Raw genomic sequence first — 45,004 nt, forward strand, 5'->3', positions numbered from 1 at the left:
CCTGGCGTTGGTCAGGAGATTGAGCACGACCTGCTCCAGTTGCGCACCATGACCCGAGACGCTCCGGCAACGCTCCGCCAACGCCGTCTCCACCTCGATCGACCTGAGCCGCAACTGTTGAGTTACAAGGCTGAGCGCGCCTTCCACAGCTTTCCTCGGGTCGAATGCCTGGGGTTTCTCCTCGGCAACGCGTCCGAAAATTCGCATGTGGTCGATGATCCCGACGGCGCGCTCGATCTGGGCGTTGATGCGGTCGAGTTTCCTCCGAAGGTATTCGCTACCAACATCGCCATCCTCGAGGCGTTCCAGGGTGCTGTCGGCGGCCATCCGAATGACGCTCAGGGGCTGGTTCAACTCATGCGCTATGCCCGTCGCCATTTCACCCAGGGTGGCGAGTTTGGAAGACTGAATGAGCTGTGCCTGGGTATGCCTGCGTTCGGTGATGTCGCGGGCGATCGCGAATACGGTTTTGCCTATTGCGGGCGTGGCTACCCATTCCAACCAGCGGTAGGAGCCGTCCTTGCATCGGTAGCGGTTCACGAATGCTTTTACTGGTTCGCCATTCCGTTGCCGCTCGATCACCTGCAGGGTGGTATCAACATCTTCTGGATGAATGAAATCCACGAAAGGTTTACCGACGAATTCACTATCTTGCCATCCCAGCATCTGTTTACAGACGGGGTTCACGCGCGTGAAATAGCCGTCGGTGTTCGCAACGCATATCAAGTCGCTTGAAACATTGAAAAAGAGTGTCAACTCCTCCTCCGCCCGTTCGCGCTCGGCGATTTCCCGAGAGAGGGCGATCCGTTTCGATCGGCCAACGTAGACGGCAAAGGAAAGCGAAATCAGCGTCACCAGTGCGAGGACCGCCGCGCCATATATTTTCCAAACTCGCCTCTGCTCGATGAGAACGACTTGTCGGCCCGACCATTTGTCTATGATCCTGTCGAACTCACCCGTCGACTTCAGTCGAACCAGCGCCTCGTCGATCTGCGTCAGGAGTTCTTGGTTTCCTTTCCTGACGGCCATCCGGGCGACAACCCTTTTCAGCGGTTCCGGCACTGCCACGATGCTCGAAATTCCGATCTCGCGAAGGGTGAAATAGCCGGTCCAGGTGTTGGCGATAACGGCGTCGACGCTCCCGCGCAGCAGTCTGCGAAACCCATCCTCGTAGTTGTCGATGAACACCACCACTGCCTGGGGATGGTCGCTTTCGACATACGTCTTCGGCCAACCCGCTGGTGTAATTCCGATGCGCCGCCCCGATAATTGCCGCGGGTCGAAACCGCCAACGTCGCCGGATCGGACGAACAACGAGAAACTGACCTCGAACGTCGGCTCCGAGAAGTCGTAAAGCTTCTCCCGTTGCTCGTTCTTGCCGAAAACGGTCAGGACGTCGCTGGTTCCGTCGAGGACGGATTTCTGGGCCTCCGACCACTTCATCCAACGAAGTTCGACGGGGCGACCAAGGACATCGCCAATCGCCTTCGCCAAGTCGGCGCTGGCACCGACGGGCTTGCCGTCCTCACGGAATTCATACGGGGGGTAATCGCGATCCCCGGCAAAGACGATGGGGCGATCCTCGGCGGCCCCGGCCTGCCCGAAAGGCGCGAGAAGCACGAAAGCCAGACAGAACGGACCCCTCTGCCAAATCGCCGCGAGTCTGGACCGAACGCTTCCCAGCATGGCCGCCCCCTTGGCGCGGTCTTGCCAAAAGAATAACACAAGACAGGGAACTTTTGCTGATAAGTTGAATGTCAGATCGGAAAACACCTTTCAGCGTTGGTTTTGGCCGCGGTCTAAGCGCACAATCCGTTGATCCGGATCGTTATCCAACGACGCGTCATTCCTCGTCCGCCTCGAGCAAACTCTTCAACTTTTTGCCGAGTTTGCGCAAACGAATCGGCTTCTTCATCGTCAACGTGGCGCCCGCCTCCTTGGCCTTGTTTAGATCGGTCGGCGAGTAGTGACCGGTGGTGGCGATGATCGGAACCCGCGGATCGATCTCGCGGATGCGGCGGATCACTTCGTAGCCGTCGACGCGCGGCATCCTGATGTCGGTGATGACCAGGTCCGCGGGCGCCGCCTCGAACTTCTCGAGAGCCTCGACACCATCCACCGCCGCCTCGACCTCGTAGCCCTTGCCCTGGATGTATTCGGCGATTTCCGCTCGAATATCCGTCTCGTCGTCCACCACCAGGATTTTCCGGGCCATGATTACCTCCCGCGACATTACTCGCCAGCGCGGCCCGAGCCCTTGGACTTCGGGCCGCTTTTCTTGTCGTCCTCCAGCGCCGGGAGGGTGACCGTGAACCGTGCCCCTCCGTCCGCGTTGGCGGCCTCTATCGTACCCCCCATGTCCCTGACGATGCCATAGCTGACGGACAGTCCAAGCCCGGTTCCCTGGCCGACCTCCTTGGTCGTGTAGAAGGGTTCGAAGATGCGCGGAATCACGTCTTCCGGGATGCCGCCGCCGGTGTCCTCCACGGTCAGCCTGAGCTTGTTCTCCGAACCCAGGTCCTCGACGCCGATGATGATTTTCCCCGCGTCAGCGGACGAGTCCCGGTTCGACCCGATCGCATCCCTGGCGTTGGTCAGGAGATTGAGCACGACCTGCTCCAGTTGCGCACCATGACCCGAGACGCTCCGGCAACGCTCCGGCAACGCCGTCTCCACCTCGATGGACCTGAGTCGTAACTGTTGACCCATGAGGCCGAGCGCGTTTTCCATGACTTCCCTGGGGTCGAATGCCTGGGGTTTCTCGTCGGCAACGCGTCCGAAAATTCGCATGTGGTCGATGATCCCGGCGGCGCGCTCGATCTGGGCGCTGATGCGGTCGAGTTTCCTCCGAAGGTATTCGCTACCGACATCGCCATCCTCAAGGCGTTCGAGGGTGCTGTCGGCGGCCATCCGAATGACGCTCAGTGGCTGGTTCAACTCATGCGCCATGCCCGTCGCCATCTCACCCAGGGTGGCGAGTTTGGAAGACTGAATGAGCTGTGCCTGGGTACGCCTGCGTTCGGTGATGTCCTCCTTGACCGCCAGGAAATGGGTGATGGTGCCGTCCGGCGCCGTGATGGGCGAGATGGAGGCGGCTTCCCAGTAAAGCTCGCCGTTCTTTTTCCTGTTGTGGAACTCGCCGCGCCACTCGCCGCCGGAGGTGATGGTCCGCCACAGCCGTTTGTATTCCTCGGGCGGCGTGTGCCCCGATTTCAGGATGCGGGGGTTCTTTCCGATGGCCTCTTCGGCGGCGTAGCCGGTGATCTGCTCGAACTTGGGGTTGACGTATTCGATGTTGCCCTCGGTGTCGGTGATGATTACCAAGGCCGGGCTCTGCTCCACCGCGCGCGACAGCTTGCGAAGCTCCTCCTCCGCCCGCTTGCGCTCGGTGATGTCCTGGATGATACCGACCATGCCCGTCACGCCACCGGCGTCATCGAGGATCAATTCCGCCTTCGAATAGCAGGCGCGGCAGGTCCCGTCGGGTCGGATCACTCGGTACTCGAACTCATACGGACGGCGGTTGGCAACCGCCTCCTCGACCGATTTCTTTACCGCGTCACGGTCCTCCGGATGAACCATTTCCAGAAACCGGGCGAAGCTGGGGCAGGGCGAGTCCGGGGCGAGTCCGAAAATCCGGAAGGTCTCGTCGGACCACATCCCTTCATCGGTGGTCGTATTCCACTCCCAACTGCCCAGGTTTCCTATCTGCTGAGACGCGGCGAGCACGGCCGCGCTTTCGCGCAACGCCTTATCTGCCCGCATGCGCTCGGTGATGTCGCGGACGGCCATCGCCCGCTGTTCCCGCCCCTTGTAGGCGATCTCGCGCGAGGACACTTCCATGGGGAAGGTAGAACCGTCCTTGCGGCGGCCGGCGGCCTCGTAGTATTCCGCCACCTGCCACATCAGCCTTTCGCGGACCATCTCCAGGGATTCCGGGGCCACCAGTTCGAGGACCCTGGTTCCCCGGAGTTCGTCCGCGGCGCAACCGAACATCTCGGCGAAACGCTCGTTGGCGTCGAGGATGACACCGCTGTCGTGGATCAAGAGGCCGTCGAAACTCGCATCGGCGAAGCCGCGCCAGCGTTCCTCGCTTTCGCGCAGCGCCGCCTCCGCCCGCCTGCGGTCGGTAATGTCGGTGAAGACAGAGCGGCTTTCGGTGATGTTCCCCTCGGCGTCCTTCACCGGCTCGACCGACAGGCCTATCCAGATGAGGTCGCCGTCCTTGCGCTTCATCTGGAGCTCGGCTCTCCGGATCGACTTTCCTCTCTGGAAATTCCGGTATACGAACTTGGCCTTGGCCAAGCCGTCCGACGTGTCGGCGAAGAGATCCGAGACGTTCATCCGTTTCAGGTCGTCTCGGTCGTAGCCGAGCAACCGAAGAGCCATGCGGTTGAACCTCAAAATCGATCCATCCACGGCGCTGACCGAGGCGTAGGCGACCGGCGCGTTCTCATAGAGATCGCGGTAGCGTTCCTCGCTCTCGCGTAGCGCATCTTCCGCCCGTCGACCTTTCCGGCGCGTCTTCGCCTCTAGCATTTCCCGTTTGATGGCGGGGATGAGGCGCGCGAGAGAGTCTTTCAAGACGAGATCGTGGGCGCCCGCTTTCATCAGGTCCGCGGCCCTTTCCTCGCCGACGGCGCCCGAGACGACGATGAAGGGAAGGTCCACGTCCAGTTCCCGAAGCAGCGCCAAGGCGGCGGGCGGACTGAACTTTGGCAATTTGTAATCGCACAGCACCACGTCCCAGGCCTTGTCCGCAAACGCGGCGCGCATGGCTTCGGCTGTTTCGACCCGTTCATGCACCGGATCGAAGCCGCCCCGGCGCAGATGGCGCACCAGAAGGCGGGCGTCGCCCTCCGAATCCTCGACAATCAAGACCTTGAGCGGCTTGGCCATCGACCCTCACCCGGTTTCCGGCGGTGGCTCGTTGAGAAGCAGCCAGTAGAGCCCCAATTGGTTCACCGCCGCGGAAAACGCCTCGAATTCCACGGGCTTGCGGACGTAGCTGTTGGCGCCCAGGTCGTAGCCCTGGATCATGTCCTCCTGCTCGTCCGACGAGGTCAGGATGACTACCGGCTGCAGCTTGGTCTGTTCGTCGGCCCGTACCCGCCGCAGCACTTCCAGTCCGTCGATCTTGGGCAGTTTGAGATCCAGGAGAACGACGGCGGGATTGCCGCCCTCGCGGTCCGCGTAAGGACCCGTTTTGAACAGATAATCGAGGGCCTCGGCGCCGTCGCGGACCACCGTGATCTCGTTGCTGACGTTGAATTTCTTGAGCGCCCGCAAGATGAGCGCTTCGTCGTCGGGATTGTCTTCGACTATCAGGATGGGTCCATCAGTCATATTAGGGGCCTCCTTGTTTCAAAGCGTAAAATACACCGTCGCCCCTTGCTCGACGCCGGACTCGGCCCAAACACTGCCGCCATGGCGCTTCACGACCCGCGCCACCGTCGCCAGGCCGATACCGGTTCCTCCGAACTCGGTGCTGGTATGCAGGCGCTGGAAAGGCTGGAACAGCTTGTCGGCATAGGCCATGTCGAAACCGGCCCCGTCGTCGCGCACGAAGTAAGCCGGTTCCCCGTCGTGGTTGGTGACGCCGAATTCGATTGTCGCGTGATCGTGCTTGGCGGTGAATTTCCAGGCGTTGCCGAGCAGGTTCTCGAGGACGATCCGCATCAGCCGCGCGTCGCCCTCGACAACCGCGCCCGGCGCGATGTCGAAGGTGATCCGGCGCTCCGGCGCGCTCTCCTGGAGTTTCGCCGCGACCGCTTGCGCCAGCTGGGACAGGTCGACCTCGCGGCGTTCGAGCTCGCCCCGGGTCACGCGGGACAGTTTCAGGAGGTCGTCGATCAGTTGCGCCATCTTCTGGCTCCCCGCCCGCACCCGTTGGAGATAGTCCCTGCCCTCGGCGTCGAGCTTGTCTCCATAATCTTCCAGCAGCGCATGGGAGAAGCCGTCCATGCTCCGAAGCGGCGCGCGAAGGTCGTGCGACACGGAATAGCTGAAGGTTTCCAGTTCCTGGTTGACGGCTCCGAGCTCCGCCGTCCGCTCGATCACCCGTTCTTCGAGTTCCACGTTCAGCTTGCGAATTTCCCCTTCTGCCCGCATGCGCTCGATGCTCTGTGCGAGTCTGGCGGCGATGTCGTCGATGAGGCTCCGCTCCTCCTTGAGGAACGGACCTTCGTCCAGTTCGGGTTTCTCTTCGAGGTAGAAGACCTCGACCGCGCCCGCCGGCTCCCCGCCGACGACGATGTCGCTGGCCTGCCTCCACATCGTCTCCTCTAAGTTTCCGGTGGTGAATTCGCGGCCATCCAAGGTGATCCGGGCGCAGGTGATTTCCGGGTAATGCCAAGCGGGAGGGAGAACCTCGACCACCGCCTGCAACGATTCCTCGAGGGAAATTCCCGGGCGATCGAAGATCTTCGAAAGAGAATAAAGGCCGGTCAGCTCCTTGAAGCGTTCGCCGAGATCGTGCGCGTGTTGCCGTAATGCTTCCTCCGCCTCGTCGCGCGAGACCATGGTCGATTTCAGCCTCTCGGCCATGGTGTCGAAGGACCGAGCGACCTGCGCCAACTCGTCCCGCCCGGGCACGTCGATCCTGTGTTCAAAGTCGCCGCGAGCCAGAGCCCGGATGCCCTGTTGGAGGCGGCCGATGGGCCTGACCACGCGCTGGGCGAAGATGAACCAGGTTCCCGCCAACACCGTCACCAGGCATACGCTGAGAACGAAACCCAGCCACTCCGTGCGACGCAGGTCTTGCTCCAGCTCCGCATCGGCATCCCGGGCCAGCTGTGAGGCCAGGGACACCGTCGACTGCGACGTCGTCAGAAGCTGCGCCACCAGCCGCTGCTCCAGTTCGCTCGACAGTTCGGCGGCACCCTCGTCCGCCCGCCGTGCTTCGAAGGCCCGCACCAGCCGCGGAAAAATTTCACTTGTCCTGAGATGATTGGCGCGCATGGTCACCAACGTCGCGCCGCTTCGCTCGCTCGCGAAGGCGGCATCGTCGAGCATCCGCCCCAGGGACTCATTGGCCCGCTGCCACTGGAATCGCGCGCGCGGCTCGTGCTGCAGCAGGTAGTCCCCCATCACCGTGGTGCGCTCGAATACGGTCCGTATGACGGCGTCCGCCGTATCGTGCTTCCTGAAGGCCTCTTCGACACCCTGGGAACTCACATAGTGTTCCCCGACAACCGCGACCGCGATCGCGGTCGAGATGACCGTTCCTATCATGAGGAGCGTCCGAATTCTCAGTGACCGAATCACCGTGATACCCCGGGTCTCACCGCGTCCAGGCCGCCGAAATCGATAGCATGAAAATAAAACTCCGTATCTAACGAATTATGGTTACCGCCTCAGGTTTCACCGACTCCAAAGCATCTATGTAAATATACTCTAAGTAATTTGGAACTTTTGTCTTGTCAGTAAGCTCATTACGTATTGCCCATCTTGCTTCGGATTCTATATTGATAAAAAAAGTTTGGTCGAGTGAAAGATTAAATGTAAAATCATCCCAATGTAATGCAACAACTTCTTTTATCAAATTTAATCTGTTAGCTATTATTTTTTGTGATTCTTCCTTATTGTTATTCAAAAAATCAGTGGCTTTATTAATTCCTCTTAAGAATCTTTCAAGAATTTCAGGATTTTCATTAGCAAAGTTTTTCATAGTTAAAAAATTAAAAGTTGTCTTATAAACCTTTCCACTAGGCAGCCTTATGGCCTTGTCTCCCAATAAATCTCTAGCAGTAGTTCCATGCGGCTCCCAAATAACTTGTGCATCTATATGGCCATTCTTTAATGCTTCTGGCAAGTCTGTTGGAGCAATATTAACCACCTCAACATCGCTAGGAGATATTGAATTATGAATCAAAAAAGTTTCTGTGAAAAATTGGCCTGTTGACCCCATCAAAGTACCTATTTTTTTTCCTTTTAGATCCTCAGCATTATTGATTCCGCTATCTTTATTAGCGATTACTTTAATATCTTCGTAAGCATAGGCAAAGGTACTAATAATAAAAAAGTCTTCTCTGACAAAGCTACTAAACATGATTGGAGTTGGGGCAGCTGCACTTATATCAATGCCTTCACCATTTAGCATAGCTATCAAACTTGCTTTTCCTGAATCAAACTCTTTAATAGTTAAATTTAGTCTTTCTTCCTCAAAATAACCCTTATTTTCTGCTACCCAAACTGCTGCTGGAAGAAAACTTTTTTCTACTCCAATTGTTACCTTTTCAAGAGACCTTGTATATTTTACGGGCTGTGTTTCGCTCCACCAGAAATAGCCGCCGACGACCAGTGCGGCGAGAACAACGACACCACCGAGCAAGGATGCAAGGCGAATTCCCGGGCGTACAAAATGTTTCATGGCAGGTCTCCTTCGGGCACCCGTGTCGACGCAAATGCCCGCAAATCGGAATAACGCGGATCACAACAAGCCATCTACCGAATTCCCCTAGACTGCGACAAATGGGAAGCAGCTTCGGTGACCTCCATCTGAATGCTTCTCGGCGACACACTTAGCGACTTCACATTCCTTGGGCCTTCCGCTCGAACCCGAGGTCCTTGAATCGGCCCTGCCCCGCCGCTTCCACCCGCACCCGCGGCAGATACAGCCTCACGCAGCCGCCCACGCCAAAGATGGCGGAAGTAGATCCCAAGAATCACCCCCTAAGGGCTACCAACAGCCAGTAGGACGACGTAATGAGCAGAGCAAAAGGATCCATGGCAACGTCCGCTTCCCCCGCTAGCGCCGGAATTTGAACCGACTCTTCCCAGAGAACAGTGGAATCGTGGCGACTTCATAGTACCATACTGCCCCCTTCTATGGAAAGAGTATCTGTCTCCACTACGCGATAGTTGGATGTTGGTGGTGTGAAACGTGTCCAAAAGACTCCTTTCGCCCGTTTTCCGTTCCGGTGAAATGATACTTAATTGTCTCTCCCACTCTCCGGTGTCAGGTTTTTCTCATGGCACGATTGGCGCGGGTGGTGGCGCCGGGCATTCCTCATCATGTGACCCCAATTAAGTATCATGTCACCGGAACTCCAGAAAATCTTGGGCTTGATTGATGATTTGCGACATAGACCCGCTCCGGCGTAGGCCGAGGAAATAGACGGCACGGTGAAAACGACAGGAAAGCTGCGTCTGAATTGCGGAAAATACGGTCAAATGGGCTTCCAGACGCGGTCAAACCGCCAAAATCATATCATCCGATGGTTGCTGGAAAATATGGCTACTCCTGAGGGTGCCATGATGGTACAATTTCCATTGATTTGGAGGCTATCTGGGGAATGTCGGCTTAGCGACATTGAGGTTGAGCGGCCCTAGACGGTGTGTGGGCCAAATACGTTGTTAGTCGATTTTTTTGACCACTGGAAAATGGAGAAAACATCATGACAAAGTCATTTACCTGCCGGGATGTTGGGGTCGACTGCGACTGGAAGACCAGTGCTGAAACCGAGGACGCGTTAATGGCTAATATTCAAGTTCACGCCGCCGAGGTCCATCCGACCATTGAATTAACTCCGGAACTCGTGGATACGATCCGCGCTGCGATCAAGGATGGATAGGTCACTGCAAGTGAATTGACGGTCGGGCCCACCAGCGATTTGCTGCCTATTCACACTTGCTATTTTCCCGACCAACTGGCCCAGGTTACATAGGCCCAAACGACTGCTTGTGACTAATTTTCCCCGCCCGGAGCCGCCCCTCGTTTGGTCAGCAATAGGACGTAGAGCCGACATCAATCTCCTGCCCCGTTTCAGGGATGCCGTTCAGTCAACGGATGGCATGGGTTGGGGGGTTCACGATGGCCTGCTTGACGCCCTTGAGGCGCATTTTCCCGGAGCATGGGGGAAATAACCATATACAAGGTGCCGCCGCAAACCGTCCTAGCCCTTGCATGACCACAGGTCGAAGTACTTGTAGGTGGCGGTTTTTTCGTAGTGTTCAACGAAAGTCTCGGCGGATTTTCCGAACAAGGGATGGTTGTCGTTATAGCTTTGCAGGCGGAAGGGCGGCTCGTCCTTGGGGATCAGCCAGTGGCGGGTCCGGCATGAGGAAAATTCCTCGATCAGGTGGGGAGTCACGTCGACGCCCACCGAACTGAGTTCCATGATCACATGGGAATCGACGATGACCGGTTGACCGGCGTAGGCCAGGACAGGCTTGACGAAGGTCAGGCGGTAGTTTTCGAATGACTGCCCGTAGCCCATCTGCACCGTTTCGCCCTGATAGCGCCTGGCGATCGCCATGACTTCCTCGGCCACCGTTTCCGCCTCCATCCTGTTCAGGTTGCGGTCCAGGCGCCGCTGCACCGGGATCGAGATCGCCAGCAGGACCGCCGGGATCAGCGCCAGCGCCGCCATCCGGGCCTTGGGCTTGTCTGCGAAGCCCCGTGAGAATCGCAGAACCGCGTCGACGGTGATGGGCGCCAGCGGCAGGAAATGATAAGGGCCGGCGGCGCTGAACGTGGCCGGATAGATGATGAAAAGAATGCTGCCGCACAGAGCGGCGAAATAGACGGCGTCCCGCCCGTCCACGTGGTTCCGTCCCCTGGCCAGAAGAGCGAAGAGAACAAGAAGGGGCGAAAGGTAGGGCAGCAGGTAGCGAAGGGCGACCCACAACAGGCTGATATCATTCGACCTTCCCGTGACCTGCCTGGCCAGGCCCGACACGTAATCGACCAGGGAAACCTGCTCCAGGGTAAAAGGCGCCAGGAAGACGACCAGCGAAAACAAAATGATGATGGCCAACTGGCGGATGTTCCGCCAGCCGCACAGATCGATCATCACCGGCAGGAAATAGATGAATGAGTGGACCCTGAAGTTGACCGCCAGCCCGATGCAGGCACCGATGATCAGATGGGGTGTCCACTTTCCGACGCTGTCGCGTGGAAGGTCCCTCGAGAAGATGGCCAGGGTGACCAGGAAGATGACGAACGGGTCCGGACGCACCCAAATGGTGTAGGGCGCGAACAGCAGCATGAAGGCGAGGAACATAAGCGTGCCGGCGCAGGCGTACGTGGGACCGAACCGCCGCCGCGCATACAGGAAAAAGAGCAACACCGCTCCCCCCGCCGCCAGTGAGTTGGCCAGCTTGCTGGCCGCGAGGGATCCGCCGGCAACGGCCAGGGCGCCGGCGTGGGTCAGGTAGATCATCGGCCCGTAATAGTTCCCGAAGATGGGCCACTCGCCGTGGCCTTGATACAGGGGGTGTCCCTCCAGCAGGCGCCAGGCGGCGATTCCCAGGTTGGGCTCGATGTGGTCGAAGAATCCTCCGACGCTTACATAGCGGACCATGGCGTAAGCCAGAAAGAACGCCGCCGTGGCCGCCGCCGCCGCCAGGGCGACGCCGAACGGGCCGAGTCTTTCCGTTGAAGGATGCACCATGTGAAATACCGGTGGCAGCACCTTACCCGGCGCTAGAGCATGTTTTGGCCATCTCCGTGGCGGCGGTGATCACGGCATCATGGTCCAGGCGGGCGACGCAAGGCCACATGCCGTTCTCCGCCGGCAGCGAGCATGCGCCGAGGCAGCCTTCGCAGGGCATGGTTTGATACAGGAAACGCACCTTGGGCGGAGTTAACGACGCGTCATATGGCACCATCTCGCCGACATAGGCGGCACTGGCGAGACACAGGGTAGGCGCCCCCACGACGCCGGCCAAATGCATGCAGGCGGTATCGACCGAGATCACCAGATCCGCCGCCCTGAGCCGCGCCACCAAATCGTGAAAATTCGAGCCATCGAACTCGACGTTGGCCATCGCCAGCAGCTCCTGGAATTCAGGATTGCGCTCAAGATCGGATGGCCCGCCGGTGATGACGATACGGCAGTCGCCCGGCAACTGCTCGACAATACGCCGGTACAGTTCAACCGGGCTCTGTTTTTCCTTAACCGCCGAGAATGGCTGGATAAGCACCAACGGCCCCGGCTCATTGGCCGCTGGCGGCAACCGGTTTTCAGCTATGCATGGCTCGGGCAACGGCGCTTTGGTTCCACTAAGCCAGTCGGCGAAGCGGTGCCAGCGCAACACCTTGTTCAGGTGTTTTCCGCCGCTGTCGAACAGGCGGTCATAAAGGCTCCGGTTGGCCTTCAGATCGGCGTCGTATTTGGCCCATGGGCGGGGCTCCATGGCCAATGTTTCCGGCGCTTCGCAGGCGGCAACCAGGGCTTCATCCAGGTGTGGGTGGCGCAGATAATCGGTATGGACGACCAGACGGGTGTTGGCGGCGAATAGGCGCTCGCAGACGCCGCACCTATATGAAAGATCCTTGCGCAAGCGTCCGAAGTCCACCGTTTCCACGCTCACTCGCCCCGGGAAAAGGAAGGCCATCTTGTCCGATCCCTTCCGCAACAGGACCGTCACCGCTTCGCCGTCGTTCGCCAAGGCCAGAAAGCGGGGCAACACCAGGGCGAAAAGAACGGTGTCGCCGAGGCCGCCGCTGGAAACCAATAATACGCCGTGAGGTTCGCCGGGGCGCTTGGAGGAGCGGCGCCTGAAAGCCTGATAGCGATCCTGCAGCTTGAACAGCTTCACTTAGCGACCTTTGGTATCAGTAGGCGGCATAGGATTTTTCTTCGATAATACGCGATCCGAGAAGCAGGTTTATTTCCTTCTTAAGCGCCGCACGTTTGTCGTTTGTCATGTAAACGGCGCGGGCCAGTTCGATGAAGGTGTCGCCGAAATCCTTATTGCGTTGGCAGTCGCGGATGTTGTCCTCGATCACCCAGAGTTTCTCGTTGACGCCCCTCAATTCCATGGTCAACCGGTCAAGCTCCTGGGATGGCTGGATTGCGGAATCGCGCGACGCGACAAGTGTTTCCCATTCGAAACGCACGTTTCTTATTTTCTCCTCGTCGTCCATGCGCTCCAGCTTGATCTCCAGGATGGTGATTTTGTCGATCAGTTCGCCCGGGGCGATTTCGACGGTTATGGTTTTCGGCACTTTAACTTTCTCCGTTTATCCATGGGGGTTGTCCATGGGGGGTGCCTTACGGTTCAGGCGCGGTCGAAATCATCCTCAATGCGCACGATGTCATCCTCGCCCGGATAATACCAAGGGGCACTGATAATGACCCATAGAGATCGCCTCGGCGTGCCGCCGGGTAGGAGGAAAGCCGCCGGCGATGCGGTGACATCGTCAAGGCTTTTCGACGCCCTCCGGCGGTACGCCGAGGCGACCGGAGGCGGCTTTCCAAGGCTTTCGGACAGCGTCGCGCGGCCCTTGTGATGGGCCGCCATCACGGCGGGCCACGCTCCTAGCCGAAAGCCTTGGAAAGCCGTCTCTATGGGTCATTATCAGTGCCCCTTGGTATAAGCTCCAGATTGCACTTCGATGATATGCAGCGGTTCCTTTCCGGGATTTTCCAGGCGGTGCTTGCCGCCGTGGAATACCGCTCCATGACCCGAGCAGCCGTCAGGACGATGGAGGCGTAAATATATGGAGCGGCGGGGCGAATTGAAACCGTTTTCCAGGCTCCGCCATTGCGCCAGCCGCCCTTGAGCGGCTGAAAAATGGTGATGATGTCGCCTTCGTTCAGGTGCCGTTTGCGGCGTTCTTCATCCGCCACCGTTTCATCGTTGACCAGAAGGGCATAGTACCGTTGAGGCCGGGTAACCGATAATGTGCCGAGGTAGTACCATCTACCGGAACGTCCGCTTCGGGTCCAGGGACGGACCAAACCGCGCCCACCATAGGAGGTCTCCTCTATGTCCCTAAGCGGTCGAACAGGGGTGCGATGTCGGCTTTACCTCATATTGCTGACCAATTGGAGGACGGCTTCGGGAGGGCTGTCGAAATCGAGGGGAAGTGCCAACGGTGTAGGCACAAGGAGCCGGGAACCAAAACTCCTAACCCCTTTATTTAATTGGCGCGCCCGACAGGATTCGAACCTGTGACCTCTGCCTTCGGAGGGCATGTGTATAGGCTTCTTGCTGTTTCCTAGCGTATCATAAACCCGCACAAAACAAGGGTTTTTCTATCATCACCTTGCATGGCGTTTCCGCTTGTTTGATTGCTAGTGATTGCTATATGATTGCTAGACATGCAAATGAGGGGTGGGGCCATGAAATCCAAAATCACCAAAAGGACGGTGGATGCGGCCAAGTCCGGCAGGCGGGATTCGTTCATTTGGGATACCGAGACCAGGGGCTTCGGGTTGAAGGTGACCCCGGTGGGAAACAAGGTATATCTGTTCCAGTACCGATGGCCCGGCGAGAAGTACGCCCAGCGAATTACCATCGGCAAGCATGGCGACCCCTGGACGGCGGATAAAGCCCGCACGGAAGCGGAAAAGTACCGGGGGGACGTGAAGCGCGGAATCAACCCTGCAGCCCTCAAGAACGCGGAGAAGGCGGAAAAGTCGGTTTCCGAATTGTGTGACCAGTACCTTGCCGAAGGGTGCGAGACCAAGAAGCCGTCCACCCTGGCAACCGACCGGGGACGGATCGAGCACCACATCAAGCCGCTGCTGGGCCGCAAGCGCGTCAAGGACGTTACCCCAAACGACATCAAACGGTTCATGAAGGACGTGGCCGCCGGGAAGACCGCCGCCGACATCAAGACCGGGCCGCGTGGCAGGGCCATTGTCGAGGGCGGCAGGGGCACCGCTACCCGCACCGTTGGCCTGCTGGGCGGAATTTTCTCGTTTGCCGTTGGCGAGGGTATGCGCCACGACAACCCGGTTCGCGGGGTAAAGAGGTTCGCGGACAGGAAGGACGAGAGATACCTGTCCCCCGATGAACTGGCCCGCCTGGGCGATGCCCTGACAACCGCCGAGCGGGAAGGCGAAAACGCCGTCGCCATAGCGGGTGTCCGGCTGTTGGTTCTGACGGGATGCCGCAAATCGGAAATCCTCACCCTGAAATGGGAGCACGTCGATTTCGACCGCGCATGTCTTCGACTGCCCGATTCCAAGACGGGCGAGAGGACCATTCCCATGGGGGCGCCCGCCCTTGAATTGCTGGCCTCATTGCCCGGCATCGAGGGCAACCCCTATGTTCTCCCTGGCGAGAAACATGGGCATCACCTTGTCGGGCTCCCAAGGGTGTGGGAGCGGCTAAGGAAGCGGGCCGGGTTGGAGGATGTGCGGCTGCATGACCTGAGGCACAGTTTCGCCAGCGTCGGCGCCGGTGCCGGGATGGGCCTGCCGGTGGTCGGCAAACTGCTGGGCCACCGCGACCCCAAGACGACGGCTCGATACGCCCACATCGCCGCCGACCCCGCCAAGGTCGCCGCCGACCGGATCGCCGGAACCATCGCCGCCGCCATGAAGGGCGAGAAAGAGAACGGCGCGGAGATAATCAAGCTGCCGCGCAATGCTTAGCTGAAGCCCGAAGCTTCGCCGGGCGAACCAACATCGCCAACAACGCGGCCAAGACCTACGCCGACAGCGAGGGCGAGGGCTCAAGGGAAGGTGCTTGGCCGCCCCAAGGTGAACGGTGATATCGAGAAGGCTGTCCTGGCCGCCAGGGCGGAGGGAACGGGTAAGAGGAAGATATCCAAGCGGTTGGGTATTGGGATCAGCACCATCAACCGGATACTTGCAAAGGCGGCTTAGATCAGCCCCAGGAAACGAACGGACGGATCCCATTTGGGATCGGGTTATGGGGGGCGCCCGAAAAACGGGACTCCGGGCGGCTGTCGTGTCCGAGCTGGACCGCACGATCAATTTGATTTACACACGACGGCAATATTCAATCCATCATTCAGGGGGGATCTGGCTGCCACCATCGAACGCAACCTGGATCGCATTCCCCACATCCAGATCGCCGACTCCCCGGGTCGGAACGAGCCGGGCGCCGGGGAGATCAATTACGCCTTTCTGTTCGGATGGCTCGACAGGCTGGGATATCGGGGGTGGGTCGGCTGCGAATACCGGCCGCGCGCGACGACCCTCGACGGTCTCGGCTGGATCGCCCCTTGGTATTATCAGCCGGAAGCCACCGCCAGGGAGCGCTCGGGAGAGGAGGAATCAATGGCAAAAGTAGGCTTTATCGGTGTTGGCATCATGGGGTGCCCGATGACCGGTCATCTGATCGACGGCGGCCACGAGTTGTTCGTCAACGACCTTGACCCTATCCCCAAGGGGCTTCTGGACGCCGGTGCGCAAACCTGCTCTTCGGCCAAGGAAGCGGCCGAAAAAAGCGACGTGATCATCATCATGGTTCCCGACACGCCCGATGTCGAGACGGTCCTGTTCGGCCAGGGCGGCGTCGCAGAAGGCCTGAGCGGGGGGAAGATCGTTGTCGACATGAGCTCGATTTCGCCGATCGATACCAAGGCCTTCGCCGCGAAAATCAACGACCTTGGCTGCCCCTACCTGGATGCCCCTGTCTCCGGCGGTGAGGTCGGGGCCAAGGCGGCGAGTCTGACCATCATGGTCGGCGGTCCCCAAGACGCATTCGACAAGGTCAAGCCCCTGTTCGAGTCGATGGGCAAGAACATCACCCTGGTCGGCGGCAACGGCGACGGCCAGACGGCGAAGGTCGCCAACCAGATCATCGTCGCCCTGACCATCGAGGCGGTCGGCGAGGCCCTGCTGTTTGCTTCCAAGGCCGGCGCCGATCCGGCCAAGGTGCGCGAGGCCCTGCTGGGGGGCTTCGCTTCCTCCAAGATTCTCGAGATTCACGGGGAACGCATGATCAAACGCACATTCGATCCGGGGTTCCGCATCGAGTTGCACCAGAAGGATCTGAACCTGGCCCTGTCGAACGCCCGCAAGCTGGCGATATCGCTGCCCAACACGGCGACCTGTCAGGAACTGTTCAACGCCTGCGCGTCACGGGGCGGCAGGGACTGGGACCATTCGGCCATGGTCCGGGCGCTGGAGATCCTGGCCAGCCACGAAATAGGCGATTAGCGTGATCGGGCTCCACCGGGGCCACGCGATCTTCCGGGGTGCGGCAGAATGAAAATCGTTCAATTCGGAGATTTCGGCCCCCCCGGACAGGTCGCCTCCTGGATCGAGACCGACGAGCCGGAATCGCCTGGCAACGGCGAAGTCCTGGTCGAGGTCGAGGCCTTTCCGATCAACCCCGTCGATCTCCTGATCATTTCCGGCAATTACGCCTCGAAGCCGCCGCTGCCGGCGATTCCCGGTTCTGAAGGGGTTGGCCGGGTGGTCGAGGTGGGGCCGTCCGTCGAGCATGTCGGCGCGGGCGATAGGGTGCTGCTGATGGGACGCGAGAACTGGGTTCAACGGAAGCTGGTTCCAGGGGAGCAGTTGATCAAGCTGCCGTCCGGGGCCGATATCGCGCAACTGGCGATGCTGAAAATCAATCCGGCGACGGCCCGCTTGATGCTCAGGAATTACGTCGACCTCGGTCCAGGGGATTGGGTCATCCAGGACGCGGCGAACTCCGGGGTCGGCAACTACCTGATCCGCCTTGCCGCCGCCGAGGGCCTGCGGACCGTCAACGTCGTGCGCCGCAAGGAACTGATCGCGCCGTTGAAGGAAATGGGAGGCGATGTCGTCCTGATCGACGGAAAGGACCTTCCCCAAAGGATCGCCGCGGCGACGGGCAACGCCGAGATCCGGCTCGCCATCGACGCCGTCGCCGGCGACATATGCGACAGGCTCGCGGCCTCGCTGGCCGAGGGCGGGACAATCGTCAATTACGGGCTGTTAAGCGGAAATCCTTGCGCGGTGTCGCCCTTGAACGTGGTGTTCCGGGGCATCACGCTTACCGGCTTCTGGCTGGTCAAGGCCCTGGGCGCCATGGCCCGGGAGGATATCCGGTCCCTCTACGACAAGCTTGTGGAGCAATTGGTCGAGGGCGTGCTCCACGTCGAGATCGAGAAAGCCTACCCGATCGAGGACATCAAGACGGCGCTGGAACACGCGGGCAGGGAATCCCGAAACGGCAAAATCCTGGTCATGCCCAACGGGCCTGTCGGCTGAAACGCTTTCCAGGCCCTTCATGGTGTCCGTCGCTTGCGGCGTGTCGTATCTCCAAAGGTCCGAGTCCTTGTGCGTCCATCGACAAAATCAGGGCCTTGGCCGGAAACGGTTGGGGCCTTATACCAACGGCCAGAGACACTGACCTGTGGGTATCCTTCGACACGCGAGCTTCGCTCGCTGCTCAGGATGAGGAATCCCTTTGTTTTTCAACAAAATTCTCATCCTGAGCAGCCGCGCAAGCGGCGTGTCGAAGGATGGCCGGAGGAGTCAGTGATTGTGCCCCTTGGTATTAATAGTCTCTAAAATGGAAGCGAATAGGAAGACGGTGCACCTTCCGGGGCCGCTATCTTGGCGAATAGCCAGACCAGCAGCCAGGCGGCGACCAGCACGAAGGGCAGGCTCAAGGCGAAAATCGTCCACTTCCGCCCGATCGCACGCTCCAGATCTTCCCGGTTTATCCGCCGCCCGGGACCGCTGCCGAAAGCGGCATACAACACAGCGATGCATATGCGCAGATATCGGGAACCCCGGGGCATCAAACGCCCTCGACGAGAAACTCCAGGGCCGCGGCAACCCCGCCGCGAGAGAACGGCACCCCGGCAAGCACCAAACCCATCTCGATACCACCAAGGGTACCGGCGAGCATGAGATCGTTGAAATCCCCGAGGTGGCCGATGCGGAACACCCTGCCCTTGACCTTTCCGAGACCGTTGCCGAGCGACATGTCGAACCGTTCGAGGACGACGCGGCGGAAGGCGTCGGCGTCGTGGCCGTCGGGCATCAGTACCGCGGTCAGCGAATTGCTGTATGCCCCGGAATCGAGGCACAGCAGCTCGAGACGCCAGCCGGCGACGGCCCGCCGGGTCGCCTCGGCCAACCGGGCGTGGCGGGCGAAGACCCCGTCCAGCCCCTCATCGAGCAGCATGTCGATGGCCTCGCTCAGGCCGAACAGCAGGTTGGTCGACGGGGTGTAGGGAAACAGGCCGGATTGGTTGGCCCCGACCATGGCCCGCCAGTCCCAGTAGGAGCGGGCCAGCCGGGCGTCTTGCGAGGCCGCCAGGGCCTTGTCGCTGATCGCGTTGAAGCCCAGGCCCGGAGGCAGCATCAGGCCCTTCTGCGAGCCGGCGACGGTGACGTCGACGCCCCATTCCTCGTGCCGATAGTCGATCGATGCCAGCGACGAGATGGTATCGACCATCAGCAGGGACGGATGCCCGGCCCGGTCCATCGCCTCGCGGATCCCGGAGACGCGGCTGACGACGCCGGTCGAGGTCTCGTTGTGGACCACGGCCACGGCCTTGATGGCGTGGTCCCGGTCCTCGGCCAACCTGGCCTCGACCATCGCCGGGTCCACGCCGTGGCGCCAGTCCCCGGCGACGAAGTCGACCTCGAGGCCGAAACGCAGCGCCACGTCGCGCCAAAGGGTGGCGAAATGGCCGGTCTCGAACATCAGCACCTTGTCGCCCGCCGACAGCGTGTTGACCAGGGCCGCTTCCCACGCCCCGGTTCCCGAAGAAGGAAAGATCACCACGGGTCCCGAGGTCTTGAATATGGACTTGAGGCCGTCCAGGATCCGCCGCGTCATCGCCGCGAACCCGGGACCCCGGTGGTCTATGGTCGGCCGCTCGATGGCCCGCAGAATGCGCTCGGGCACGTTGGTCGGCCCGGGGATCTGGAGAAAATGTCGTCCGCTCTTGTCGCTCATGGCGGGCCTCTCCCGGAGGGATATTACATCACGGCGCCGATCTGCCAGGGAACGAACTCCTGGTCGCCGAAGCCGAGGGTTTCGCTCCTGGTCCTGGCCCCCGACGCGATGTCCAGGAGCAGGTGGAAGATCCGCTCGCCCATCTCCTCGACGCTGGCCTCGCCGGCGACCACCAAACCGCAATTGACGTCCATATCGCCGGCCATCCGCTCATACATCGGGGTGTTGGTGGCCAGCTTGAACGAGGGCACCGGCTTGCCGCCGAACACCGAACCCCGGCCGGTGGTGAAGCCGATGACGTTGGCGCCCCCGGCGACCATGCCGGTGATCGACACCGGGTCGTAGCCCGGCGTGTCCATGAACACCAACCCCTTGGCGGTGATCTTCTCGGCGAAGCCGTAAACGTCCACCAGGTTGGTCGTGCCGCCCTTGGCCGCCGCCCCGAGGGACTTCTCGAGGATGGTGGTCAGGCCGCCGGCCTTGTTGCCTGGCGTCGGGTTGTTGTTCATCTCGCCGCCGTTGCGGGCCACGTAGTCTTCCCACCAGCGGATCAGGCCGATCAGCTTCTCCCCCACCTCGCGGCTGACGGCGCGCCGGGTCAACAGGTGTTCGGCGCCGTAGATTTCCGGCGTCTCGCCGAACACCACGGTGCCGCCGTGCCGCACCACCAGGTCAGCGGCCGCGCCCAGCGCCGGGTTGGCGCTGATCCCCGAGTAGGCGTCCGAGCCACCGCATTCCATGCCGAGAACCAAGTGGCTGGCCGGCACCGCCTGGCGGCGGACGTCGTCGGCCAGGGCCAGCATCTCTTCGAGGTGGGCGATGCCGTCGGCGATGGTGGGCTCGGTGCCGCCGCTGTCCTGGATGACGATGGCCCGGGCCAGCGGTCCCGGCTCGATACCTTCCGCCTCCATCACGTCGCGGGCCTGGGCCACTTCGCAGCCGAGGCCGACCAACAGGACACCGGCGAAGTTGGGATGCCGGGCGTAGCCGGCGAGTACCCGCTTCAGGTAGGTGTATCCTTCCCCATCGGCGGCCGTGCAACAGCCGCTACCGTGGTGCAGGGCGACGACGCCATCGACATTGGGATAGGGGTCGAGTCGCGTTCCGCGGAAACGGTCGGCGATGGCGCGGGCCACCGAGCCCGAACAGTTGACCGTGCCGATGACGCCGACGTAGTTGCGCGTGGCGACCCGCTGGTCGGCGCGCACGATGCCCTGAAAGGTGGCGCGGTCGGCTTCGGGGACCATGGCCGTGGGGCGGGCCTCCTCGCCGATGCGGGGATCGCGGATGAAGTCTCGCATCTCCACATTGTGGGTGTGAACGTGTTGGCCGGCGCCGATGTCGACGCTGGCGAAGCCGATGATCTGGCCGTACTTGCGTACCGCATCACCGCTGGCGATAGGGGCGGTCGCCAGCTTGTGGCCGCGCGGAATCGGCTCGGCGACGCAGACGCCCTCTCCCGCCAGCTCCGTCCCCGGCGAGAGTTCACTGCCGGCCACGATGACGTTATCGGTGGCGTGTAGGCGGATGGTCAGAGGTTGTTGTCCGGCGATGTCGCTTCTTTGGGACATGTCACGCCACCTGTTGCCAATCTCCGCCGCCGTCGTCAGAGGCGGGTCAGCCGTCGTTATTGTTGTTGCGGTTAGCGTTGCCGTTGGAGTCGGCCTGTTGCAGGGACTGGTAGAAATCGTAGGCCACCATACCCAGGGTCAGGAGAATGATGACCGCCAGGGGCACCGACACCAGGATGTTCATGTAATAGATCAGGAACACGAAGACCAGGGTCAGGGCGATCAGTCCGGAGAAGAAGTTTTTCATCGTATCCCTCTATTACCTCGTTCCGTTGTCCGGTTGGGCGCCGATCAACTCCCGAGTTCCTCGACCAGCCAGCGCGCGGTTCGCAACAGGCGCCCGTCGTCACCCTTGGGCGCCACCAGTTGCACGCCCAGGGGCATGCCTTCCTCGCCCTGCATCAGCGGCAGGGTAATGGCCGGCATCCCGCACAACGTCCAGATGGTGCAGAAGATGGGGCTGCCGGTGGAGTCCAGGCCTCGAGGGGCCTCGCCGACGGTGGCCGGCGCGAGGATGGCGTCGTAGCGCTCGAAGATGTCGCCGAAGCTGCCGTTGAGCAACGCGATCAGGCCGACCGCCCGGTTATAGTCGACGGCCAGGGTTTTCTGGCCGCGCTCGATCATCTGGCGAAGAATCTCGCTCAGCTGGTCCCGGCCGGTGGCGTATTCCCGCTCGAAGCTGAGGGCCAGATCGGCCTCCATGATGCAACGATGGCTGTCGATGGCGTCGTCGAAGGCCGGCGACAGGCTGGCTTCCTCGACGTTTTCGCCCAGATTTTCCACCAGTTCGGCGAAGGCCTCGCGGGTGCCTTCCTCGGCATGCTCCCAGGCCGGCGTCTTGACGAAGCCCAGCTTGGGCGTCACCGGCGGTTCCTGGGCCGCTGTCTCGACCAGGCCCGGCCTCATGCGGGGCCGGGTGTCGGGATCCAATTCGTCATGGCCCATCATCTGCTCGGCGATCAGGGCCGCGTCGCCGACGTCGCGGGCGAAGACGCCCACCTGGTCCAGGGTCCGCGACTGCTGCAGGATGCGATGGCGCGAGATCAGGCCATGGCTCGGCTTGAAGCCGACCACGCCGCAATAGGCGGCGGGGCGGATCATCGAGCCGTTGGTCTGGGTGCCGATGGCCAGGGGCACCATATGGGCCGCCACGGCGGCCGCCGAGCCACTGGACGAGCCCCCTGGAGTGCGTTCCGGATCGTGGGGATTGCGCGTCTTGCCGGGCGAGAAGACGGCCAGTTCGGTGGTCACCGTCTTGCCCAGGATGACGGCGCCGGCCTGGCGCAGGCGGGCCACCGCGGTAGCGTCCTGGCCGGGGGTGCGCCCGGCATGCAGGATGGTGCCGTCCTCGGTCGGCATGTCCTTGGTGTCGAAGATGTCCTTGACGCCCACCGGGACGCCATGCAGGGCGCCCAGGGTCTTTCCCGCCTGCCGCGCCTCGTCGGCCTCGCGGGCTCGATCCAGGGCCAGGTCGGGGTCCAGATGGACCCAGGCCTGGACTTGTTCCTCGACCTGATCGATGCGCTCGAGGCAGGCCTGGACGAGCTCGACGGAGGTGATCACGCCTTCGCGGATCGCCTCCGCCGCCTCGGCGGCGCCCAGTTCGATGGGGTTCCTCTTATTCACCGTTCCACCCTATCGGATGCCGTAAAAGTAGTCTGGCAGCCACAGGACGATCCCGGGGAAGTTGTAGATAAGCACCATGGCGATCAACACCATGGACAGGAACGGCATGCATCCCCGGAAGATGGTGACCAATTGCACATGGGGTGGAGCCACCCCTTTCAGGTAGTAGGCCGCCATGGCCATGGGAGGCGTCAGGAACGAGGTCTGAAGGTTGAGCGCCACCAGGATGCCGAAGAACAGCGGGTCGATGCCGAAGATGTCCAGCATGGGCAGGAAGATGGGAACGAAGATGATGATGATCTCGCTCCACTCCAGCGGCCAGCCGAGGAAGAAGATGATGATCTGGGCCAGGATCAGGAACATCACCGGCGACAGATCGAGGCCGAGCACGAACTCCTCGATCAACGAGTGTCCCCCGAGATAGGAGAACACCGAGGCGAAGGTCCACGAGCCGACGAACAGCCAGCACACCATGGCCGAGGTGCGCACCGTCAGATAGACCGCCTCCTTGAGCTTCTCCCAATCGACGCCGCGCCATGCCAGGAAACCCAGCATGCCCAGGAAGAACCCGACGTCGGCCGCCCAGATGGTCAGCGTCTCGTTCTCAATATAGGACTCCAGGCCGATGACCTTGGCCAGGAACAGGAGCACCAGGCTAACCGCCAGGCCTCCGAGGCCCCCCATGGCGGCCGACTTCATCAGGGCCCGCCCGGGAACGCGCGTCGGCCGCAGCCTGGCCAGCAACGGCAACCTGTCACCAACGAGGTGAAGCCCGACTCCGGCGGACAAGGCCACAAGGATGGCGAGGCCGGGGCCGCCCGGCAGTTGCCTCTCCTCGGGCAGCGGCATGTCGAAGAAGACGATCCCGAGGACCTGGAAAATCACATAGAGCAGGTAAAGGAGGAACACCAGAAGGCTGCCCAGTCCGATCGACTCCATCCAGCCCGGCGCCGTGTCCTTGGCCCTGGCCACCCATTCGGGGACCTCGTTGCCGCCGATCACATCCGCCAGGCGGTATCCGGAGGCCAGGACCATGCTGCCCAGGGCTCCCACCGCCGCCGCCTCGGTCGGGGTCGCCAGTCCGAACAGGATGGCGCCGAGCACCGACATGATGAGAAGCGCCAGTGGAATGAACGAGGTCAGCAGCATGTAGAGCAGTTCCCTGGTGGGAATATCGGTCTGCTCCTTGGGTGGCTTGGGGGCCAGCTTGGGATTGATCATGGCCCGGCCCATCACGTAGAAAATGTAGAGACCGGCCAGCATGGCGCCCGGGAGCATGGCGCCCGCATAGAGCTTGACCACCGAAACGCCCGACGCGGCGGCATAGACGATCAGCATGATGGAGGGCGGGATCAGGATTCCCAAGCAGCCGCCGGCGCAGATGACGCCGGCCGAGAACCGCTCGTCGTATCCGGCCTTGAGCATGACCGGAAAGGCCAGCAGGCCCATCAGGGTGACGACGGCGCCGACGATGCCGACGGCGGTGGCGAAGATGGCGCAGGTCAACAGCGCCGCCACGGCCAGGGAGCCGGGAACCGCGCGGGCCGCGATGTTGAGGCTGTAGAACAGCCGGTCGACGATATTGGCCCGTTCGACCACGTATCCTATGAACAGGAACAGCGGCACCGCCACCAGCACGTCGTTGATCATCACCGAATAGGTCTGGTTGACCAGCAGGTCGAAGATGCGGTTGTCGAAGATCGAATTCATGCGCTCGGCGTCGTAGTAGGCGTAGTAGCCGAACCCGACGCCCATGGCGATCAGGGTGAAACAGATGGGAAAACCGAGGATAATGACGAAGATGAAGATTCCCAGCATGGACAGGGCGATTTGGGGGTCGGTCATTTCGCGTCCTCCCCCTGGGACTGGTCATCGGAAGCCCGTTTGTCCGCCGAAAGGCCGCCAGCCATGGCCTGGGCGGCCAATTCACGATCGTGCTGCTTCATAAGCGTGACCTCCAACTCCTCCACGTCGTGGAGGCGTTGCGGCCACTCGCCGGTCTTCATGCACAGGATGCAACGGATCATCTCGGCGATTCCCTGCAACAGCAGGATGAAGGCGGCCAGTGGAAGGATGGTCTTGAGCGACGCAACGGGGACGCCGGCCGGACTGTTGATGCTGATCTCGCCGATCCGCCCGTTGGGGCCGAAGGGCCGGTAGGACCAGGATTCGCTGGCGTAGTCGATGCCGGCATAGATCAGGGCCAACATGGCCGGGAAGAAAAACAGGAAATAGAGGACAAACTCGATGCGGGCCTGGTTGCGGGGCGACAGCAGCCGGTAGATCACGTCGCCGCGCACGTGTCCATTGCGCGACAGGGTATAGGCTCCCGCCATCATGAACAGGGCTCCGTACATGGTGTAGCTGATGTCGAAGGACCAGGAGGTGGGATCGCGAAGCACGTAGCGGACGAAGACCTCGTAGCTGGTGGCGAAAGTGAGCACCACGATGCACCAGGCGAAGGCCTTTCCCGTCCATGCGCTCAGATTGTCGATAAAGAAAAGAAATCGCTCCATGGGACGATCCTCGAGAGGCAGGAAAGAATACCACGACATGGGCGGGGCGGCACGCGTGGTGCCGCCCCTTAGACCCAAGTCACGCGGCTACGGTCGGAATCAGACCGTCATCCTAGAAGCCGAGCTCGCCCGGGAAGTAGTGATCGTAGGCAAGCTTGTAGTCGGCCGAATTGAGGAGTTCGTAATAGGCCACGCGGTGGGCAAACGCCTTCTGGGACTTGAGGACCTTCTTGAAGAACGGATCCTCGGCCTCCAACTTGGCGATCATATTGTCCCATGCGTCGAGCTGGTCGTTCATGACCGCTTGCGGGGTCCTGATGACCTTGACGCCCTGCTCGTTCTTCAGCCATTGCAGGTCGCGCGAATAGTTGTCCATGCCGGTGAAGAAGTTGGCCGAGGACGCGGCCTCGGCCGCATACTTCAGGATGGCCTTCTGCTCGGCGGCCAGGCGGTTGAACGTATCCTTGTTGAAGATGATCTCGAAGAATTCGGCCGCCTGGTGGTAGCTGCCCAACATGTAGATCTTGGACACGTCATGGGCGCCGAAGCGGCTGTCCGAGGTCGGGTTGTTGAACTCGAAGGCCTCGATGACGCCTTTCTCCAGGGCCGGTATGATCTCGCCGCCCGGGAGCTGGGTCACCTTGACCCCCATCGACTGCATGAGGTCGGCCGCCAGGCCCACGGTGCGGTACTTCAGGCCCACCATGTCGGCCGAACTCTTGATCTCCTTCTTGAACCATCCCAGGGGCTGGGTCGGCATCGGCATGGCGAAGAAGCCGACCAGGTTGAGGCCCAGCTTGGCGATCAGTTCGTCATAGAGTTCCTGTCCGCCACCCCTGTAGATCCAGGCCAGCCCGTTGTGGGCAGTCTGGCCGAACACCGGGCCGGTGCCGAACAGCGAGGCCACCTTGCTCTTGCCGTACCAGTACACGGTGACGCCATGGCCGCCGTCGAGCACGCCCTTGTGGACCGCGTCCTGCACCTGGAACGATTTGACCACGGCGCCCGAGACCAGGTAGTCGATCTTCAGCCGGCCACCCGACATCTCGTTGACGCGGGTGACGTATTCCTCGGCCATCTCGTTGAAGATGTCCTTGGCGCCCCATGCGCCCTGCATCTTCAGGGTTGTCGTCTGGGCCCGGGATACATTCGGGAAAGCCACCGTCGCCGCGGCGCCGGCGACTGCGACTCCAGCCCCCTTCAGCAGGAACCTGCGGCGTGTCGGGTTCTTGACCTTCTTGCCTCTCCTTTTCGCACTCATGATTCACTCCTCCCCTTCTCTGAAAGAAGAATGTGTGGTATCTTGTATACCACACAAGCGCGCACCATTACCACGCTACGTTCAGGCAGGCGAAGCGTCAACATGTTATTACGCTCGGGTTGCCCACGAAAATAGGGAACCGGTTATGTCGCCTCTCCCGTCACTGCGCCCCCGGGGTGGCCGCTTCCACGGGTCACGCCACCCGGTCTCCCGGTTCGTCCCCGGCGAAGTAGGCGTCGAGGTTATCGAGCGCCCGGAAGCCCATGGCGTCGCGGGTCTCACGCGTGGCGCTGCCGATGTGGGGCAACAGGAACGTGTTCGGCAGTTCCCTATAGGCGGGGTGGATGTCGGGTTCGTCGTTGTAGACGTCGAGCCCGGCGGCGGCCAGTTTCCCCGACCCGAGGGCGGCGATCAACGCCTCGTCGTCGACGATGCTACCGCGCGCGGCGTTGACCACGATCGCGCGATCGGGGAGCAGGGCGATCCGCTCCGCGTTCATTAGGTGGTGGGTCTCGGGCGTCGCCACGCAGTGGATGGCCAGGAAATCGCAATGGGGCAGCATGTCCTCGACCTTCTCGTGGTAGATCGCCCCGGCTTCCAGGTCGGCGGGCAGCCGGGCGACGTCGTTATAGTGGATTTCCATCTCGAAACCGCGAGCCCGGGCCGCCGTCACCCGCCCCACCCGGCCCATGCCGACGATGCCCAGCCGCTTGCCGGTAACCTGGGTGCCGACCATGAAGCCGGGACTCCAGTCCTTCCACTGGCGGGCGCGGACCAGGCGCTCGCCCTCGCTGGCGCGGCGCGCCGCGCCCAGCATCAGCAGCATGGCGATCTCGGCGGTGGCGTCGCTCAGCACCTCGGGCGTGTTGGTGACGATGATGCCCCGGGCCTTGGCCGCCTCCAGGTTCACATGGTCGAAGCCGACCGAGAAGTTGGCGATGATTCGGACGCTGTCGGGCAGGCGCTGGATCACCGCCGGGGTAAACTTCTCCGTGTGACAGGGCATGATGGCGTCGGCGCCGGCGGCCAACTCGATCAGGTCGTCGCTGGAATGGAGCCGGTCGTCGGGATTGAGGCGCGGTTGGTAATCACGGCGCAGGCGGTCCTCCACCGCGTCGGGCAGCTTGCGGGTGACCAGGATCGTGGGTTTCTTGCTCATTTCCTTAGCCTCACGCCGCCAGGAAGTGGTCGCGCCCGGCTTGGGCCACCTCCATGTCCTGGGGCGGCGTGCCCGAGCTCACGCCGATTCCGCCGACCACGCCGCCATCCAAGATCACGGGATAGCCGCCACCGACGATATTGAGGCGGCCCCCGCACGAGGTGTGAATGCCGAAAACCAGATTCCCCGGGATGCATGCCTCGTTGTACTCGTGGGTCGCCTTGCGTGCCGCGGCCGCCGTGAAGGCTTTGTCCTGGGCAATCGAGATGCTGGTGACCTTGCCCCCATCCATTCGCTCGAACGCAATCAGGTTGCCCGATTCATCCGTAACGGCGATGCACATGGGCACGCCGATCTCGATCGATTTCGCCCTGGCGCCCTCGAGAAGGAGGGCGGCGTCCTCCAGCGACAGGCGGTTGATCGTTTGCATCGCTTGTCCCCTTTTTTTGGTGTGCCTTACAGTGCGCGCGTCGGGTCAATATATCCAATGGTGTTTGCCGATTATTTCGATGGTTTTGGTAAATCCCGGCGATCGATCCCACGTTATTAGTCTCAAGCCCGAAATTTCAACCGAAGAGGCCTGAGAAAATGACTGACCGCGTTCAAATCGGCGACCTGCGCGTCGCCACCATTCTCAAGGAGTTCATCGATGGGGAGGCGGCGCCCGGGACCGGCGTGGAAGCGCCGGCCTTCTGGGCGGCACTTGAGGAAATCGTTGACGCGCTGGGCCCCGAGAACCAGGCCCTATTGGAAAAACGCGACGCGCTTCAGGCCCGAATCGATGAGTGGCATCGCCAAAGAAAAGGGCAGCCCGACGATGCCCCGGCCCATAAGCGCTTCTTGACGGAGATCGGTTACCTGGTTCCCGAGGGCGGGGATTTCGAGATCACGACCGCCAACGTGGACCCCGAGATCGCCGAGATCGCCGGACCCCAATTGGTGGTGCCGGTGATGAACGCGCGCTTTGCACTGAACGCGGCCAATGCGCGCTGGGGCAGCCTTTACGATGCGCTGTACGGAAGCAACATGATCGCCGAGGAAGGCGGCTTGGAGAAGACTGGCGGCTACAATCCGGCGCGCGGAGCCAAGGTGGTCGCGTTCGCGGCCGACTTCCTGGATCAGGCGGCGCCCCTCGCCAAGGGCAGCCACGCGGATGCCATCCGCTATGGATTGCAGGACGCAGGCGGCGCCAAGGCGCTTTGCGTGACCCTGACGGACGGCACCCGGACCGCCCTTGCCAAGCCCGGGCAATTCGCGGGCTACCGGGGCGAGGGGGAGATCATGTCCGTCCTCTTGCGCAACAACGGACTCCACATCGAGATCCAGATCGACCGTGACCACGCGATCGGCCGCGACCACGGCGCGGGGGTCAAGGATGTCGTCTTGGAGGCAGCCATCACCACCATCCAGGATCTCGAGGATTCGATCGCCGCGGTGGATGCCGAGGACAAGGTCCATGCCTATCGCAACTGGCTGGGGCTGATGAAGGGAGAACTGGACGCCACATTCGAGAAGGGTGGCAGCACCATGACCCGGCGCCTGAACGGGGACCGCGAATACACCGCGCCCGATGGCCAATCCCTCACCCTGCCTGGCCGCTCGCTGATGGTGGTGCGAAACGTCGGCCATCACATGATGAGCGATGCCGTGTTGACCAAGGATGGCGAGGAAATTCCCGAGGGCATTCTCGATGCCATGGTCACCAGCCTGATCGCGCTTCACGACATCAAGAGCGAGGGTGGGCTTCGAAACAGCCGCGCGGGAAGCATCTATATCGTCAAGCCCAAGATGCACGGCCCCGAGGAAGTGGCCTTCACGGCCGAGCTGTTCGGGCGGGTCGAGGAGGCGCTCGGCCTGGCGCGCAATACCCTGAAGATCGGCATCATGGACGAGGAACGCCGCACCACCGTCAACCTCAAGGAATGCATCCGTGCCGCGAGCGCGCGCCTGGTCTTCATCAACACGGGGTTCCTGGACCGAACCGGCGATGAGATCCACACCAGCATGGAAGCGGGCCCCATTGAGCGCAAGGAGACCATGAAGACCATGCGCTGGATCCAGGCCTACGAGGACTGGAACGTCGATATCGGCCTCGAGACCGGGCTAAAGGGCCGCGCCCAGATCGGCAAGGGCATGTGGACGAAGCCCGACGAGATGAGGCAGATGTACGATACCAAGGAGGCCCACCCCGAAGCGGGCGCCAACACCGCCTGGGTTCCCTCGCCGACGGCCGCCACGCTTCACGCCTTGCATTATCACCGCGTCAATGTGGCGGAGCGCCAGGACGCCTTGGCATCGCGCCAGCGCGCGAGCCTCGATGAGATCATGACCGTCCCCCTTCTCGGCGGCGTCAACCTATCGCCGGACGACATCCAAAAGGAGCTCGACAACAACGCCCAGGGCATCCTGGGATACGTGGTGCGCTGGATCGATCAGGGCATCGGTTGCTCCAAGGTGCCCGACATCAACGATGTGGGCTTGATGGAGGACCGGGCCACGCTCCGCATTTCCAGCCAGCACATCGCCAACTGGCTCCATCACGGCATCTGCGACCAAGCGCAGGTGATGGAGACGCTGAAGCGCATGGCCGCAGTGGTCGATCGCCAGAACGCGGGCGATCCCGATTATCGGAACATGGCGCCCGATTTCGAGGCGAGCATTGCCTTCCAGACGGCGTGTGATCTGGTGTTCAAGGGCCGCCAGCAACCGAACGGATACACCGAGTTCGTGCTCCATGCGCGCCGCCGCCAAGTGAAGGCGGGAGCCGGCGGCTAAGGGCGCGCCGCGTTATCCCTGGGCGTGCGGTTTTATAGTGGCGTAGAGCGCATCGTTGACCGGGGTGGCGATGCCCAGCTCGCGGCCCTTGCGCGAGACCGCGCCCGACAGCCAATCGACCTCGATCCGCCGCCCGGCCTCGAGGTCGCCGAGCATCGAGGATTTCATCTCGCCAGGAAGCCCATCCGCGAACGCCATAAGGCGCTCGACCACGTCCCTCGAAAGATCCACGTCGAGCGCCCGTCCGACCGCCGCCGTCTCTTCCATCACCGCGCGGAATTGGCGCCGGCCGCCCCTATCGGCCAGGATCGGGCCCACCGGTTGGCGCGCGTCGCTGGTGGTGGCGCTCAAGGCGGCCAGGAAGACGAACTTCTCCCAAATTGCGCGCTCGATATCCTCGGGGATATGGGCCTCTATGTCGGCCACGCGGCAGGCCTCGAGGAAGGCCTCGATGCGCGCCGAGCGCCGATTGTCGGTCTCGCCGAATGCCAATTTCGCCATGGTGCCGGTGTGGCGGATAAGGCCGGGCTCGGCGATGATGGCGGCGATATGGGCGGTACCACCCAACGCATGATCCGGCCCCAATACCTCGCGCAGTGCCTCCACGCCGCCGACGCCGTTCTGGAAGTTTATTACGGCCGTGTCCTCCCCAAGCAGCGGCCGACAGGCCCTGGCGGCATCCCCGGTGTCCCACAGCTTGACCGCGAACAGGACCACGTCGACGGGTCCCACTTCGGCCGGATCGTCGGTGGCGGAAACGGGCTGGAGGCGAACATCGCCGAGCGCGCTCTCGATCCCCAGCCCGCCTTCGCGCATCGCCTCGAGATGGCGCCCGCGGGCGAATAATGTGACGTCGTTTCCTGCATCGGCAAGGCGGGCACCGAAATAACCCCCCACTCCTCCCGCCGCCATAACTGCAATCTTCATCGGTGTTCGGTCCTTGGTCGTGATCTTCGGGATGATCCTAGGGGCAAAACACGATCACGGGAATAAGGCTTCCCCTTGGAATCATTTCGTCACCTCCATGACTGCTCCGGTTGCTTCCGGCTGGAGCGATCGCCGGGTAGGACTTGCACCCACTGGAAAAGCGCCGCCTTACCACGGCGCACACCCAAAGCGGACGTTGGGCTTCTTTGATCCCTTCACATATATCGAAGGTTTTCTATGATTAGGACGTCGTTGTTCACTTCAGGGGGGTGAGGCGATGCTATTTCCGCGGCAAATATTATGTTTGATCGGTGTGGTGCTGCTGGGTGCCTGCCAGACCAGCGGTCCACCCGCGTTGTCACTGGAGGAGGCCAAGAAGGTCACCGCCCAGTTCGCCGGCTCCTTCACCCCGCCCCCCAAGTCGATCGGCGGGATCCGCGAGCTCGTCCGCCAGGGGGTTCCACAGACCTGGTCCTGCGAGAGTTCCGTCGATGTCACGGAAGAGACGCTCGCCGGGATGATGGAGGGCATGCCCGACAAGCCGGGCCGTGACGGGCGGGCCAATTTCGCCGCCAGTTCGGCCTCCCGCGAGTTCCAGCGGGGCAACTTCCAGCGCGCTATCCGCTTCATGGAAATGGCCATCTTTTCGACGAGCAATCGGGAGCGCTTGATCAGGTTTGAGCGGCTTGCTCTCTTTGCGCCGGTATACAGGGTGCGAACGCCCCCGCGAGCGCGGCGTCCGTTCACCATCCCGCCTACCGGTAATAGTGACTGGTTCAGAAAAGGATGGGCCTGGGACACGACCTCTGTGCAAAAGCCCCACGCGATCCCCGATCCCAAGGACCGGAGCCAGGAGGGCTACTACTCGATATTTCAGATCGATCACCTCGACCTCATCCTGAACAGCATGAGCCTCCAGGTGGAGATGGATAGCTTTCTGGAATCGTCGAAAACGGACGAGATAGACTGGAACGCAAATGGCAAGCGGTGGCTGCAATATACCACCAACCGTGCGAACGGGCTCCGAGACCACGAGTATCGACGCAGCAAGCTAAAGATGAGTTGCTGAGCAAGGATGCAAAAGAGACTTATACTTACCCGGATACTTACCCAGCCAAACGGCGCGACAGCCATATAACTGCCTAACCCCTTGATTTAATTGGCGCGCCCGACAGGATTCGAACCTGTGACCTCTGCCTTCGGAGGAGTCAGGTCGAAAAAATACGTGAGGTAAATCAATGAGTTGTTTGGGCGCTGTCGCCCCAAAACCCGAACAAAAGCGAACAAAACGGAATAAAACAGGATAAGACGGACACAATTTGGGCACAGTGGAAAAGGGGTATTTAAGCCAATCAAGCTCTGCCCTGAATAAAACGGCTTGGTAAAAGGGTAGGAATATGTGCCTAATTTGTACCAGCGAGAACCCAGAATATTATCAGTCGAACATTTTTTCCATAAAACTGCTCACCAAGGTAAAGGTTGGCGCGTTGGTTTTCTCGATGTGGCTCTAGAACGTGCCATCGTGGATCGCCGTCGCATACATCTGGAGCTGCAGTCCATTCATCATAATTTGCGCGTACTGAAGCCGGAAGGTATCTGTCCGCACATACATGACCATTCCACGGAAGCGATTTCTCAGCCGCACAGAGGCAGCGGAGTGGCTCGGGGTGGGACAAGAATTAGAGATGAATTTATTGAGTTATTTTAACATTTCGATGAGGTGGTCGCTCAAATTAATGTATGCGGTTGCCCCGGCTCCAAGAAGCAGGACCAGAAGGCCCCAAGTCCAGCGGAAGTCTTTGCGGGTATTGCCGCTTGTTTCCTTAAGAGTATTTTCCAGTTCACCTAGGCGAGTTTCGACACCTGCCCTCCATGAATCCCCACCGCCGCCGCCATCCATGATCCGGGCGGTTCGGCCCAAGTCGAGGCTCAATATAATTTTGTGCTCCGTTTCATTCATTAACTATGTGTAGCACGAAATACAGTATATTGATGTTTTTTCGTGGCAACACACTACATTTTGTACGTAAGCAGAATTTATACCTTATGTTAGACACTGTCAATACGAAAATATCTCACTCGATTACTCCGCCATGAAACGCAAACTACATAATGTGCCAATGCACTTAGTTGTTACATTATGTGGGATTAACCATATGTTAACCTATTAGGGTTTCAAAATGATTAACGTATCTAGGGGTGTTTGCAACCTCTTGAAAAATAATATTTTTTTGATGTTCACAAAGCATAAAAAAAAGCACCTACTACTCTCTTTTATTAGTAGATGCTTTTGGCTTAATCCTAAGAATCTATATGAGACATAAAATTGTTAATGTCAACCGTCTGACGTCATTATGGGGGCCAATCCCATGATAGACCTTAAAGTACCATAGAAGATGTCGTAAAACTAGGCAATTCCGTAGCATTTAGCCTAGAGTGCTAGTTACGCCAGTTTAAAGGTAAATGCAATACTGCATGCAATTATGCATTGTGTTTAACACACTGCATTTATACATGCAATATTGCTATTTTCGGTTTGCGATTGACCTATAACGAAATCTGAGGTTTGTCGAATTGCCTGTCCAATGCCTTCACGCCCTGACATACGCAAGCCAGGTCGAAAAGGAATAATTACCTAATATACCCGCTAACTCCCAGAAATCCTGGCAATTCAGCCATCCCACACGTGAGAAGAAGGAATGGTGAACTCGGGCGTTTAATACCCCAACAAACCCCCAACGAATTAAGTTCATACCCCCTTCAAATCTTCCTCATGAACTGGCTATCTCAGAGTAAGACCGCTTTCCTACACCAAGCCGACGTTGGAACCCGAATGTCGGCTTGCCTTCGAGTTGCGTCAGCTTGACCTCTGATTGCAGACTCACCATGGAGGGGGTGCCGACCGCCGGAGTTGACCCAACCTGGAGAGCGCCAGGATAAGCGTCGCGGATTGCTATAGTCTGGAAACCAGCTCATACATTTTATGTCGATACGCGATCAGCTGCCCGTTAACCCGCAGGAGATCCTCCGTCAGTGCATCATACTCAGGAAAGCTTTTCTGCACCTCTTGCGGCGATAGATCAATATGTCCCTCAGTATCTAGGGCTCGCTCATTCCATCTCCTAAACCGCGCTTGCCATTTAGTCAGGTGCGGCCGAATGCCGCCATTCAGGACGTCAATCGAAAGGCGAATGATCCTCTCGGTGTGCTTTCGCCTGAATTTTGAGACTGGCACATCCTTGATGAGTTCTCGAGTAACTGAGAAGAAACTGTACCATGAATCGTAGACCTCCGAGATGACGTCATCGTCGAGTTCAATTGTCAGACCGATCTTCCTGGTACTCAGCTCAACCCAGATTTTGTAAGCGATTTGCCGGTCAGTATCATTTGGCCGCAACGTAACCGTTTGGTCACCGAAACCCAATTTCGCCTCATCGATCTCGAAAGTCGTCCAATTACCGCCCCGGAACCAGATGATGATGCGCACGGTGGAAAAAAGCAGAATGAGCCCAACCCCTATCCAGACGAGGAAGGAATCCACGGCCAAGAATGCGTTTAGATCGCCGTCTAGGATGAACGTGAAAATCTCGTCCCCGGAAAGTTGCTTAGGCGGCAGCTGTGTTGGCTCCGTCGCCATCAACACTGACGGTTGTTAGAAAACCGCTCCACGGAGTTTCGAATCCACTTTGCGGCACTCGTCCGCCGCTGATACGCTGCGTCAATAGCGTCGAAAAGGCCGTCTTCAGTCTGCGGGTAGCCCATTACTCTAGCAAAGCAATCGCGCCCCGCAGCCTTGTCGGCCTCACTAAGAAGGTTGTCGTTGAGACGCTTCGGATAGGATCCGTCGTTCGAGGGATAGCTCGGCAGCTTGATCCCAAGCAGCCCATTCGGTGTTGTCTTTTCTCCGTGCCTGAGGGACGCTTGAAGTTCCCAATCGACATACCGACGTGCCCATGTGCATTTGCCCAACATGACCAAAGTAACTGTCGAATCGCTGAGGTACAGCTCCCGAATGCGGCGCATTACATAGTCGGTATCGGTGCTGTCGATAATGTCCTGACTCATCTCCTGACCAAGACCACGGGCAATTAAGACGTCCCCCTGGTGGTCAAAGTCCTGGACAAATTCATTTACTTCATCCTGGTCGGCGTGGTGGTAAGAGATAAAGCACTTCCTTCGAACAATCGCCATCGATCCAACCCCCTCGTATGACGCCCAAACCTATCGGTAGTTCCGATGGGATAATATCTACCACTTATTCAATTTACAAGATTAATCAGAAACTAAAAAGCCCAATCGGTAATTTCCGGCACCCGGCAAAGATGGAGCACCCCCGCGCGGCGTTGGCGTAGTCGTCATGATCGCCCGGTTAGTGATCGATCCGGCCCCCCGAACGACCAGGGTTATTAGCTGTTCCTGCAACTTGGGGACATCCAGCAACTCGACTTCGCTAGCGTTGATGGTGGGCTCTAGTGAATCGTACAAATCCGATTTGGTTGCCAGCAATGCGCAGACAGCCGCTTTCTAGCAGTTGCCCTTAGAAACGTAACTACATGAGCTCGGGCGGCGGCTCGAACGCGGCTGTAGCCCGAGCCTGCAGCTCCACAGCCAAGGAAATCGCTATCAGTTATGCGGTTTTTGGAAATCTCAGCGAATAAAGTCGGATAAAGAGAGTAAACGAGAAGCCCGATATACCAAGGGTCACTGGGGGCGGCGAATTGCGTTCAGACTTCGATTGTAACACTGTAGCTGACCCCCAACGATAGGTCGACCCGATTTGGTCCTCCACGACTGGCATCGGCGCGGAGCCGCCATTAGTTTGTTACACATCTTCGGAGGCGAGCATGTCGGAAGCCCGAATGTCAGATTACAGGCTTCATCGGCCCTGGCGATGCTCGAACTACCGGTCCAATGCGGGCGGTTGACCGGCGCAAGCCGTCCCAGCAGTTACCGGCGTCCGCTCGATCGCGTTGTTATGTTTCCAATATATAGCGGAGTAAGCGCTGTCCATACTCCGTGACTACATGGCGGAGGTCAGCTGCTCCCCGCCCAGTCATCATCACCTTCAGGCTACCAAGGTTCGTTATCCACATATCATTTAGTTGAGCCACTAAGTCTTCAATACGGGCATCGTCAAACTCGAGTAAGCGCTCTCTCAGAGTTTGAATGGGAGAGCCCATCATTCCTGGGTCTGAGCCCGGTTCTTGTGACATGATCTTTAGAACCCGAAGGTGATCCGGCTGTAGTTCTTCGAATGTACGTAGTAGGCGAAGCTGGTCATCATAGGACTCACCAGGAGCCTCGATGGCGTCGCTAAGGAAGGCCCTATACATCCGCCGCTTCTCTTCGCTACGCTCTTCACTAGCGCGGCGTAACGCCTGCTCAAGGAGATCTTCAAATTCCTCAGTTCGGACGTATTCTTCCGAGACCTCCGACTTGAACTCCGCCAAATCGGCGGCGACCCCTTCCAGAACCTCTCGAACCCGTCCGAGTTTTCGACCGAATGACATTCCACTGAGAACATTGCTTACTGGGCCGCCAATCCAGGGAACGGCACTGCCCACAAGCGATGCGATGTCGAGCGCCGTTTCAACCTTCGTCGGAGCTCGTATCAGCTCTTTGCCTTCATCTGTCATGACGTCTATCCGGTATCAGCGGCGGTTTCAGGCTATCCAAACCCAAACCACCGGCTAATTACTCCAAAAGCCCGCCTTAAGCTCCAGCCCTGAGTGGCTTCGATCGCTGCGAGGACAGCCTCATCATCGCGCGTCCGGACCAGTTCGTGCACATTCTCTTTGTCGGCTTCCAAGCCCAGCCGCTGGGCCAGCTTCATGAGAAAGGCCACCCGGAGCCGCCAGATTTGTGTGCGGAAGTCAGCTTCGGTCATCGGCTCTTCTGAACGTGTCGTCCAGAACCTCGAAATAGTAAAAATGTTCGCCGACCGCCCGCAAATGCTGCTTGTAGATCATCTTCTCTTCGTCCTTCGTGAGGTCAAAAACCCGCACGAAGAAGCGGCATCCTTCCTTCACGCTCCATTCGAAGACCGGCTTCGACATCACTCGGAACTGCCCAGGGCGCATCTCCTTCTCGAATACCATCGCCTGAAGCGGCAATTGAGCCTGTTCCGCCGCCCGATGGGGTAAGGCGTTAGCATTGCGACCGATGTGTTCTCTCTTGTGGCGCACCGTGACATAGCCCTCACAATGACCGAAACGATGGGGCAATAGTTTCAACCCAGCTCGGTAAAATTTTAAATCCGTCGAAAAGTATCAATACAGGGCTTGCAAGGGCGCAAGCAATTCGCGGTAGGTCAGTAACAAGTTCATCAGGTGTAGCAATCACCCTTACGGTACGACCTGGCGCGTGGCAGGTGTAGGGATGCCAATGAACCCCAGGATCGAAGTCACGAATTATCCTACCTGCGAGGCCCCACCAGGAGCACATGAAATGGATCGTTTGAGCATGGTGAAAGGATCGGGAAATCTCTCTTGCATGGGCAGAAAGCTCATATAGCTCCCGAACCAGGGTTCGCGGGGACAAGAAACTACCTGGTTCAAGCGGCACATCGTCTCCGATTTCGATGGTTTCCAGGTCCTCACGGTAAGGGCGAATGATGGTTGCTCGGCCGTCCATGGACAAACGCCAAAAATCAGGCAACGACCCGGTTTTACTCAACAAATTTGTTTCTAAGAGCTCGGCATTAATTTTTCCCATATCGTCAACGAGCACATAAGGTGCCAGTTCCGGAGTGGTAAAGGGATGAAACATGCTCCAACCGGTCCACACATCATTTTTTACCGCTTCATTAGATCGTTGGTGAACCACCTTGAAGTCGTCAAGATTGTGGATGGTCTCTCCCCCCAATTCTGAGATTGCATAGCTAAGCTGGTAATGGTTATCCGCAATCGAAACCGGCCATTCCTGTTCGCTCTGTTCAAGCAACTCGGCATACCGCTCGTGGCTGCTCTCGTGCCATTTCAGAATTTCGTCTTTCTCGACTCTCTGGTCAGAGGCTGGCCGCTGAAGGAGGTGCGAAATACTAGTGACGATGGCTTCCCGTTCGTTAAGGACGCAACGACGAATGATAGGCTGCCAAAGTTCTGGGCTATCGATAGGGATACTTTTCGGGCCTGGGCCGCGAGTATAATACACGCCCTTTCTAATACCTTGAGCGTTGCCGTGGTCATCATGCGGCCCACCCCTTTTGGTGCAAATTGGGGCCGCACCATGCGTGGGAACTCGAATTATCGGATAGAGATTACCGTCCTCAATCCGTTCGATAGTAACTACGTCGCAGTGGAATGGGGGGTCTAAGTATGATTCGACGATTCCCGCGATGATGTCCCTGTTGTAGCTGCTAAGATCATCTGGCCTTGGAGTGCTTGGGGTGCCGTCATCGGAAAAGCCAAAAATAAGATACCCTCCTCCATGGTTGGCCAAAGACGCTAAATGCTTTGCGATCTTGGCCTTTGCCAAATTGTCCGAAAGATTTACCCAGGACTTGAGCTCGACATCAGGAGTTTCTTGAGGATTGGCGATAAGTTCCTGGAGCTCCGAAACGATTTCAACCATTGACCATTACCCCTCCCCGTCCCGCCGACAATACCTACGCGGATTTTTTCACGGGAGTTGATCGTAAAAAATCTCGAACGGCCTTTCCACGTATATAGAACTTATTACCGGTAGCCGTTTCTATGACTAAGTTTGATTTCCACCAAGAAATTTCGGGATCACTAATTTCGTCAGGATGTTTGAGATATGAGCGCGATAAGTGAAACGATATCGCGCTACCCTGAGCAAGAAACGTCGGCCAATCAATGGTTTCGTCTTTGAAGAAGTTAACTTTTGTCTTTTTGTTTCCCAGACAATTTTCAAAGTAAATATAACTCAAAGTAAGAGCGAATAAACTAGAATTTCCAATATTGATGAAAAGATGATGATCTTGCGGAGTCCAATTTTCTTTAGGAGGTTCGTAGCGTACGGAAATATGGAGCCGCGCTCTATCTCGGGCGAGGGTCCAAACGGTATTGATGATTCCGAGGCCCAACCCAAGAAACGCTACCACGAGCGTGAATATGGCGATCGCGTCCATGCCGCCAATCGTGCCCCCTATTGTTGAAAAATGGAAGCCTTACTTAATATTTCAAGCGGCTCTAAATTTGGCACCGCCACTCAATGCACCGCTGCTAGAAGGGGACCCAGTGTTCGCGGGGCCTTTCGCCGTGCATCACTAACGAGGATTGAGAGATGAACGAAGAAATCAAACTGGGCGATTCGATGGGTTACAGAATGCCGAAAAACCCCAAGAGCCCAATGACGACGCCGGCTAGGAATGTAATGAAGCTACAGATTTCCAGTTTGATTATCCATTTTGCCTTTCTATCCACTTCCGGAATATGCAGCAGCATCGGCAAGGGGATTCTATTGGCGAGTTCAATGAGCCGATCATGTCTAAACGGAACAACGTCTCGCATCGTAAGGTGGCGAATTAAGACCCCGCCGCCAGCAAGGGCCAGCCCGATAGCGAAGGCGAAGGCCGGCCACTTGAGCAGGGCGACAGCACCTTCCATCTTTGCGCCGGCCAACGTGAAGACGATCAAGAGCGCGCCGGAGTTGGCGAACAACAGGAAGCGGATAAAGTCGCGATGCGCTTCCGTGGCGCAGGCGCCTATCACGTCAAATACATTGATCTCGCGGTCGAGAAGCCAACGGGGATCGTCGACCGGCAATACGGTTTCGTCGATCCCCTCCCCCCGGCGCGGGTGGCCGCAGTGGGGGCAGGTGTTTGCGGCTTCGCTCACTTGCTTCCCGCAGATTTCGCAGTCGATCAGGGCCATGGCCGTTTCTCCTCTTTACCGAGCATAGAAGGCTCTCCTATGTCCCGCAACATATCTTTTTCCATGACCACCGAACCAACGATTGAAAGTGGAAACGTAGTGTCTCACTGGGAGGGTTGAGAGATGGAAATGAAAAAATCATCCCCGACGCAAAGGGGGCAGCGACGGTTCGGCGTTGGTGACAGAGGTGCTCCCCGTGCTGGATATTTCGACGTCGGTGCGAAGAAACTGATTCACCGCAATGCGCTTGTCTTGGTACTGCCTGAACCCATTGATATCGACCAAGGCGGGCGGCGCGATACCGATCCTTTCGCCATCCTTATAAATCGCAACCGTGTTGCCAAAGATGGTGATGACGCCCATTTCCGCGATGGTTACGGCGGTAATGAAATGTTTCCACGTATCATGCATGGTCCTGATTATAGGGCCGATTTCCTGGCGCGCAAGGGAGGGAAGAACGAGCATGACGCCCTTGTTATTCGGAATCGGCCTTCGGCTCGTCGGGCTGGATCGGCAGGCCTGCGAGGACCTTATCAAGCTGATTGATCGCTGCGCCGATATAGTGCAAAAGGTCATTTCGGTGATCTGCAATGTCCAGGTCCAGTTCCGCGACCCTGCCGGTAAGAACGTCAATGAAGCGATAGGTAAGTCCGGCACGTAACGTGACATCATAGCCACACCCTAAAGAAAATCGACACTTCAAGAAAATTCCTGACCGACACGTAACGTATACGTATACGTGGTTGCGTCCCTCCTCCCCGTCCCCCGTAATCCTGCCCGTAACGTGCGAATCGACGTGCGTGAAGCGGATGGCGGACAGGAATGATGCGAGATTTCGGGTGGATCGGCGATCGGGCACGTAACGTGTCGGGTGCGCGCAATCCCGTTAACGTTAACGGGATTGCCGGCCGCGCCGGTCAAAAAAAATCACTTCCTCCGAAAATTCCTGCTTCGGGCGTTAACGTTAACGTTAACGGGTTTGACTGGGAATCCGGTCTTGGCCAATCTCGCCGTCGATTCGGGTTTCGATTCGAACGAATAGGCGAGGCATGACGGCGAACGTGACCATTCCACCGAAGCGATTCCTCAGCCGCACGGAGGCGGCGGAGTGGCTCGGGGTATCGGTGGATACGTTCATGAGATTCGGCATTCCCTATTGCGATCTCGGGCCACGTTGCCGGCGCTGGGACATCGTTGACATCGTCGCCTTCGCGGAGGACAACAAGAGGTGCGACAGCGCCCGAACCTCTGAGACACAGAGGAGACGGCAACCATGCGACTCTACAAACGCAAGAGCTCGCCCAAGTGGTGGGCCACCTGGTACGACCAGGACGGCAGACGCAGACGCAAGAGCACTGGGACTGAGGATAAGGAGCTAGCCCAGGCCCTTGCCGCCAAATGGCAACAGGAGAGCTTCATGGAACGACATTTCGGCGCGATGCCCGAAGTCCCGTTCCGTGACGCCCTCGTTCGTTACGGCAAGCAACGCCAGCGGGAGAACCCGCGAACCTACGCCGCAAGCACCCGCTACCGCCTGCAATGGCTGCTCGACCGGTTCGACGGCCTGGATATCAGCGAAATCACCCTTTCCGTCATCCAGGACTTCGCTGACGAGCGGTTGGAGCAGGTCAAGGAAGCCAGCGTCCTGAAAGAACTTTCGATGCTGAAGGCGATCCTCAACAAGGCCCATCGCGAAGGCAGGTTGATCGCGGTGCCGCCGTTCCCGAGGATCAAGCAACAGAAGGGACGGTGCCGTTGGATGACGGTGGACGAGGAACGGCGGCTGCTGGCCGCCGCCGCGTCCCACCTTCGCCCGTTGATCGCTTTCGCGGTCGATACGGGCGGAAGGCGGTCAGAGCTTCTCAAGCTGGATTGGCGGAATGTCGATCTGGAACGGGGCCTGATCACCTTCACCAAGACCAAGAACGGCGAAGACCGCTCCGTGAGGCTCACGGAGCGCGCTAGAGGGGTCTTGTCCGATTTGGGGCCTCAACCCTCTGGTCCCGTCTTCACCTACGCCGGGAAGGCCATTCTGGACCCGAAAACGTCCTTCGCCACCGCCCGGAGGAAAGCGGGGATCGAAGACCTCCGGTTCCATGACTTGAGGCACACGTTCGCCTCAAGATTGGCCCAACAGGGTGTTTCGCTCTACGAAGTGATGCACCTGACAGGGCACAAGAGCATGTCGATGGTCCAGCGTTACGCCCACCTGGCCCCAGACTACCAGGCAGGGGCCATCGCTGCCCTCAATGCCTATGGGCACGATTCGGGCACAGTGGACTTCAACGAGTCCTCAACAAAACCGCCTAACCCTTTGATAAATTGGCGCGCCCGACAGGATTCGAACCTGTGACCTCTGCCTTCGGAGGGCAGCGCTCTATCCAGCTGAGCTACGGGCGCCCCGGGGAGTCGGGACTGTATACGGATATGGTGGTCCGTGAAAGGCGCTTATACCAAGGGGCACTGATAATGACCCATAGAGATCGCCTCGGCGTCCCGCCGGGTAGGAGGAAAGCCGCCGGCGATGCGGTGACATCGTCAAGGCTTTTCGACGCCCTCCGGCGGCACGCCGAGGCGATCTCTATGGGTCATTATCAGTGCCCCTTGGTATTATGCGAGCTTTCCGTCTCACGCCAGGGTTTCGATCCTGGCCCCCTCGACGTCGAACACGGTTTGGCCCTGCACCGGCTGGCCCTGGAACAGGCCGATGGCGAGCCCTCCCCTGGCCCGCGGCGAAAGAGCGCAACACAAACCCGCCGCCAAGGGTATCGTTTTTTCTCCGGCCAACCGAGGTCCCGCCGGTGCCTCGTAATTAACCACAGGTTACAAGCCGGCCCATAAATGATCTACGTTATGGCAACCAGGGTATCCAGGCCACGAACAGGAGGCGACCCGGGTGAAAGCCGACGTGCACAACACGCAGGAAAATGACGGCACGACGACCGAGGTAAGCGAAGTGGGCGCCTTCCAGGTGGCGCCCGAGGGGCATTTCATCCGCGCCGACGGGGCGATGGCCCGGATTCTCGGCTACGACTCCCCGGAGGAGCTGATTTCGAGAATCACCGACATCGCCCGGCAGTTCTACTGGAACCCCAGGGAGCGCTACCGTCTCCTCGGCCGGTTGCTGGAGGACGGCGGTTTCAGGAACAACCGGGCGCCGGTGCGCCGCAAGGACGGCAAGGTCATCTGGGTCTCCGAAAGCGCCCGGGTGGTCCGCGACCGGGAAGGCGGCATCCTGTACTTCGAAGGCACCCTCCAGAACATCAGCCGGCACGTCCACGCCGCCCGCAAGACCCATCGCCGCGTCCCGGCCGCTCCAACCTTGCGGAGCGCCGAGCAGATCAGGCTGCTGTCCAAACGCGAGAGCGACGTCTACACCCTGCTGGTCAAAGGCAAGACCAACAAGATGGTGGCCGTCGACCTCGGCATCAGCGAGCGCACCGTCGAGTTCCACCGCGCCAACCTCAAGCGGAAACTGGACGTGACGTCGCTGGCCGAACTGATCGCCTTCGACGCCGGCGCCGTAACCGCCGCCTGATCCATATTGGGAATCGGCCCTAGGGCGTGTCCCCATGAATGACATCGCAATCAGATGTCAGCTTGCCTCACCGATGTCCGCTAAATGCTTGAAAGCAGACCTTCGGGCGGAGGTTTCGTCACTTCCGGGTTTAGCCAGAAGCGGACCTTATTTCTAATCGTGTATGCTGTTCCCCGAAAAACGAGATAGGTACGTAGAATGACGCTGATAATGTCATACCAGAAACAAAGTAATATTGTGATGCTCGGCGACCTGCTCCTATCGAACACCGACTATCCTCAGCAAACTCCTATATCAGTTCCTGCCCGGTTTGATGATCGCTTTCCAGTAAGCAATCTGAATTTGTCTCGTCTGGAGCAGAAGATAGTGATCTTAAATGATCATCTGGCAGCCGCTTGGGCGGGCAATTTTATAAGGGGCTGTCCTAGCTAAGGACGTTTTTGTCTCAGATTTACCCATGCTTTCAATTGGTTAAGCAGTTCTCGATGATCACCTCCGTTAAACCGCCATTCGCACTCCTTGAGGAACAGGTGAAAGCTCTGTTTCGGGACGCCATTGAAGCGCCGCAAGTGCCGCTTCGCCTGGTTCCAGAAGTTCTCGATCCCGTTGATGTGCTTCTGCTGGTCGACGAATCGCTCCGAGTGGTTGATCCGGACGTGGCGAAAGTCGGAAACATCCAGGGCATCATAGCTCGTAAAGCCGTCCGTGTAGACGACGCTGTCAGGCAGGATCATGCGTTCCATGATCGGCATCAGCGTGGCTGTCCGGGCATTCGGGATCATCACCGTGTAGACCTTCCCTCCGCGCTTCAACAGCCCGAAAACCGGGACTTTCCCACCTGCGCCCCGACCACGCTTGCCTTTGCGGGCGCCACCGAAATAACTCTCATCAACCTCGACCTCTCCGGCGAAGGGCGAAGCCCTTTCCATTTCCTCGGCGATCACCTTGCGAAGCCGAGTGTAAAACGAGGCCGCCGTGTTCCGGTGAACACTCACCAGTTCGCCTGCCGCTCGAGCCGTCGTGCCGGCGACGAAGTGCTCGATCAGCCGGCCTCGCTTCCAATCGCTGAGCCTGCTCTTCCTCTCGTACATCATGCCATCCTAGCCTAAGCAAGTCGCTTAGCTAGGACAGCCCCATAATTAAATCTATTTAATTATATACAGGTACCAATTAATAG

At 59.3% G+C, this 45,004-nt stretch carries 41 protein-coding genes, 2 tRNA genes and 1 pseudogene; 9 read left to right on the top strand and 35 right to left on the bottom strand.

Annotation, left to right across the window (positions count from 1 at the left end; all coding sequences use genetic code 11):
- The 6 genes from FVQ81_11365 to FVQ81_11390 form a co-directional block, all read right to left on the bottom strand.
- A partial coding sequence (locus tag FVQ81_11365) for a PAS domain S-box protein (protein ID MBW7997145.1) occupies positions 1-1,029 on the bottom strand: 1,029 nt, incomplete at its 3' end.
- An 814-nt stretch (positions 1,030-1,843) separates the two neighbouring features.
- Positions 1,844-2,233: a response regulator gene (locus FVQ81_11370; protein ID MBW7997146.1), complete on the bottom strand. Its 390-nt coding sequence runs from the start codon at positions 2,231-2,233 to the stop codon at positions 1,844-1,846.
- A complete protein-coding gene (locus tag FVQ81_11375) occupies positions 2,233-4,899 on the bottom strand; it encodes a PAS domain S-box protein (protein ID MBW7997147.1) in 2,667 nt (888 codons plus the stop codon). The genes FVQ81_11370 and FVQ81_11375 overlap by 1 nt, the downstream gene beginning before the upstream one ends.
- A gap of 6 nt (positions 4,900-4,905) precedes the next feature.
- Positions 4,906-5,346, bottom strand: coding sequence for a response regulator (locus tag FVQ81_11380; GenBank protein MBW7997148.1), 441 nt, complete (start codon positions 5,344-5,346; stop codon positions 4,906-4,908).
- Positions 5,347-5,364: 18 nt separating this feature from the next.
- Positions 5,365-6,546 carry a PAS domain-containing sensor histidine kinase gene (locus tag FVQ81_11385; protein ID MBW7997149.1) on the bottom strand — a complete coding sequence of 394 codons (1,182 nt, stop codon included), beginning with the start codon at positions 6,544-6,546 and terminating at the stop codon, positions 5,365-5,367.
- Positions 6,547-7,333: 787 nt separating this feature from the next.
- Positions 7,334-8,371 (bottom strand): transporter substrate-binding domain-containing protein, encoded by a 1,038-nt coding sequence (locus tag FVQ81_11390; protein ID MBW7997150.1) that lies wholly within the window; start codon positions 8,369-8,371, stop codon positions 7,334-7,336.
- 1,027 nt (positions 8,372-9,398) lie between these two features.
- Between FVQ81_11390 and FVQ81_11395 the strand changes: the two genes are divergently transcribed.
- Positions 9,399-9,575, top strand: coding sequence for a DUF1059 domain-containing protein (locus FVQ81_11395; protein MBW7997151.1), 177 nt, complete (start codon positions 9,399-9,401; stop codon positions 9,573-9,575).
- A 321-nt stretch (positions 9,576-9,896) separates the two neighbouring features.
- On the opposite strand, the gene FVQ81_11400 is transcribed toward FVQ81_11395, so the two are convergent.
- From FVQ81_11400 to FVQ81_11425, 6 genes and pseudogenes are all read right to left on the bottom strand, one after another.
- A complete protein-coding gene (locus tag FVQ81_11400) occupies positions 9,897-11,396 on the bottom strand; it encodes a hypothetical protein (protein MBW7997152.1) in 1,500 nt (499 codons plus the stop codon).
- Between the two features lie 22 nt (positions 11,397-11,418).
- Positions 11,419-12,546: a glycosyltransferase family 9 protein gene (locus FVQ81_11405; GenBank protein ID MBW7997153.1), complete on the bottom strand. Its 1,128-nt coding sequence runs from the start codon at positions 12,544-12,546 to the stop codon at positions 11,419-11,421.
- A gap of 16 nt (positions 12,547-12,562) precedes the next feature.
- Entirely contained in the window at positions 12,563-12,955 is a 393-nt protein-coding gene (locus tag FVQ81_11410) for a hypothetical protein (GenBank protein MBW7997154.1), read from the bottom strand.
- A 53-nt stretch (positions 12,956-13,008) separates the two neighbouring features.
- On the bottom strand, positions 13,009-13,251 hold the full coding sequence (locus tag FVQ81_11415) for a hypothetical protein (GenBank protein ID MBW7997155.1): 243 nt from the start codon (positions 13,249-13,251) through the stop codon (positions 13,009-13,011).
- 57 nt (positions 13,252-13,308) lie between these two features.
- Positions 13,309-13,395: pseudogene (locus tag FVQ81_11420) on the bottom strand (hypothetical protein).
- 483 nt (positions 13,396-13,878) lie between these two features.
- Positions 13,879-13,971, bottom strand: a tRNA-Arg gene (locus tag FVQ81_11425).
- Positions 13,972-14,054: 83 nt separating this feature from the next.
- Between FVQ81_11425 and FVQ81_11430 the strand changes: the two genes are divergently transcribed.
- The 3 genes from FVQ81_11430 to FVQ81_11440 all read left to right on the top strand — a co-directional run bounded on the left by FVQ81_11430 (position 14,055) and on the right by FVQ81_11440 (position 17,912).
- The gene (locus tag FVQ81_11430; GenBank protein MBW7997156.1) at positions 14,055-15,335 is read left to right on the top strand and encodes a tyrosine-type recombinase/integrase; all 1,281 of its coding nucleotides are present in this window, start codon (positions 14,055-14,057) and stop codon (positions 15,333-15,335) included.
- A 651-nt stretch (positions 15,336-15,986) separates the two neighbouring features.
- Entirely contained in the window at positions 15,987-16,871 is an 885-nt protein-coding gene (glxR, locus tag FVQ81_11435; GenBank protein ID MBW7997157.1) for a 2-hydroxy-3-oxopropionate reductase, read from the top strand.
- 48 nt (positions 16,872-16,919) lie between these two features.
- Entirely contained in the window at positions 16,920-17,912 is a 993-nt protein-coding gene (locus tag FVQ81_11440; protein ID MBW7997158.1) for a zinc-dependent alcohol dehydrogenase family protein, read from the top strand.
- A gap of 299 nt (positions 17,913-18,211) precedes the next feature.
- On the opposite strand, the gene FVQ81_11445 is transcribed toward FVQ81_11440, so the two are convergent.
- The 10 genes from FVQ81_11445 to FVQ81_11490 form a co-directional block, all read right to left on the bottom strand.
- Entirely contained in the window at positions 18,212-18,406 is a 195-nt protein-coding gene (locus FVQ81_11445) for a hypothetical protein (protein MBW7997159.1), read from the bottom strand.
- Positions 18,407-18,447: 41 nt separating this feature from the next.
- On the bottom strand, positions 18,448-19,617 hold the full coding sequence (locus FVQ81_11450) for an aminotransferase class V-fold PLP-dependent enzyme (GenBank protein ID MBW7997160.1): 1,170 nt from the start codon (positions 19,615-19,617) through the stop codon (positions 18,448-18,450).
- A 23-nt stretch (positions 19,618-19,640) separates the two neighbouring features.
- Complete coding sequence (locus FVQ81_11455; protein ID MBW7997161.1) at positions 19,641-21,188, bottom strand: altronate dehydratase; 1,548 nt, start codon at positions 21,186-21,188, stop codon at positions 19,641-19,643.
- 46 nt (positions 21,189-21,234) lie between these two features.
- Positions 21,235-21,435: a hypothetical protein gene (locus FVQ81_11460; protein ID MBW7997162.1), complete on the bottom strand. Its 201-nt coding sequence runs from the start codon at positions 21,433-21,435 to the stop codon at positions 21,235-21,237.
- A gap of 44 nt (positions 21,436-21,479) precedes the next feature.
- The gene (locus tag FVQ81_11465) at positions 21,480-22,796 is read right to left on the bottom strand and encodes an amidase (protein ID MBW7997163.1); all 1,317 of its coding nucleotides are present in this window, start codon (positions 22,794-22,796) and stop codon (positions 21,480-21,482) included.
- A gap of 27 nt (positions 22,797-22,823) precedes the next feature.
- Positions 22,824-23,924: a TRAP transporter large permease subunit gene (locus tag FVQ81_11470; GenBank protein MBW7997164.1), complete on the bottom strand. Its 1,101-nt coding sequence runs from the start codon at positions 23,922-23,924 to the stop codon at positions 22,824-22,826.
- Between the two features lie 731 nt (positions 23,925-24,655).
- The gene (locus tag FVQ81_11475) at positions 24,656-25,330 is read right to left on the bottom strand and encodes a TRAP transporter small permease subunit (GenBank protein MBW7997165.1); all 675 of its coding nucleotides are present in this window, start codon (positions 25,328-25,330) and stop codon (positions 24,656-24,658) included.
- A 112-nt stretch (positions 25,331-25,442) separates the two neighbouring features.
- Positions 25,443-26,591, bottom strand: coding sequence for a TRAP transporter substrate-binding protein (locus FVQ81_11480; GenBank protein ID MBW7997166.1), 1,149 nt, complete (start codon positions 26,589-26,591; stop codon positions 25,443-25,445).
- Between the two features lie 193 nt (positions 26,592-26,784).
- The gene (locus FVQ81_11485; GenBank protein ID MBW7997167.1) at positions 26,785-27,750 is read right to left on the bottom strand and encodes a D-glycerate dehydrogenase; all 966 of its coding nucleotides are present in this window, start codon (positions 27,748-27,750) and stop codon (positions 26,785-26,787) included.
- Between the two features lie 10 nt (positions 27,751-27,760).
- Entirely contained in the window at positions 27,761-28,180 is a 420-nt protein-coding gene (locus FVQ81_11490; protein ID MBW7997168.1) for a heme-binding protein, read from the bottom strand.
- 158 nt (positions 28,181-28,338) lie between these two features.
- Between FVQ81_11490 and FVQ81_11495 the strand changes: the two genes are divergently transcribed.
- Positions 28,339-30,525, top strand: a complete 2,187-nt coding sequence (locus FVQ81_11495; protein MBW7997169.1) for a malate synthase G — start codon at positions 28,339-28,341, stop codon at positions 30,523-30,525.
- A 12-nt stretch (positions 30,526-30,537) separates the two neighbouring features.
- Here the strand turns inward: FVQ81_11495 and FVQ81_11500 are convergent, their stop codons facing one another.
- Entirely contained in the window at positions 30,538-31,452 is a 915-nt protein-coding gene (locus tag FVQ81_11500; GenBank protein ID MBW7997170.1) for a 2-dehydropantoate 2-reductase, read from the bottom strand.
- Positions 31,453-31,729: 277 nt separating this feature from the next.
- Between FVQ81_11500 and FVQ81_11505 the strand changes: the two genes are divergently transcribed.
- Positions 31,730-32,521 (top strand): hypothetical protein, encoded by a 792-nt coding sequence (locus FVQ81_11505; protein ID MBW7997171.1) that lies wholly within the window; start codon positions 31,730-31,732, stop codon positions 32,519-32,521.
- 630 nt (positions 32,522-33,151) lie between these two features.
- On the opposite strand, the gene FVQ81_11510 is transcribed toward FVQ81_11505, so the two are convergent.
- The 10 genes from FVQ81_11510 to FVQ81_11555 form a co-directional block, all read right to left on the bottom strand.
- Positions 33,152-33,385, bottom strand: a complete 234-nt coding sequence (locus FVQ81_11510) for a hypothetical protein (protein ID MBW7997172.1) — start codon at positions 33,383-33,385, stop codon at positions 33,152-33,154.
- A gap of 1,020 nt (positions 33,386-34,405) precedes the next feature.
- Positions 34,406-35,038 carry a hypothetical protein gene (locus tag FVQ81_11515; GenBank protein MBW7997173.1) on the bottom strand — a complete coding sequence of 211 codons (633 nt, stop codon included), beginning with the start codon at positions 35,036-35,038 and terminating at the stop codon, positions 34,406-34,408.
- A 50-nt stretch (positions 35,039-35,088) separates the two neighbouring features.
- Positions 35,089-35,643: a hypothetical protein gene (locus tag FVQ81_11520; GenBank protein ID MBW7997174.1), complete on the bottom strand. Its 555-nt coding sequence runs from the start codon at positions 35,641-35,643 to the stop codon at positions 35,089-35,091.
- Between the two features lie 782 nt (positions 35,644-36,425).
- Complete coding sequence (locus FVQ81_11525) at positions 36,426-37,088, bottom strand: hypothetical protein (protein MBW7997175.1); 663 nt, start codon at positions 37,086-37,088, stop codon at positions 36,426-36,428.
- Positions 37,089-37,120: 32 nt separating this feature from the next.
- Positions 37,121-37,339: a hypothetical protein gene (locus FVQ81_11530; protein MBW7997176.1), complete on the bottom strand. Its 219-nt coding sequence runs from the start codon at positions 37,337-37,339 to the stop codon at positions 37,121-37,123.
- On the bottom strand, positions 37,326-37,685 hold the full coding sequence (locus FVQ81_11535; GenBank protein MBW7997177.1) for a hypothetical protein: 360 nt from the start codon (positions 37,683-37,685) through the stop codon (positions 37,326-37,328). The genes FVQ81_11530 and FVQ81_11535 overlap by 14 nt, the downstream gene beginning before the upstream one ends.
- A complete protein-coding gene (locus tag FVQ81_11540; GenBank protein ID MBW7997178.1) occupies positions 37,651-39,024 on the bottom strand; it encodes an ATP-binding protein in 1,374 nt (457 codons plus the stop codon). Before FVQ81_11540 ends, FVQ81_11535 begins: the two co-directional genes overlap by 35 nt.
- Before the next feature lie 34 nt (positions 39,025-39,058).
- The gene (locus FVQ81_11545) at positions 39,059-39,544 is read right to left on the bottom strand and encodes a hypothetical protein (protein ID MBW7997179.1); all 486 of its coding nucleotides are present in this window, start codon (positions 39,542-39,544) and stop codon (positions 39,059-39,061) included.
- Between the two features lie 190 nt (positions 39,545-39,734).
- Positions 39,735-40,289 carry a zinc ribbon domain-containing protein gene (locus FVQ81_11550; protein ID MBW7997180.1) on the bottom strand — a complete coding sequence of 185 codons (555 nt, stop codon included), beginning with the start codon at positions 40,287-40,289 and terminating at the stop codon, positions 39,735-39,737.
- Between the two features lie 138 nt (positions 40,290-40,427).
- Positions 40,428-40,700: a hypothetical protein gene (locus tag FVQ81_11555; protein MBW7997181.1), complete on the bottom strand. Its 273-nt coding sequence runs from the start codon at positions 40,698-40,700 to the stop codon at positions 40,428-40,430.
- Between the two features lie 52 nt (positions 40,701-40,752).
- Between FVQ81_11555 and FVQ81_11560 the strand changes: the two genes are divergently transcribed.
- Both FVQ81_11560 and FVQ81_11565 read left to right on the top strand, forming a co-directional pair.
- Positions 40,753-40,950: a hypothetical protein gene (locus tag FVQ81_11560; protein MBW7997182.1), complete on the top strand. Its 198-nt coding sequence runs from the start codon at positions 40,753-40,755 to the stop codon at positions 40,948-40,950.
- Between the two features lie 612 nt (positions 40,951-41,562).
- Positions 41,563-42,642 (top strand): site-specific integrase, encoded by a 1,080-nt coding sequence (locus FVQ81_11565; protein MBW7997183.1) that lies wholly within the window; start codon positions 41,563-41,565, stop codon positions 42,640-42,642.
- On the opposite strand, the gene FVQ81_11570 is transcribed toward FVQ81_11565, so the two are convergent.
- Positions 42,613-42,689, bottom strand: a tRNA-Arg gene (locus FVQ81_11570). The genes FVQ81_11565 and FVQ81_11570 overlap by 30 nt on opposite strands.
- 496 nt (positions 42,690-43,185) lie before the next feature.
- Here FVQ81_11570 and FVQ81_11575 point away from each other — a divergent pair.
- Entirely contained in the window at positions 43,186-43,827 is a 642-nt protein-coding gene (locus FVQ81_11575; GenBank protein ID MBW7997184.1) for a PAS domain S-box protein, read from the top strand.
- A gap of 428 nt (positions 43,828-44,255) precedes the next feature.
- Here the strand turns inward: FVQ81_11575 and FVQ81_11580 are convergent, their stop codons facing one another.
- Positions 44,256-44,921: an IS1595 family transposase gene (locus FVQ81_11580; GenBank protein MBW7997185.1), complete on the bottom strand. Its 666-nt coding sequence runs from the start codon at positions 44,919-44,921 to the stop codon at positions 44,256-44,258.
- Between the last annotated feature and the right edge of the window lie 83 nt (positions 44,922-45,004).

The sequence above is a fragment of the Candidatus Glassbacteria bacterium genome (assembly GCA_019456185.1).
GTDB lineage: Bacteria > Gemmatimonadota > Glassbacteria > GWA2-58-10 > GWA2-58-10 > JAJRTS01.

Excerpts from the sequence above, each read along its gene's own strand:
- FVQ81_11370 (MBW7997146.1), bottom strand. The coding sequence starts at position 2,233 with ATGTCGCGGGAGGTAATCATGGCCCGGAAAATCCTGGTGGTGGACGAC.
- FVQ81_11375 (MBW7997147.1), bottom strand. The coding sequence starts at position 4,899 with ATGGCCAAGCCGCTCAAGGTCTTGATTGTCGAGGATTCGGAGGGCGAC.
- FVQ81_11380 (MBW7997148.1), bottom strand. The coding sequence starts at position 5,346 with ATGACTGATGGACCCATCCTGATAGTCGAAGACAATCCCGACGACGAA.
- FVQ81_11385 (MBW7997149.1), bottom strand. The coding sequence starts at position 6,546 with ATGGCCGAGAGGCTGAAATCGACCATGGTCTCGCGCGACGAGGCGGAG.
- FVQ81_11390 (MBW7997150.1), bottom strand. The coding sequence starts at position 8,371 with ATGAAACATTTTGTACGCCCGGGAATTCGCCTTGCATCCTTGCTCGGT.
- FVQ81_11395 (MBW7997151.1), top strand. The coding sequence starts at position 9,399 with ATGACAAAGTCATTTACCTGCCGGGATGTTGGGGTCGACTGCGACTGG.
- FVQ81_11400 (MBW7997152.1), bottom strand. The coding sequence starts at position 11,396 with ATGGTGCATCCTTCAACGGAAAGACTCGGCCCGTTCGGCGTCGCCCTG.
- FVQ81_11415 (MBW7997155.1), bottom strand. The coding sequence starts at position 13,251 with ATGGCGGCCCATCACAAGGGCCGCGCGACGCTGTCCGAAAGCCTTGGA.
- FVQ81_11430 (MBW7997156.1), top strand. The coding sequence starts at position 14,055 with ATGCAAATGAGGGGTGGGGCCATGAAATCCAAAATCACCAAAAGGACG.
- glxR (MBW7997157.1), top strand. The coding sequence starts at position 15,987 with ATGGCAAAAGTAGGCTTTATCGGTGTTGGCATCATGGGGTGCCCGATG.
- FVQ81_11440 (MBW7997158.1), top strand. The coding sequence starts at position 16,920 with ATGAAAATCGTTCAATTCGGAGATTTCGGCCCCCCCGGACAGGTCGCC.
- FVQ81_11450 (MBW7997160.1), bottom strand. The coding sequence starts at position 19,617 with ATGAGCGACAAGAGCGGACGACATTTTCTCCAGATCCCCGGGCCGACC.
- FVQ81_11455 (MBW7997161.1), bottom strand. The coding sequence starts at position 21,188 with ATGTCCCAAAGAAGCGACATCGCCGGACAACAACCTCTGACCATCCGC.
- FVQ81_11460 (MBW7997162.1), bottom strand. The coding sequence starts at position 21,435 with ATGAAAAACTTCTTCTCCGGACTGATCGCCCTGACCCTGGTCTTCGTG.
- FVQ81_11470 (MBW7997164.1), bottom strand. The coding sequence starts at position 23,924 with ATGTCGGTGCTCGGCGCCATCCTGTTCGGACTGGCGACCCCGACCGAG.
- FVQ81_11475 (MBW7997165.1), bottom strand. The coding sequence starts at position 25,330 with ATGGAGCGATTTCTTTTCTTTATCGACAATCTGAGCGCATGGACGGGA.
- FVQ81_11480 (MBW7997166.1), bottom strand. The coding sequence starts at position 26,591 with ATGAGTGCGAAAAGGAGAGGCAAGAAGGTCAAGAACCCGACACGCCGC.
- FVQ81_11485 (MBW7997167.1), bottom strand. The coding sequence starts at position 27,750 with ATGAGCAAGAAACCCACGATCCTGGTCACCCGCAAGCTGCCCGACGCG.
- FVQ81_11490 (MBW7997168.1), bottom strand. The coding sequence starts at position 28,180 with ATGCAAACGATCAACCGCCTGTCGCTGGAGGACGCCGCCCTCCTTCTC.
- FVQ81_11495 (MBW7997169.1), top strand. The coding sequence starts at position 28,339 with ATGACTGACCGCGTTCAAATCGGCGACCTGCGCGTCGCCACCATTCTC.
- FVQ81_11500 (MBW7997170.1), bottom strand. The coding sequence starts at position 31,452 with ATGAAGATTGCAGTTATGGCGGCGGGAGGAGTGGGGGGTTATTTCGGT.
- FVQ81_11505 (MBW7997171.1), top strand. The coding sequence starts at position 31,730 with ATGCTATTTCCGCGGCAAATATTATGTTTGATCGGTGTGGTGCTGCTG.
- FVQ81_11520 (MBW7997174.1), bottom strand. The coding sequence starts at position 35,643 with ATGGCGATTGTTCGAAGGAAGTGCTTTATCTCTTACCACCACGCCGAC.
- FVQ81_11525 (MBW7997175.1), bottom strand. The coding sequence starts at position 37,088 with ATGACAGATGAAGGCAAAGAGCTGATACGAGCTCCGACGAAGGTTGAA.
- FVQ81_11530 (MBW7997176.1), bottom strand. The coding sequence starts at position 37,339 with ATGACCGAAGCTGACTTCCGCACACAAATCTGGCGGCTCCGGGTGGCC.
- FVQ81_11540 (MBW7997178.1), bottom strand. The coding sequence starts at position 39,024 with ATGGTTGAAATCGTTTCGGAGCTCCAGGAACTTATCGCCAATCCTCAA.
- FVQ81_11545 (MBW7997179.1), bottom strand. The coding sequence starts at position 39,544 with ATGGACGCGATCGCCATATTCACGCTCGTGGTAGCGTTTCTTGGGTTG.
- FVQ81_11550 (MBW7997180.1), bottom strand. The coding sequence starts at position 40,289 with ATGGCCCTGATCGACTGCGAAATCTGCGGGAAGCAAGTGAGCGAAGCC.
- FVQ81_11555 (MBW7997181.1), bottom strand. The coding sequence starts at position 40,700 with ATGCATGATACGTGGAAACATTTCATTACCGCCGTAACCATCGCGGAA.
- FVQ81_11560 (MBW7997182.1), top strand. The coding sequence starts at position 40,753 with ATGACGCCCTTGTTATTCGGAATCGGCCTTCGGCTCGTCGGGCTGGAT.
- FVQ81_11565 (MBW7997183.1), top strand. The coding sequence starts at position 41,563 with ATGCGACTCTACAAACGCAAGAGCTCGCCCAAGTGGTGGGCCACCTGG.
- FVQ81_11580 (MBW7997185.1), bottom strand. The coding sequence starts at position 44,921 with ATGATGTACGAGAGGAAGAGCAGGCTCAGCGATTGGAAGCGAGGCCGG.